This is a genomic window from Reyranella sp. (assembly GCF_965249915.1).
In the GTDB taxonomy this organism is placed as follows: domain Bacteria; phylum Pseudomonadota; class Alphaproteobacteria; order Reyranellales; family Reyranellaceae; genus Reyranella.
This window is the reverse complement of the sequence record NZ_OZ252257.1, coordinates 1502830-1554183: the sequence shown is the minus strand read 5'-3', so window position 1 is coordinate 1554183 and position 51354 is coordinate 1502830. Positions and strand designations below refer to the sequence as shown.

Genomic DNA, 51354 nt, shown 5'->3' with positions numbered 1-51354 from the left:
TCGATCGTGAGATCGTGCTGGGACATTTAGCGATGATCCTTGTCTTCGTTGCTGCCGTGCAGGCTCCCGCGCCTCCGGGGCTTGTGACCAAGCCCCTAAAGGCGCTGCCGCCTGCCGAAGTTTCCGAGCGGAGGGGTTACGTTTTGGCCTCGACCACCACATCGAGCTCGGAAACTTCCAGCCCGTAATCCGTGTCGGCGGCTGCGAAGCGCAGTTCAAATTCGAGGCCGCGGGCGGCGAACTCGGCGACCAGGAACGGCGTCCACTCGCCCCACACCGGCGAGCCGGCCGGGTCGTCATCGGTCTTGCGCACCCACAGGCGCGCCGTGACCTCGTTGCCGCTCACGACCTCGTCCCAGCTTTCCTCGGAGTCGCACAGCTCTGTGGAGTCCCAGAGATCGCTGGTGTTCACGACCTGGCCTGCGATGCGGCCGGTCACCCGCACGTTGGTCGTCGCGGTGAGATCGACCGGCCCGAACCGGTAGGCGCCCGACGCCTCTCCGGCATCGAGCACCAGGTTGCCGCCGCTCACCGCGCAGTTGGTCTTGGTCCCGCCGAAGGACGGGTCTTCGGCCAGGGTATCGAGCACCGACCAGCCGTCGGCATTGCCCTGCTCGATCGGCCAGCTTGCCGTGCCGGTCGAATACTGGCCGGAGGAATCGCGCCAGCGGAACAGGTAGGTTCCGGTGGCGCAGGGCAGCGCCCCGCCGGCCGAGTTGCCGGTGAAGGGCTTGCCGACCGGCGTCGCCGTCTCCCACGACGCACCCGAGAGCGCGGGATCGTGACGCACCACCATGGCCCCGCCGATGCGCACGTCGAGATCCGGCGTCGGGTCCCAGTCGAACAGGACGGCATTGCCCAGCACAACGCCGGTGACGTTCTGCGGCGAATCGGGCGGCGCCAGCAGGCCGCGGATGTCGCGGTAGACGACCAACGGCTCGGACTCGGTCACCCGGTTGCAGGCCGCGACGCCGAACACCCAGGAGCCCGGCGCGATGTCGTCGATGGTGGTGGACAGTCCCGTGACCCTCGGTAGGCGCCGCCACTCGGTCTCGTCCTGCAGCCGCCAGAGCGGCTGATACTCGCGCACGAAGCCGTCGGGCGACGCGCCCCAGGAGAGCACCGCCCTCGCCTTCACGCCGATCGCCCGGGTCTCGTAGAGCTCCTCGAGCACCGCCAGGCTGGCCGGCGGCAGCACGTCATAGAGGCCGGGCAGCGTCGTGTTGGGGGCCGGGTCCAGGACACTCTCGTCGAGCGCCGGGTTCCAGGCATAGATCGACTCGGCGGTCTCGCGCAGGTCGAGATCGACGCCGATCACGCCCATGCCCTGCCCCTCATCGCCGCCGGGCCCGAAGCCCATCACGTGGCGCACCGCGGTCACCTCGAAGGGCTTGTCGACCCAGCCCAGCTCGGCGATCGTGAAGCGCTCGACGTCGCCCGGCACGCTGCGCAGCCCCTTGGGCTTCATCGGCGCGGTGAAGGTGATGGGCTGCCGCGCCTTGCGCATGTCGATGCGGGCCAGGCGCTGGCACATCGAGGCGGTGGCGGTGAAGTCCAGGGCGACGTCCTTGAACTCGCGGCCGCCCCCATCCTCGGCCTCGTAGGCGGCCGAGGTGACGGCCGGGAAGTCGTCCTTTTGGGAAAGCTTAGCCGGATTCTTGAAGGTGCCCTTGATGGCGTTGAAGGAATCGGCCTTGGGCTGGAAGAACTGGACGCTGAACGTGTCGCGGAAGTCGGCCAGGGTGAAGGAAGGGAACTGCGGCTCCTCCCAGGCGGCGGCCTTGATGGTCCACTTGCCGCCGATGAACATGGCCTTGCCGACGCTGGCGCTCAGCAGCTTTTCGAGATTGTCGACGAAGGGCGTGTCCGAACTCAGCACGCCGTTGGCGGTGAAGCGCTTCTCGGTGCCGCCTTCCTTCAGCGGCACGGTCTCGTCGCAGACATTGGCCGACGCCTCGAGGGCGTCGAGATCCATGTCGTCGTAGGAGATGCCGCGCCCGTACTTGGCGTCGTTCAGCCAGGCCGCCACGGCCAGGGCGGCATTGTCGCTGAAGGCGGTCGTCCCGGTGCGCAGGTCGTAGAGTTTCTTGCCGCGCACCACCCGCCACATGTTGGGCAGGCCCTGGGTGAACAGGCCCGGATTGCGGTGCAGGGCGATGTAGCTGTAGGCGACGCCGGCGCCGCGATGGGCCGAGGTCCACTTCGACGGCATCTGCTGCATCAGGCCGCCGGCCGCCGGTTGATCCTCGGTGCCGAGGAAGTCCTGATAGAAGACGTATCCCTGCCACTTGTCGTAGGCCCCGCCGGCGCCATCGAGCCGCACCACTTCGTCACCGAAATAGAGCTCCTCGTAGCCGTCGATTTCGTGACCGGCCCATTCGACGATCAGGTTCAGGATGCGCTTGTTGTCGCTGGTGCCCCAGAACACGATGTTGCCCTGCACGCGGGACTTGCCGAAGACGATGTTCTTGGCGTCGGCGGCGCGCGGCAGGGTGAGCTGGCTGCCCGGATCGCGAGAGAGCTGGCCGCCGAAGGATTCCTGTTGCGGCTTGGCGATCAGGGACTGCAGCAGGCGCATGCCGACGGAGAGCGCTGCCGAAACAGCCACCGTGACTAGAATTGGTATGAGCGCCGGCATGAATCAGCCCACTTTCCAGCCGCTAGTCCAAAGGCCGCGAGGAACCCACAATAAACCAGTCGGCCCAGGCGTAGCGGCGGCAGACCCGACAACCAGCGCCAGGTGGAGCCCACCATCAGCTTCGAATGATATGACGTCGCCACGCTGCGCCAGCTTGGGCGTGGTCAGGCGGGCACCAAGCAGAGAGTCGATCCAGACCTCCACGCTGCCGCCGTAAGGCGCCAAGAAGCGCGCGACAGCAAGCCGAGACGCAGGGCGCCCGACCTCGGGCACCAGCAAAGTGCCGGTCAGAGCGTGAATACCGTCGATAACGAAACCGCCGCAATCGTTGGCGCCGTACTCGTACGGCCGCGAACGGCGCTCGGCGATGAAGGCGGACAGCCGCTGTGGCCAGTCCGGAAATCTCAGCAACATGGCCTGCCCTCGCACCGCGGCGCGAGGGCCGCCGCTACCTCAGTTCGACAGCTCGCTTGCCTCTAAGCACAAGATCGCGACCAGCCGGCGCAGGAACCTCGCCGATCTCGCAACGCGAGTTCCACAATCCCGTCGTGGCACGCGTCTCGACAAAACGGACCTCGCCTGCCGAAAGGGTCACGGTGGTGGATTTGCTAGCCTCGCCGCCGGCGCATCGGACGTCGAGCGTGCCCGGCGCCATATCGACCCTGAACCATGTGAAATTGCCCAGAGGTCCCAGGGACCTTGCGCCGACCGTTACATTTATCAGAGTGCCGACATCGCCACCCCGAACGACGTAAAGCGTGGCTTCTCCACTCGGCGGGGCTCCGAACTTCTTACCTTCGGTGTCCGCTTGAGTTGTAGCCAGAGGCACCGAGGCGGTGTCACACGCCGCCAACAGAACCGCGATTGCCAGAATGGTTTTGCGCATTTGAGGCCTCCCCCTACCGGGAAAGTCGCAATCGCGCCTCCGGTCGTCAAGGACGCCCGACGCATGGAACTAGGCCCCGCCCCAGTCAATTACTGCATCAGAAAGCGGCCCCACATACTCGTAGAAGAGGTCGCCGGGGTGGTCGATCTGCTGGTCTTCATGGGTCGCGCGCCGTTCGCGGGCGCGCTCGAAGTCGGCCATCTGCGACGAGTAGCGGATCGAGAGCGTGGGCTTCGCCGGGTCGATGGTGGTGTCGACGATGTCGAGCAGGCCGCGAAAGACCTCGATCGGGTCGTCGATCAGCACACCGGCCGGCTCGCCGATCTCGAAGGCCGGTGCATCGTCGCCCAGCACATAGGGACCGGACGGGTCGGAATCCGCCCCCAGGGACCAGCCGGTGGTCAGCAGGCCCTCATAGATCACGGCCGGCTTGTTGCGTTTGAGGTAGGTCAGCGCCAGCGAGATCAGCTCCGGGACCGCCGGCATGCCGATGGTCATCGACGTCGCCTTCACCTCCGCCGTCTCCTCGACCTCCGAAAAGCCCAGCAGCCACCCCACACCCAGCCAGTCGTGACCGTTCCAGGTGGTCGTCTGCCCCGGCCGCCCGGTCCACAGACGCAGGGTGGCGCCGCTGTTCTCGATCTCGACGAAATAGACCGGATAGAGGATGTCCGCCTCTATCGCGGCCTTCATGGCGTTGGACATCAGGCGCGGCATCAGGTGCTCGCAGCGCAGCGAGAGCACCGGCGGGCGGCAGGTGCTGTAACCAGCACCGGGAGCCCGCACGGCGCATAGAGAGTGGCGGTGGCGAGACGACTCATGACGGTGATTTCTCCATCGTGCGCCATTGGAACCGTGCGGCTCCCAGGCCTGTTTACAGGCCCTGCCGCCGCCGACACCTTGCGCGCGGTTACCCGCGCAAGGTGTCAACGCAGTCGAAAGCAAGATCGTAAAAGCCCGCGGTATCGGTCGGAACTTCGACGACGTCCGACGTCCGGTTGAACACGCCCACCGGGTTGGTCAGCACGATCGCCGAATTGTCGGCCGGCGATTCGCGCAGCGCGGGCCAGAGCGAGAGTGCGGCCTCGCCGGATCCGCTGGTGTTCACGACTTCAGATATTTCGTGCAGCCGGGCGGTCGCACCGGCGCCCAGCTGAATCAGATCGCCGCGCTTCAGCCAGGCTGCGACGGAGGCGGGTGCGCCATCGATCAGCAGCGAACCGCCCGACTGGCCCGCCCCCTTGACCAGAGGCGTTCCGGGGTTGAACGCGGCCGCGCCCAGAGGGGCGGGCCGCGCCGGATCGCCCAGCAGGAAGGTACCCGAACGGCCGCGCAGCGAGCGCAGCCAGGCTGCCCATTCCTGCGCATCGGCGCGTTTCATCGACACCAGCGTCAGGGTCGGCGTCCAGCGTTGGTAGGGCCAGACGATCGCCTGGCCGTCACCAGTGAACGGTGACGCGACCTCAGCCGTGCGATCCTGTGACGCCCAGTTGCTCGAGCGCCATTTGCGCGTCGAGGGCAGCGCCAGCGGATAGGTGATCGACACGCGCCTCTCCTAGCGGAACGTCTTGCGCATCGACGCGCTGGTGCGCCGCGCCTCGATCATCCCCGCGATCGCGCCCTGACGCGCCCGCTGTTCGACCAGGGCGAGCTGACGCTCCATTTCGGCGCGGGAGACGACCGACCCGACCTGCACCGTCATCGGCATGTTGATGACGGGCGACGTGTCCATGATCGCAAGCTGCCGGTCTTCCGGCCCCGATGTGCCCAGAAGCCGCGCGAGCTGGCGCTGGTTCAGGATGGTGCCGGACGTGTTGGGAATATCCAGTTCCCAACCCTTCTCGCCGACGATGCGCGGCTGGCCGGCCGGATAGTTGCCGCCCTCGGCGAATCCCCACGACGCGCTGAGCCCGGACCAGGCGTCGCCGCCCCCGCCGCCGCTGCTGAACAGGCCGGAGAAGAATCCGCCAATCCCACCGCCGCCGCCCCCAGAGCCCGAGCCGCCGAACAGGTCGATGATGCTGCCGCCCGACTGGCCCTTGCCCAGCCCAAACAGCTTCATCAGTTCCGACTGCGCCAGCGCGATACCGACATTGGCGATCATCTGCAGCATGGCCTGGCCGAACTTGTTGATGTCGAGCACGCCGGTCGTGGCCCAGTCGTTCACCGTGGACTTCACCAGGTTGAAACCGTCGTTCATCAGGCGCTTGCCGGTCTCGAACTCGCTGTTGCTGCGCTTCCAGTCGGCGGCGGCCTGCTCCATGCCGGCCAGCAGCCCGTCGACCCCGCCCATCGCGCCGCGCGCCTTGCGGCCCATATCCTCGGCCTTGTCGGTCGCCTCCTTCATGGCCACCGTGTAGGCGACGACGCTGAGCCGGTCGGTCTCGCGTGCCTCGTTCAACCGCTTCGTCTCGGCCGTCAGAAAGGCGGTGCCGTCGCCCATGCGACGCTCGATCTCGACCGCATCGCGCATGGCGGCTTCGCGGGTCTTGATCTTGGTTTCCAGTTCCTCGTGGGCCTTCACCAGATCCTTGATCTGGGCGACGCGCGGGTCCTTCGGATCGTACTTGCCGAGCTTGGCCAGCTCGTCCGCGATCTTCTTGCGCAGATCGACCTCGCGCTGCAGATCCTCGAGCGGCGTCTTCGTGCCGGCACCGAGCGCGTCATAGGCGGCCTGTGCCGCCTCGACCTCGCCCTTGAGCTGGTTCACCGCCTCGCCGATGCGGTCGCGGTTGCTGCCGCCGGCGCGACTACCAGGAACAACGGGATTGGAGGTGCCCGCGGTCTTCGGCGCATCCTGCGCCGGCAGGCCGCCGTTACGCAGATTGTCGTCCATCGCCGGAATCTCGACGGCCTTGCGGCGCGCGGCGGTAAGCCGATCATAAGCTTCGAGCTCACGCCGGGCCGCATCCACTTCGTTCTGGCGCATCCCGATAAACCGGTCACCTTTCGGCGCCCGCGACAACCAGTTTTCCGCATCGGCCAGGCGCTTGGCCAGCTTTTCGCGGTCGAGGGCGTCGCTCTGGTTCTGGCTGAGGTCCTGGACCTTTCCCGTGGCCATGGCGCCAAGGACCTGGTTCCAGTCGCGCGCCTGCATCGCATAGAACAGCTTGTCGCTCTCCTCTCGCGAGGTCTTGAGGCCGCGCACGATTGCCGCCGTCTTCTCGGCGATGATGTCGAGCGCCTTGGCCTCGATCGGCGCCGCTACCGTGGCGTAGAGCGCCGTGAGCTGCTGCTTGGCGGCCTCGGAGGCATCCTTGGACTTGTTGAGTTTCTCGGCGATTTCCTTGTCGACGATCTCGCCGAAGCTCTTGCCGCGCTCCACCAGATCGCCGATCGGCACGCCCAGTTCGCGCAACAGGGGAATCAGCCGGGCGCCCTTCTCGCCCAACAGCGCGGATCCCAGCGAGGCGCGCGTCGAGCCGTTCTCCACGGCCAACAGGGCGCGCGACGTCTCCATCAGGAGGTCGGGCATCGGGCGCAACTGCCCCTGGCTGTCGAGGATCTTGATCCCGAGCTTGTCGAAGGTCTCGATCGCGACCTTGTTGCCCTGCCCCGCGTCGCCGACGTTCTTGTTGAAGGTCGCGACGGTCTTGTTCAGCTCCTCGTTGGTGACGTTGGCGCGGCGCGCGGCGCCCTGCAGCGCCTGCAGCTCGTCGGTCGTGATCGACAGGCGGTCGGCCAGCGGCACGAGGCCGGCCACGCCGTCCATCGTGGTCTTGTGAAAGTCCGCGAAGTCCTTGGCGACATCGGCGAGCTTGATGCCGGTGAAGACGCCGGCGGCGGTCTTGGCCACGTCGCCCAGGGTCTTTCCGAACTTCTCGGCACTGGCGAGCGTCGCCGCGCTGGGACCCGAGGCCTTTTCGGCCTCGGCCATCGACGCCTGGATCTCCTTGACGGTGCGGATGATCGCGTCTTTGCCCTGCGCGGTGAGATCGCGCAGCGCGATCTCCATCCATAGACGCTCGGTATCCATGAGCTACTCCAAACGTCTTTCGCGCCGATCCGCATGCCAGGCGATCAGCATGTTGAATTCGGCAACTGCCATGGAATCGAGACCGGAAACAGGGCGGCCGAGCCGATCGGCCAGCCACAGCCGCGTCTGCCAGTGGTCGAGCCGGGCCTGCTCACGTTCGGCCGGCGTCAGGCTTTTGGGGAGTCGCCCCCGTCGGCTGCCGCCGCATTGTCTTCGTTCAGCAGCAGGAGCATGGCGCCTGCGACGCGCATGACCTCGGCCGGGTCGGCCTCGTTCAGCAGCTCGGTCTCCTCGACGTCCGCGAAGAGCGGGCGACCGGCCTCGTCTTGGGCCTTGACGACCAGCAACCGGGCGTGGCTGCGATGGCGCCAGCCTTCACCGCCGCCGAACACGCGGTCCTTTTCGCCCAGCGTCCAGGGAGAGCACCAGACATCGAGCCCCCAGGCCGGAGACTTGATACAATGGCGCTTGTCCTTGGTCGCCGCGTAATGCGCGATGATCTTGTCGATTGCCCGACCGGACATCAGGTCACCGTCGGCCGCGTGCCGGCGCCGGTCTGGCGGATCGTGCACGAGTAGGTGATCTTGCCGTCGAGCGGCCCGGTCTGGTCGGCCGATTCGATCAGGCCGCTCCCGGCGTAATACTTCTTCCCGGTGCCGTCACCCTCGGGATAGAGCTTGAAGTCGACGGAAGCCCCGCCGACGAACAGCTCCTGCCCGTCGCTGTCCGCGGCGTTGTAGTTGCCCTGGATGGCGTAGGTGGTCTCGCGCCGGCCGGCCTCGTAGGACTTGTCGTCGCCGTCGCCCATGGCGCCATTCTCGACCAGGTCGCTCTTCTGCGAGCGCGTCCAGTTGGTGACGCCCGCCACGACGCCCGAAGCGCCGATGACCAGCTTGCCGTTCTTGCCGTGAGCCATGAAGGCCTCCTCTCTGAGAGATCGCTTGGGTGGATCAGTCGATGATGGCTTCGGTCGGGCGACCTTCAGCCGTCTGGTAGTGGACGCGGAACTCGAGGCGCAAGCCGCCATCGAGGCGCTCTGCCCTATCCTCGATGCGGGTGCGCGTCTTCGTGAGTTCGGCCAGGGTCGCGAGGCCGCCGAAGGTCGGACCGTTCAGGATGGCCGGCTCGACCTCGGCCGCGATGGCATCGAGCAGATCCTGCAGGTCGCCGCTGTCGGTTCCCTTGGCGCGGGCCTCAACCATCAGCATGACCCGCCGCTCCTGGAGCGCGGGGCTGCCCATTGCCGTCAGCCCGGTTTCCTCGTCGTCGGTGTAGACGAGCAGGGTCGGCAGATGATCGGCGCCCAGCGCGCGCATGCGGCCCAGATACACGCGTTCGGCCGTGGTCGGCAGCCCGGCGAGCTGGACCGCGACGGCGCGGCGGAGTTGGGCGCGGACGTGGAGGGTCATCAGGTGCCTGCCGCCTTGAGTTCGACGACGCAGAAGCCGGTGCCGTCTGGGAGGATGCGGGCGCAGGCGTAGGCCACCGCCTCCCCTGCCACCGAGACGGCATCGTCTTCATCGGCGCCGGCGGGCAGCGAGGATTCCAGACAGAGGAGCTTGGGCACCCGATCGGTGCCACCCGCTCCATAGCCGTCCTCGGTGCTCACCGCCGGCCGCTCGAAGATACCGAGAAAGGTCGCGGGCGCGCCGGCCCAGGTGATGTCGACGCCGAAGTCCGCGATGAAGGCGGCGCGGTCATCGGCGGATTCGACGGACATCGGTCAACCGGCCTTGCGGCGCGCCTCGACGTAGGCTTCCAGCGTGGCGAACTCCGCCTTGAGATCCGCGCTGTTCTCGTAGAGCGATGCCCACTCAGACTCGCGCTCGGCGCGCGCCTCGGCGATCCCCGCAGCCTTGCCTTCTTCGAAGCCGCGCTTGTAGCCGGCCTCGTCGCCGCGCCGCTCAGCCTTGCGCAGATCTTCGCGGGATACCCCGGCCTTTGCTTCCGGCACAGGCTTGATGCGGGCACGCGCCGCATCCTTTGCGGCCTGCTGCGCGGCATCGGCCTTCCGGGCTGCCTCGATCGCGGCGCGAACCTCTTCCGGCGTTGCCTCGGCAATCTGATCGAGCTGCGCCTTGCCGATATCGGCGGTGCCCTCGAGGCCGACGATCTCGCCCGCCCGGAAGTCGAGCACGGCGGTAGCGATATAGACACCGGTCGAGCCCTCAACGGGCTTGAGCTTGTGGGCGCGCGCCTCGGCCTGGCTGCGCCCCAGCCCGATCTGCACACCGGCCCCCACCTGCACTACGCCGGAAACGATTTTGTAAGCCTTCATGAAGGTCCTCCTGGTTGGAAAAGGGCGCGCGCTGGTCGCGCCCTTGACGAACCAGCCGGCGAACCGGCTGGACCATGATCAGGTGAAGGTCGTGAGCACTGCCTTGTTCCAGAAGCCGAAGGCGAAGGCGCCCATCCACTCGACGCCATGGCGGTGCTTCTTCTCGTTGAACTCCAGTTCGGAGCCCTCCGCGATCGAGGCGACCTGCAGCTCCTGCTCGACCTGCTTGATGAACGGCTTCATCGGGCCGTCGGTGCGGACCGTGTAGAACTTGTTGGCCGCGGTCAGGCGCGCGTTCACCACGGGAACGATGCTGAATTCCGACAGCGCCGGAATGATGTTGGTCGCGCCGGCATCGAGGGTCGGCAGGCGGATCGCGGAGATGGCCGTGGCCATCAGGGTCGGCGGGACCATGATCTCGAACGCGTTCGCGTCCTCGTTGGCCGGCTCGCCCTGGTCGTCCTTGTACGACATGATTGTCGTGATCGACTGCATCACGGCGTCACGGAACTCGGCGATGGTCGGCGTGGTGCCGGTGGCCGCCGCGTAGGTGAGGTCGTTCGACTGCGCGCCGGAGTCGCCTTCGGCATGGTCGGTGTCGAAGAAGTACTGGCCGTCGTAGCACGCCGTCGATTCACCGTCGATCAGCAGCTGGGTCAACTGCTTGGACGGGAACGACTGAACGCGCTGCGCCAGCTGGGCGATCTTGAGACGGATGGCGTCGCCCGAAGATCCGCGGCGAAGCTCGTTGAGATGGACCTCGAGGGTGGCCTCGTAATCCTTGTTGTCGACGCGCCAGCTGTACTCGCGCAGCTGCTTGGCCTGGCGCCCGCCGATCCACTCGCGCATCACCGGCACGTTTCCCAGCCAGGCATAGAGTTCCGACGCCTGGTTGCTCTGGATCGTCATGGCGTAGCGGTCCGCCCAGGCGGCGGGGCCCATGGTCAGGGCCGTATAGAGGGCCGCGTTCACCGCGCGCCCGGTCTGGAGAAGGTTGGTCGACATGGAAAGAGGCTCCATCAAAGGGATGCGGCGCCGTCAGGCGCTGCTGGTCGCCTTGCCCAAGGGCGGTTGGGCGTGAAGAGAGCGGCCCGGAGGCCGCCCTCAGTTCGGTCAGGCCTGGCGGGCCCAGGTGCCGCGCAGTTCCTGCACGGCGTAGCCGTCGGCATCGTTGCCGCCGAGAATGACGAAGTCGCCGCGGCGCTGGGTGGCCTTGGTGAGAATCAGGGACTTGTTGTCGGCGCCGGTGATGTCCGGTCCGAGAATCATGTCCGAAGCGTTCGGCGCGATCGTCACCGCCGTGGTCCCGAAGGCGCCGATCGCCATGATCGCGATGCCGTCGAGACCGGTCGCGATCGCCGGCAGGGTGAGCGCGTCGCCGTCGCCATCGGCATCGACCACGAACAGCTTACCGGTGTCCTCGGCATCGAAGGTCTTGGTGCCGCTCAGCAGCTCGCGCACCGAGTAGCGCGCCCAGGGATCGCGCAGGCGCGTGATGTCGAAGGAGACGACACCGACGCCGGCCGACACGAAGCGCGTCAGGTAGCCGATGAAACTGCCGGCCACCGGATTGAACGAGAAGGCATTGTCATCCTGGGCGTAGACCGCCTGCTCCACGTCGGTGATCACGGCGTCGGTCACGGGCAGTTCGACCATGCCGCGCATCAGGGTACGGACGCGCTTGGCCGCGGCGGCGCCGGCGGAATTGTCGACCGTCGCCTCGGCAAAGCCGACGAACTTGTCGCCGCCCACCAGCGGGCGGGCGTGGCCGGTGCCGGCGACCAGGCCGACCGCAGCGCCGGCATAGATGATGTCGGAAGCGATCACCGGGTATTCGCCGACATCGCCGAGTTCCTGCGGACGAATGGCCGCCGTAGAGAGAGTGGTCATTGAAAAAACTCCATCGAAGGGCTAGCGGGCGCCCGATCGGCGCGCGCGTTGAAGGAAATGGCGGGAGCGGACGCGCTACTTGCGCCCGCCCTGGAAGATGCGGACGCGGCCGTCGGCGACGCCCTGCATCCAGTTGGCGTAGGCCTCGGCCGACGCATGCTCGGCCTGCAAAGTCTTGCTGCCTGCCCATTCGGCCTTCCAGCCTTCGGCAGTCTGCGGCACCGCCGCCTGGCCACCGTCGGGCTGCGTCGTGCCGGCCGCCGGCACCTTGCCGGTCGCCGTCTCGACGGCCGCGATCGAGGCGCCGGCCGCCGTCAGCTTGGCGCGCTCGGCCGCATTGACCTTGAGCGCGGCATCGCCCGGCGTGCAGGTCGGATCGGCCTTGCAGTCGGTGATGAGCTTGTCGTGGCCGGGCAGTGCAGCCGCTTCGATACCGGCGAGCCGGGCGCGTTCGGCCGTCGCGCCTTCGGCGCGGGCCGCGGTGAGGGCGGCGGCGCTGCCGGCCTGCGCTTCGGCAAGCCCGGCCTGACGGCCCTCCTCTCGCGCCGCAGCGACGGCCGCGGTGTGCTGGGCCGTGGTGATCGTGGCGGCAGCCTCGTCGACGGCCGCCATTCCGCTCGTGTCGGACATGGTCTTCTCTCCTGGTTGCGGCCCCAAATGCGCTGGGCGGCCGGTTTACGAAAAGTTACTCACGAAACGCTGGAACGCTGCGTCGACTTCGGCGATGCCGTCGACCAGACCGGCACGGCGCGCTTCAGATCCGCGATAGGTCTTCGCCTCGGTTTCCTTGGCCGCCTGGCGCGTGAGGCGCGGGCCGCGGCCCGCGGCGACCGCGTCGAGGAACCGGCCATAGGATGCGTCCACGCCCGCCTGGATCTCGGCGCGGACATCGGGATCGAGCGGCGCCACCGGCGAGCCGTCGACCTTGTGAGCACCGGCGTGGATCAGGGTGACGGCGACGCCCTCCTGTTCGAGCTTCTTGCTCATGTCGAGATGCATGGCGACGACGCCGATCGAGCCGGCACCGCCGCCGGGCGGCATGACGATGCGCCTCGCCTGGCTGGCCAGCAGGTAGCCCGCCGAGAAGGCGAAGTCGGTGAGGATCGCCAGAGTCGGCTTCTCGGCGCTGAGCTGGCGGATCGCGTCGGCCGTCTCGAAGGCGCCGGCCACCTCGCCGCCATAGGAATCGACCTCAAGGACGACCGCCTTCACGGACTTGTCGGCGCGCGCCACCGCGACCTGGGCGCGGATTCCCTCATAGGAGGTCTCACCGGAAGACTGGCCGAGCCACTTTCCCTTCTGCACCAGCGTGCCTTCGATCGGAATGATGCCGACGCTCTTCTGGCGCTGCAGTATCTTGGCGCCGCGCGACTCGGCGTTGAGAACGGCGGCGGCGAAGGGTTCGCCCACCGTGCCGGCGCGCTCCGAAGGACGACCGCCGGCGAAGCCCTTGTGATCGACCGGGGCGACGCCCGGCAGCACCAGCCCACCCCCGACGATGCGGCCGCCCAACCCGGCCATGAAGGCGGCGAGTTTGGCCGAATCGACGGCCAGCGGCTCGTTGAACAGGCGCGCCGCGATGTGGGGCATGAGAATCATGGCAGCGCCTTCACAGGCGCCGGCGAGCGGCGGGTGCTGCAACCAGCACCGGGAGCTCGCACAGCGCAGAATGGATGGAGGTGTTCATCAGGCCGCGTCGTCCTCTTGCTGGCGCGTGTCGGACGTCTGGTCCTCGGTCGGCGCGGCCGGTTGTGCCGGCTGGCTGGGCGCTACAGCGGCCGGATCCGGCGCCAGTCCGCCCTCTCTCATGCGCTCCTGCTCCTTGGCCAGCTGGTCGAGCTTCTTCTCGATGTCGCCGCCGGTGCGCTCGATGCACACCTGCTCGCGCGTCTTCACGCCCAGCCTGATGTCGATTTCGTCGGCACCGGCTTCCTGCTGCGGATTGAGCGACCAGCGCCGCGGTCCGATCCATTCGGCCGCAAGGTAGGCCTCCCGGATCATCGGATTCGAGAACCAGCCCGGCCGGGCGAGACGACCGGCCGCAACGGCTTCGTCCATCGCCCAGCCATAGACCTCCTGGTTGAAGCGCCAGGCGAACCACGAGCGCTGCTGGTTGAAGTAGGCCCAGGCCATTTCCAACGCCGCGCGGCTGGCGCTGTAGCTGGCTTCAAAGTGTTTCAGCAGCAGCTCGAGCGGCAACTGCAGGGCAACGCCGACCTGCTGATGGAAGGCCTTGATGAACGGGTCGAAGTTGGCGTTGGGCCGAGACGGGTTGACGGGCGTCGCCTTCTCGCCCGGCGACAGGGAGATGACGGCGCCGTTGCCGAGCTTGACCTCGTTGTCGTTCAGGTTCGAATCACCGGTTTCGCCGACGACGGGGTTGCCCTCCTCGTCGTTCGGCGTCTCGATCGCCAGGGTGAACATGGCCGAGACGACCGCCGCCGTGACCTCGGCGTCGCTATAGTCGCTGATCTGCTTGAAGTGCTCGATCACGGGCGCGAGGTACGGGATGCCGCGCGAGAGCTCGGGACGGGTGCGCTCGAACAGGTGCAGGACGGTGCGCAGGCCTTCGTCGCTGCGCGCCGGGATGCGCTCCCACTTCATGTCGGAGATGCGCAGGCTGCCGGGGTGGCGGCTGCTGATGTGGTAGGCGACCGGCACGCCGTCCGTATTCGTCTCGACGCCACCGCTGATCTTGTCGTCGTCGGCCGCGCGCTCCGGGTTGCTCAGCCGATCGGCCTCGATGACCTGCAGCTTGGTTCCGTAGAGATCGCCGGGGTCCTTGCGGAAGCGGCGCACGATGACGACGTCGCCGCTTTCCTTGATCGAGCGGAAAGCCAGCACCTGGATCTCGTCGAAGCACTGCACGCCCGTGAAATCACAGCGGCGACAGAAGGCCTCCCATTCGCGCTCCTGTTCGCGCTCCATCTCGTCGGCCTGTTCAGGCGACAGGCCCAGGGCATCGCCATCGATCGATGCCTGCAGGCGCAGGCCGTCGCCGATGACGCCGTTCGTGGTCGTGGCGATCGCCCCCGCCGCGACCGGCGCATTGCGGGCGAGGTCCCGCGTCCGGTTGCGCAGGTCCGGCAGGTCGAGCAGCGTATCCGCATCGGCCGAGCCGCCTTGCGGTCGCCAGTTGCGCGTCGGCCGACGATCCTTGCGGCCGCCTTTCCAACTGCCGTCCATTGCCGCCAGGCGCGTCCGTGCCTGCCAGCGATCGAGGCCGGCCTTGGGCGAGACCCAGCCGACTACACGGTCGAGCAGGTTACGCGGCGGCGGGATCGGCGGGGCCATGCTTACTCCGGCACGATGTAGCGGGTGCGACGACGACCGCCGACGGCGGCGGGCGTAAGCGACTTCACCTGCCCGTCCCAGAAGCTAATCTGCTGGCGGATCTCGGCCGCATCGGCACGCTTCAGGCGGCGACGGCCGGATCCGGTGTCGATCTCGTACTCCTGGCCAGTCGTGACGGCTGTAGAGGCCGCCATCCAGGCGTCGAGCTGAGCCTGCGCCTGGGCGAGGGTGATTCCGGCCATCAGATTCCTCGCGAGAGCACGCGGCGACCGCGGGCTCGTGGTTGCGGTGATGGCGGCGCCGCCTGTCGAGGCGCGCCGCCGAGAAGGTCTTCCAGATCGCCTTGGGCGGACTCGGGCGGCGGGGTCTCGCGCTCGCGCTCGAGCCGGTTCCACGTTTCGTCCGGCAGGCTGCGCACGCCGAACTTGGTGGCGGCTGTCTCGGCCTGGTTCATCGTGTCGAGGGCTTCGTTGGGCTGACCCGGATCCTTGATCCAGCGCCACAGGGTGAAGCCATGTTTCTTGTGCGGCTGCCGGCGCTCGGCCGTCAGCTCCTGGAAGAAGTCGTCCTCGAGGCCGCTCGGCAGGCTGACGAAGCCCTTGGCCAGCGGATCGTCCTTCGCCAGGTCGCGATAGAGCGCCATTTTCAAGACGCTGGCCGCGAAGTTGAAGAACCGGCCGGCCCACTTCAGCAGCTTGCCGGTGCGCTCGTTGCGTTCGCGCTTCACCCGGGCGATGCGCGGCGCGTGATCCTCGCCGCGACCGCGCACCATGATGAGCCGGTGCTTGGGGTGCTTGCGCGCCCAGTCCCAGACATCCTCGGTCCATGCGTTGCCGTCGATCGCCGTCATGTCCAGGGCCAAGCGGTTACCCGCCTCGTTCGGCCAGGTCTGGCGCAGCAGCTCGTTCAGCCGGTCCCGGCAGCGATCCTCGCTGATGTGGCCCGGGATCGTGAGATAGTCGACGACGGCGCGGCGGAAGTCTCTGCCCCACGCGACGATCTGCACCTTCACGAAGTCGGCCTGGCAGTCAATGCCGGCGGTGACGATCAGGTGCCCGGCCGGGATGGTCCCGCGCACATAGTGGCTCTGGTTGGCGCGGTCGCGCAGCTTCTCCCAGGGCGGGGCCTCGCCCCGCGTCTCCCACGCCTTGCCGACGACATCGTTGAAGAAGACCTGCTCGGCGGCCGAGTCGCCCTTGGCCTTGAACCAGGCCCGCGCGATGCGGCCCCAGCTGTAGAGCGGGCTGTAGGCCGCCCAGATCCAGAAGCTGCGATGGTAGCTGGCGGCCTTCGGGTTGTGCGCGATCCAGCGCAGGCCTTTCAGCATCTGCGGCCGGTGGTGCTCCTCGATGACGCCGCCGCAGGAGACGCAGGTGAAGTGCGCCGCGTCGGGCTCGTCCTCGTCGAGACCGGCCAGCATGTTCTCCCACTCCAGCACCTGCTCGTGCTGGCAGTGAGGACAGGGCACATAGGCGTGCTCCTGGCTGCCGTCGGTAAAGTTCTTGGTGATGCGGCAGCCCGGCATGACCAGCGGCGTGCTGGTCTTCAGGATCTTCGCGAACTCGACCGAGCCGGACCGGCTGTCGGCCTGCGTTTCGGGATCGCCGGCCGGGTTCATCTCCCACTTGGCGAGGTCGTCCTGCGCCTGGCGAGGCATCGTGACTTGGCTGAGCGAGGCCGGCGAGTTGGCGCCGCTGATCAGAATGGAGCCCAGCCCGTCGGCGTGCTCCTTCATGAACACCGAGTCGCTGCCGTCGCGCGTGCGCTCCGGGAAGATTTCGTTGAGCACCGCGGTGCCGCGCAGCAGGAGGCGCAGCTTCAGCTTCGACCAGCGCCGTGCGTTCTCCTCGGTGGGATGAACCACCAGGAAGTCGCACGGGTCCATGACCATCGTCCCGCCGAGGAAGATGTTCATCATCACCGTCTTGCCGATCTGGGCGCTGCACTTCAGCGTCACGTAGCGGCAGGGATCGTCCGGCGAGAGCGCGCGCAGCACGTCGTCGAAGTACGGGAAGGTTCGGCGGTTGTAGGGGCCCGGGAACTGCGATTCGCGGGCGCTGAAGACGATGTGCTCCTCGGCGAACTTCAGATAGTCGATCGGCGGCGGCGGTTCCCAGGCGCGCGCGGCGGCCAGGGCGACGACCCGTTCAGCATTCGCGATCTGGATCGAGGTCAAAGCCCACTCTCTCCGGCATCGGCTCGGCGCGCTCGCGGGCCTCGACGGCGCCGGCGGCACGAACCGTGCGCCAGCGGGCCTTCAGCTCGTGCAGAACGTCGCGGGCCGGCACCTTGAACTTGGCGGCGATCGCGTTGGCGAACTCGGGCAGCGTGCCCTCGAAGCGGTTGAGGGCGCGCGCCACCTCCTGGCCGGCGTGGCGGCGGGCGTCGTCGACCTCGACCAGGCGACCGAGCCGGGCCGCCTCGTCGGTTTCCTTCTCGCGGTTCTGGCGCTTCAGCAGCTCGAGCCGCTGCTCGGCGATCTGGTCGGTGACCGTGTTGGCGAGCGGCAGCCCAGGCGCGCGCGGCGCTTCGGCCTCGAGGTTGGTCGCCAGCCCGTTGCCGCTATGCGCCTGGTCGACATCGCGCGAGGCCTTCACCTGCGCCTTGCCGAGATCCACGTCGATCTGGGCCGATCGACCGGAGCCGACGATGGCCGCGCCGCTCAGTTTGCCTTCGCTGATCCACTGCGACACGCGACCCGGCGAGACGTTGCAGAGTTCGGCGAACCGCCCCTTGCTGACAATCTCACCCATTTTAGTCCCGTCTTTAGCCTCTGAATTTAGCCTCTAAAAACCCACTGCGACTGCCGACCCGGCTTGGGTCAAATTACTCGTGCGGGCGGGATCGCCAGAGGGACCCGCGATGGCTGGGATGCGAGGCGGTTGCAGTTGCGATTGGGCGCGAACGCGGGTGCGAGGGGGTCGCAGGTGCAGGTCAGCGGCGCTTGAGGGGGCCGTTGAGACGACGTTCGAGGGCTCGACCGTACTTCTCCGCGAAGTTAGCAGCCATGAAGCGTTCGGCCACGCCATAGAAGTCGAAGACCGGTCGATACATCGGTTGCTTCACGATCGCGAAGACCAGCAGGCGCTGGCGCCCGCCCTTGTTGAGATAGATGCCCGGAGGCGCCTTGGACGCCACGTTGCCGAAGAAGGTGCCGCTGCCCTTGCGGTCCATGTAGTAGGTCTCGCTGCGGCGTACACCCCGGTTGCGCGCACCTGGATACTTCCGCGCCTCGTCGATCGCACCCAGGTCGCTCAGGATCTTGGTGAGCTGGCCGGGATTGAGGTCGCCTCGCCCGTTGCGTTCGGCGAAGCGGCCCGGCACGAGAAACTCATTGGTCGCCAGCTTGCCGATGCGCACCAGCCGATACTCGAACGGCGTCTGCGGTCGTGGCCCGCCCCTCACCTGCGGCACGAGGTATTGCCCGGCCGAGGTGCGCGCGTTGCTGTCCTTCCAGCCCACGCCCGCCACGGGATTGGTCATCGTCGCCTTCTCGACCCGCATCGAGTTCAAGGTCCACGGTGCGGGATCGTCGAAGACCGTCCGCATCTCGGCCTTCTCGGCCTCGACGATGTCGTAGGCCGTCCAGTTCAGCGCATCGACCATGGCGGGTCGGACGAGCGCCGCCGGCATGTTGCTGATCCAGGCCAACACCTCGTCGGCGTTCGACTTCCACGACGCGCCGAACATGACGAGCCCCTATCAGGCGAGAACGGCACCCGCGTTGTAGACCCAGGCGAGCTGCACCTTGTTCGAGCCGATGCCCAGCCCGACCACCGTGACCTTGTCGCCCGACCCGTTGTCGGCATTCGGCACCAGGTCGCCGGGCGTGTCGCCGAGACAGTAGACGACGCCCGCCGTGCCGGTGCCAAGGTTCACGATGGCACCCGGCCGAGCAATGCTGACGCGCGCATTGGCAGCGTCGGCCGTGCCGAGCGCCATGCCGATGCCTTCCGAGCCAGCCTCTTCGGCCGTGCCGTCGTCCTGCGCCTTGTACCACTTGGAGTCGGAGGCCTTGAGATAGACCATGTCGCCGGCATCGAAGGCCTCGCCCGCGATCTGATCGGCGGACACGGGCCCGACGCCTGCCCACGACACATTGGCCTTGGTGATGCTCAAAGCGGTCATGGGTCGCCTCGCGGATTTTGGTCAAAAAGAAGGGCCGCTGCAGCTTTCACGCTGTGCGGCCCGATTGGACCTGAAACATGCCTGATTTCAGGGCGCGAGTGGATAGCGGTTTCAACTATTCCTGTGGATAGAGATACTGCAGCGCGCGCCGCACATCCTCGCCGTCGGGTCGAAGACCGAGCAGCGTCCACTTCAAGGCCAGCGCCGAAAGCATCTCCTGCTTACGTTTTGCCGCTGTCTGATGGTGCACGCCCAGTTTGCGGCCGAGCCACCGATCCTTTTTTCGACGCGCGATAGCCCATGCCACGGGACGCTCGTCAGCGCCGAGAACGTCCACGATCTGGTTGGCGGCATCGAGGTCGGCGTCGTCGAGGGCGCGGTCCTTCACCGACTCGCGCTCCTCCTTGGTCTTGGCCGCATCGCCCCAACCTCGCAGGGGCGTGGGCATGCACGACCGCTCGATGCCCGGCCGCACACGGGGCTGCCGATTGTAGGCCTCGTTCATCCGCTCGAGCCGCGCCCTGACGGTCAGCGGACACCACGCGCCGCCCACCTCCGGCTTGTCGAGAAAGGCTTCGCCATGCCGCTCGATGGTGACGAACCGCGCCGTCGCGCGCTTGCGATAGCTGGCTCGCTTCAGCCCGACCTGGTCAATCTCCACCACCTCGTCGAGACCCGTCCGCACCTCGACTTCGCGCTGCTGCACCTGCAAAACCATGGCCCTCTCCCCGTTCACACCGCCGTTGCTGCCCGCACTCGTCCTGGCTGGCCTCATGCCAGCGGCCGCCCCGGGTCACCCCTCGCGCGCGGGGGAGCCATCAAGGCTGCTGCAAACTCATGATCGAAAGGACTTGGAGAAGAAGAGACTATGAAGGGGCGCACCCATTTTCGTTTGATATGAATGGGTTGGATCGCCACATCGGCCGAACATCGCTCGATGTTCGGGCAAACATCGGCCGAACTTCCGTCGATGTTCGGGCAAACATCGCCCAATGTTGCCGCTTGTCCCGCTTCATCCACAGGTTGATCCACAGACTTACTCACAACCCGCATGAGCGGAAGCCGCCCCTGCCCGCCGGCCGACGCCCCGCCGACAGTGCCGCCCTGCTGGCCGCCGCCACCGCCCGACTCCGAGCCGTTATCGTCGTCCTCGAGGTCCCACGGCCCGGCCTCGCGCCCGACCTCGCGCATCGTGCGCCGCATGTAGAAGCGCCCCTCGTCGGTGACGCGCAGGCGCGCCTTGCCCACCAGCTCGTCGCGCGCCTTGCGCCAGGTGCGGACGTTCTTCATGCCCAGCAGGTCGCGGAAATACTCGTCGACGTCGTCGACCTGCTCTTCACGCGGCGGCAGCGGCACGCCGTGCAGATGGTGGTGCATCCAGAACTTCATGAAGGCCGCTGCGGCACCGTCGCTCAACCCCTGCAGGTCGATCAGCAGGTCACGACACTTCACGTTGGCGTTGAAGTTCTTACCGGAACGCTTGTTCATGACTCACCGATCTCGTTCGAACAGCCGCAGCCGCGTGCACAGCGCCACCCAGCCTTCGTAGTAGCGCTCGTCGCGCAGCATCGCGTGGTGGGCGACCATGTCGGAGCCGCGGGCGCCGTAGCGCGGGAAGCGCGCGAACAGCCAGCCCAGCACCGCATCGACGCCCTCGGGATGCCGCGGAAAGACCTCGCGCGCGGCCTTCACGACCTCGTGGGCCTGCGGCAACGCCTCCTTGCCCAGCGACCAGCCGGAGGGGCTGCGAGACGCCCTCAGCACCGCCGACACCCGCACGGGCTGGCTTGGCACGCGCACCCGGATCCGGCGCGGCTCGCGAGAAGGCGGCAGCGCCTGCCGCATCGCCGAGCGCAGCGCGTCCTTGGCCGGCAGGAAGACGTGCCGCCTCACGACCGCACCGCCTTCTCGGGCGTGAACCACTCGATCGACGGCCGGTCGTGCACCGCGCGATGGCGCACCCAGACGAACCACGCCCAGGCGATCATCCCGTTGTGGCCTTTGTCCGCGGCCTTCACCCCGTCGATCACGGGCAGCATGTTGACCCGGCCGGCGCTTACCATCACCGAGGTGAGCTGTGTCTCCTGGAACAGCGCCGACACGCGCTTGCCCTCGAGGAGCTGCAGCCGCCCCAGCAGCGCCACGAAGCCTACGTCCATGCCCAGCGCATGCTCGGCGAACTCGCGCCACAGGCGGAAAGGCGGGTTGGTCACGATGGCGTCGCAGTCGGCCGGCGGCCGCATCTCCATAAGAAAGTCGCGCCGGCTCTCGCCATAGCCGCGATCGACCAGGTCTGTCCCGACCGAGGCGAGCCCGTGCCGCTGCAGCGCCTTGCAGATGGCGCCGTCGCCGCAGGCCGGTTCCCACACCCCGCCGTCGAGCCACTTGCCATGTCGCGCGATCAGCGGGTCGATCAGTGCATCGGGCGTCGGATAGAAGTCATCCTTCTCGCGATCGAAGCCACGCGCCGCTCCGAGGCCGCGCGAACCTTTGGGCGGGCGTGAGGTCACCTGGCCGGCGGTCAAGTACCCGCCCCCCCCAACTGGCTTAGGCGCGGCGATCGTCATGCAGCCACCGTCGCGAACAGAGGAGCATCGCCGCGGATCCGCTTCCGCGCGATCTCGGCATAGTCCGGGTTCAACTCGATCAGCACGGCGTCACGCCCCAGGCGATCGGCAACGAGGCCAGTGGTGCCGGCGCCACCGAACGGGTCGAGGATCACCCCCCCCTTCGGACTACCGGCCAGAATGCAGGGCTCGATGAGCGCCGGGGGAAAGGTCGCGAAGTGCGCTTCCTTGAAAGGCTGCGTCGCCACGGTCCACACCGAGCGCTTGTTGCGCGTTTCCCTCGCGCCGATCTTGTGCGTCGAGCCGCCCAAGTTCGAATTCTCGCCAGAGCGCTGGCCGGGGATGTCGTAGGGTTTGGTATTTCCAGGCCCATCGGGACAGGCAGCCTTCTCTGCGATCGCATCGACATCGAAGTAGTAGCGCCCGCTCTTGCTCAGCAGGAACAGATACTCGTGCGCCTTGGTGCAGCGATCCGTCACCGACTCCGGCATCGGGTTCGGCTTCGACCAGATGATGTCCTGCCGCAGATACCAACCATCAGCCTGTAGCGCGAAGGCGACGCGCCACGGAACGCCCATCAGGTCCTTGGGCTTCATGCCGGTCGACAGTTTGCGTCGGCCGATTCCGCTGTCGCCGTGGAGCGCCGAGGCATGCTTGCCACCCGTCGAGCCACCCCACTTGCCATCATTGGCATAGCTGTCACCGAGATTGAGCCAAAGCGTCCCGTCTGACCGGAGCACGCGCCGCACCTCGCGGAACACCTCGACCATCACCTCGACGAACGCTGCCGGCGACGGCTCCAGTCCGATCTGCCCCGGCATGCCGTAATCCCGCAGCCCGAAGTACGGCGGCGACGTCACCACGGTGTGCACGCTCTCGTCCTCCAGCGTCTTCAGCTGCTCGCGCACGTCGCCCAGGAGGATGGTGATCGTCATCAGTCCGCCGCCCGTCCCGCCCTGCGGGCCGCGTGCTTGACCTTGGCGAGCGCGATGAGCGCCGGCTTCACCTCGGGGTGCGCTGAATCGTAGGCCAGGCCATAGCGACCATTCAGATAGGGCAAGGTTGCGCGCGGGATCGGTTCCCAGTTCGTCGGATCCGTGTTCAGGCGGTTACCATCGAGGCACTTGAGGCACAGGCCCTCCGGCACGGGGCCGTTGGCCTTCTCCCAGAGCCAGAGATGTTTCAGCACGTAACGGCGTTCGAACCCGGTGTGAGGATTGCGCTGTTCGACGCTGATCTCGACATAACCGTCCTTCGACACGCGCTCATGTCCGGCGTGCTTCGTGTTGTGCGGACGGTTACCCTTGCGGAACTGTGTCTTGCGAGCATTGGGATGCCGGCCGCCGCGACCGGGCGCACACTTCACGCCCTTGTTGTGCGCCACGCTGCCCTTCTCGAATCGCCCGGTGCGGCCGGTCTTCCAGCCCTTGCGCTTGCGCAGGGCGTGGAGATGAACGGCGCTCACGTCCCGCCGCCCGAAGCGCTCGCGGAAGCCTCGGAAGCAGTCCTGGATGGACAAGGTGCGGTGCCGCTCCAGCCAATCCATCTCGGCAGCCGAATAGATGATCGCGCGCCCCCTCACTTGCCGCCTCCCTCGGCGCCCTTCGAATAGTCGAGCACCGGCCCGGTGCCCGCGCCCTGTCCCTGAAAGAACTGCGACAGCATTGGCCGCATCTTGTCGCCATGGTTGGCAACCAGCACGATATGGTGCTCCAGGCCGTCGGCGTTGCCGCCGCCGATCTCGACGATCCCGACCAAGACATCGGTCATCGGGCGCCACCGACGGACATGCCGACGCGCACGCCGCGATAGAAGGCAAAAGCGTCCCCGGCCATGCGGGTGCTGTTGCAGCGCGCACAGGCCATGACGGTGTTCGTGAGTTCGCGACTGCCACCGGCCGAGCGAGCCTTGACCTCTTCGCGCGTGGCACAGGTCGGGCCGTCGATGCCCAACTCGGTTTCGGTGCCGCAGTAGCAGCATCGCCAGTTCTGGGCCTCGCACACCCGCACGAACTGCCGCCGGCGACGGTCGTAGCGCTTGCGGTTCTGGCGAGACTTGGCCTCGCTCACGGCAGCACCGTCATCGGTTCTGCACCGTGCGAGCTACCGTGGCTTCGCTGCGCTGCAGCCACTGTCGCTCGCGGGTGTTCCGCTGACGGAACACCGACGCATTGCAGCCGGACGCCGCGCTGCAGGATCCGCACGGTCCGAACGGCGATGTCGCACTCCGTGGCGCTGTCGTAGCGGCGGAGCTCGACCGGCGGCGCCGGCGCGGGCTCCACCACGAACAGCGTGAGGGCGTAGACGACGGGGTTCATGCATCCCTCTTCGGCGGCATGCCGGTCGTGGCGTAGGACCTCAGCAACAGCCAGGAGGCGCAGCTCACGCGGACCGGGCCGCTTCGATCGCGAGCCGAACGGTCGACGGCGGCCACAAGCTGGGCGACATGCGCATGGCGCAGCTGGAATTGCTCGCTCAACCCATCCGTTGCTGCCCAAGCGGCCCGCGCCACGGTGCAAAAGCGAGCACCCTCCGGCGCGGAATGCCCGGTATCGTCGGCGGGCACGATCCGCCCGCGCTGCTCGAGCACGAGCCCGCGCCGTTCCGCCCCCCGCTCGATCGTAGACAGCATCCGGCCCATGTCGGTGGCCGCCAGTCGCTCCGTCGCCCATGCCGGCGTCATCGCGGCTTCTCCACGCCAGCAACGATCAGCCAGACCAGGCGCTGCTGATCGGCCAGGGGCAAGAGGGCGGGAATGCCCAACACCCGGCGCAGGTCCACGAACCGGTCTGACGCAAGCGCCTCGTAAAGTTCCGCCGTGTAGCCGAATTGCTCGTTCACCGCGTTGCGCCGCACGTTGGCGCGGGCCGCTATTTCTGCGGAGGAAGGCCGCAGGGTGCCGGCGGCGACCAGAGCAAAGGCCGCATCGAGCAGCTTCTGCTGCATGCGGGCACCCTTGACCGACTTGGCGTTGCCGTAGCGCGACCGCGAAAACGAACGCGGTTCGGAAAACGTCTCACGTGAAACATTGGCAGCCGCGTGCATCAGGCCACCTTCAGTGAGGGGAACAGGTGCCGGAACACGACGAGCCATTCGGACTCGGCGTAGCCCGGCATCCAGCCGTGGATATCGACGCCCTTCAGCGCCTGGTCCGGGAGTACCCAGCCCGCCCGCTCCAGTACGTCCGGATAGAACAGCGCCCGGGCCTCGTTGACGATGATGCGCGAATCGGCCGTGTGGACGGCTTCCGGGATGTCGCCCAGCGCGGCCGCCTGCAGGATCAGGCGCTCAAGCACGCCTTCGGCGGCCTTGAACTGCGGCAACTGCGGCTTCAACGGTCGAATGATGTCGCCGATATAGGCTTCCGACCCGTCATGCAGCAGGGCAAAGCGCGCGAGGTCCTCCCGCCCCTGTTCCATGAACCACACGGCCAGATGGACGCAATGCTCGGCCACCGAATAGAAGCAGCGCGTGTGCCCTCCATACCGGCAGATCAAGCTGAGCCCGTGCGCAATATCGGCAAACGACACGTCCTCTAGCCGCGGATCAAGCGGCCAGAAGCGACGGCCAGTGAAGGTGATCATCCAGTCACCGCGCCGATCCCCGGTCTCGGCGCGCGTGCCCGGCGCCAACATCAGCGTCGTATTGCGTTTACTCATGCGAGCCCCCGCTCGTTGTGGATTTCGTGTCTTCCCGGTAACCGTGCGGGCTACCGGGCCTTCGCTGCGCTGCAGGCCCTGCCGCCCGCCGGCGCCGAGAAGGCTCGGCGCTGCGGCGGATCCGGCAGCCAAGGTCCATGAATCGGAGAGGCGATCACGGCCCCGGCCGGCACATCCCTTGCGGGACGGCGAGCACGCCGCAGGCTTGCGCCCGCGGTATCCCGGCCAGAACCATGTCGCTGCATAGCGGGGCTCACACCGGCAGGCGGGGCTTCGAAATGCCGGACGGCCTGCCGACCGTGCCCGACTACCCATGTCTCGTGCGGCTCGCGCCCCTGGTGAGTTTCGGCGCGGGCCTTCCACCCGCTGGGGCCGCGGGCACGAATGCCGGCGGTACCTCTGCGCAGTGTCCGCCGCTGCACGTCGGCCGGCGTTTGCCTCGGCTTCGCCCCTCCCGGGATCACAGCCGCCCAAGGGCTCCCCCGGTACTCACGTTGCGTCATCGGCTCCCGCCGCTCGGGAATCGGATCGTTCATCGCGCCCGTCCCTTCGCCTGCGCCGCGCGGATCACGCGGCGCAGGCGGGCGACCTGGCGCTGGACCTTGTGGGTGAGCTGGTCGAGGCGGCCGAGCTCGGCGCGATCGATGCGGCCGTCGACCATGGCGCGGTCGACGCCTTCCATGAGATCGGCCGCCGTGCTGGTGGCCCGCATGGCCTCGCGCAACGGGTCGGGCGCCTCCTCTTCCGGCGCGGGCGGTGCGGGCAGCAGGCGCGTGAACAGCTCGACGAAGATCGGCGCGTGCCCGGCCTCGATCAGCAGCCCCTCGATCGCCAGCGCCTGGTGCAGGGCGATGCGCTGCGGCGCCTCCGGGTTGCCCCACTTGCCGACCAGCGAGGCCGACACGGTGGCGCCCAGCAGCGGATTGGTCAGCGCCGCGGCAATCGTCTCGTCGCCGAGCAGCGCGGCCGCCTGCTTGACCGCATCCTCGATGGAGTCGGGTGTCCGGAGTTTGGTCATGTGCGCCCCTGCATCGGCGATGGGACAAGACGGCCCGCACCCTTCGCGGATAGCGTGCACCGCATGTTCAGTCTCGATGTGTGGTTGCGTTGCGTAGGCATTGCGGCCGATCCGAACGGCGAGGCGGTCTGGTTGTTCATCGCGCCAGCCTCGCCGTCTGTCCCCGCGATTCACGAGAAGCGAACGGTGCCGGGACTCGACGCCCCGACACCGGACGCCCTACCCATGGTGTTGCGAGACAACCATGGAGAGTAGAAATGGCGCCGGCGCCCCTCGACCCCGCCCACCAGGCCAGCTTTGGCCTCGCCGCCTGGGCGATCACCAAGCTCTTGCTGGGCACCCTGCGCACGAAGCGCGTGATCACCCACGAGGAAGGCGCGCTGATCATCGATCACGCCCTTTCCCTCCTGGAGGGGATCGACGAGATGGCGCAGGACGACGCTTTTCGGTACGCCCGGGTCCAGCTGGAGCAGTGGATGAAGGAGTGGCACGCGCCGCTCGAATCGTCTCAATCGCCCCCCGACACGCCAGATCGCTGACGGACTTCAGCTGCGCCGCGAGCTCGTCGCGGTTCGAGGACTCGACCTCGATCTCGAGGACCACGATCTTCACGCGCGCGCTCATGCCGCCCTCGCCTTGCCCGGCTTCGCGATCGTCTCCGGCACCGGGTCGCCGACACGCCAGGTCGAGGGGATCAAACTTTCGATCGCTCGGATCGTCGTGCTGCTTGGACTCCAGTCCTCAGCATCCATCCCGAGCAGAGCCGCGCGCGAGAGGCCTGCAAGGCGCGCGAGGCGCGAATAGGAAAGATCGGCCGCTTTTCGGTACGCCTGCAGCCGCTCAAGTACGGGGCCAAGGGAGGGTTGTGTCTCCATGGCCGCGACATTTGCATACTTTTCTAGCCACCTCAATAGAGTTGGCTACAAAATTAGGCGCGCATTATTTTAGGCGGACCGGCAGCATCCGGCATGCCATACAGCTATGAGCGCGCCCGGGCGGCTTTGAGCCGCCTGATGGACGCCTACAACATCTCTGGACGCAAGGCTGCCGATATGGCCCGAGCGTCACCCTCAACGGTCGCGCATTTTCTGTCGGGCAAGACACGATCGCTTGGCGCCGACAATTACTTCAACCTGGCAGAAGCCCTTCGAGAGCTGACCGGCGAAACCATCTTTGTTTCGGACCTGCTCGGTGAGCGCATTTTCATGACCGCCATGGGGCGCCGCATCGAGCTTGTCCGGCAGACCCTTTGCCCGGATCTGCCGGCTCGCATGCGCCTTTCAGAGGCGGACTGGAGCACCCTGATATCTCAGACCGGCACTCTCCCCGAAGATAAAGCACGGCAGATCATCGAGATCACCGGCATCCCGCGTCAGTTCATCGAAGCGGGCGATCCGACCGGCCTCGGCCGCGTGCAGCTCGAGTCACTGCTGGCGGCATCATGGACGCAGAATCCGTCCAATCCAGGAGCTCCCCCGCCAAAACCAGAACTCGGCGCGAATCCACCACGTCGGACGGCAACTCGGAAACGATCTTAGCCGCCCACATTCTCAGGCGCTGTTCTTTCGCGATGTCGCTATCAGCCCTCATGTTCACCCCCATGTTGGCTGGCTGTTTAAGCTCCCCATCTTCCGCCAGCTTATCAGCATTCTGACTGAAGAAAAGAAAACGTCAATTGAGGTTGAGGAGTCGCCAGCCATACGTCAGCCGGTTGCACACCCGACCGAGACGCCGACAGGAAGCCATCAGGGCTTAACCCATTCACCCGTGCCGGGATTGAATCGAACCACCGAAATCTTTCCGCCGCCGAGATTCACCATGCCGTAGCGCCGCCCATTGCTGCAATCGGCCAGCAGGTTTCCGTCCTTCCTCCGCACCGCACTCACCACGTCGCCGCAAGGAAAGCCACCAGCCGCAAGGGTGGCCTGCGCTGCCTTGAGCGCATCTGGATTATCGAATCCGTACTGCGCATGCGTGAGGCCGGGCACACACAGGAACGCGAGCGCAAACCCTGCAGTTGCTGTCTTTTTCATCTCACCCTCCGTTGCGACGGGTAGCGCGCCAATCCCAGGCCGTAATGCAGTCATGGCCATGCACGCCTGCTCGACCCACCCGAGCCGCCGCTTCTTCGGGCACGTAGTATCTTGAGTAGCGCGTGAACGCCCACGCAAATCCGTCTCGAACCATCAAGGCCCCGAGATCCTCGCCGCCGACCCGACAGATCGCGACCGTCCTGCCATAGCGATCGGTGTCGCGTCGCTGGCAGATGACGTTGCGGCCAGCGAGGAGTGAAGCCAGATGGGTTGCGGCCAGACGGCCGGCAGGCCACCCATCCGGGCAATCTTGCTTTAGCTCCGGCGCGTCGATCCCCCAAAGGCGATACGTTGTACCGTCTACGCGCAGCGTATCGCCGTCAGTCACCGATTGCGCGCCCAGTGGCGACGCCAACAAGCTCACAAGCATGGCGCCGATTCCAAGCGCCCCCACTGCCGCAAGTTGCACTCTCATGCACCTTTCCTATCACCCGTAGTGAACGTAACCAAATGTGACGGTGCATTTACGATTAATCTTGTAGTCATCCCTATTGACGACGACTATTTTTCTAGTCACTAATATGCCCGTCGCCCCGTGGTGGGGGGACGGCCGGACCGGAGGCTGAGGGGCCCCGCCCGGTTGGTTCAGACCCTGGCCGCGCCCCGGCGGAACCGATCACGGGCGCGGCCAGCAGGCCCCACGAAGTGGGGCTTGGGAGCGTCAGGGGGAGCGCAGCTCCCCCGAGAGCGTCGAAGAAAGGACGGCCAGACATGCCCCGCGACGATCGCGAAACTTTCCTCCCTTCCCCGGCGCCGAGCGTCGCCGCGCAATGCGCTGCGCTCGAGGCGCCCTCACCAGCCGTCGCCGAGGCCTACGCTCGCGGCTTCATCGCCCTATGCGAACGCCACGGCGTTCCGACCGTGGCCAGAGGTTCGAACCTGCTGGCTGTCTGCCGGGCACTTGTGTTGGCGAGGTCGTGATGCCCGACACAGCCGCACCCTCTCTCTCACCCGATACCCGACCGCCGCGCGAGCTGCGCCGCGTGGTGGCCGCCGATGCGCCGGAGCGTCGCCTGCCTCTGCACGCGACGATGGTCCCGGTCTTCCTGCGTTTCGATCCGACGCACGACCTGCCCCACATCGTCGAGACGGAAAAGGGCCACATCATCGCGCGCTTCGAGAAGGACGCCGATCTCGCCTGGTTCATCCGGCGCAAGAACGATGACCGGACGACCCTGCCGGAGGCCTACGTGTTCCAGCTCACGGGGGGCCAGCTGTGAGCGCGCAGCGGAGCGAGCGCTCAGGCGGGCGGCAGGGCCTTCAGAGGCCCGAGAGCCCGCACGGTTCGGTTGGCGCACTGACCGCAAAGGACGAAGGGGCTTGCCTGCGCTTTGATCCGTTCTCCGGCGATGACACGGATGCCCGAACACTGCGCGACCGGTTCGTCTCCACTCGCTTCACGCACACGTGCAGCTACTGCTTCGCCGAGGTGATTCCAGCGGGCACTCGGGTGCGCGCACTGACGGAAGTTAACCGGGAAGATGGAAAGGTGATGACGTTTCGCTTTTGCGTGCGGTGCTGCTTCGCAATGGCGACCCATCTGAACGATGACGGAAAGGCTCTCGAAGAGCGCGCGGCGCTGGCATCGAAGGCCCGACGCGGAAGGAGACGATCATGAAACGGTGCCGGTCGCTGGAACAGGTCGCCAACTACTACGCCGGGCTCTCTGGAGGCCTCTACGCCAGCTTGGAGTTTGCAGTCAAAAACCTTGAGGAGGCCCTCGCGGGCATCCCGAAATCGAACAAGATGCTGAGACGGCGCCTGATTCTGCGCATCTCATCCTACAAGGAATACCTAGAGCGGCACGCCATCGCCAGCAGCGACGACGACGCCCCAACACCACCTGAAACCGGAACCGCGCAGGCTCCCGCGCCTCAGAAGGCGCTGCCGCCTGCCCACGCCGAGCCAGGAGGCTCGTCGTGAGCGCCCGCTCCGGCGGCGAGCCCCTGTGGTGGGTGCGCCCGATCGTCGAGGACGTGATCCGCGAGGACCAGGGCACGCCGTTCGCTGGCACGCACGCCGCCATGGTCGAACACATCGCCCGGCTGCACCGCCGCACCGGCGTGCAATATGCCGCGACCGAGCTGAAGTCGCCGGAGGCACGGTCGTGAGCCCGCATCTGTCCGCCGCGATCACGCTGATCTGCACCGCTTTTGCCGTGGTGTTCGCCATCGGCGGGAATGGCGTCGGCGCGGCTTTGCTCGGCTTCGTCGCCGGCGGCTGGTTCGTCAAGTTCATCGACGATGCAGAGCGGGCGCACCCCGCGTGGACCTTCTGGGCTCTCTGTCGCTCGACCATTGCCCTCGGCCTGGTGCTCGCGGTCGTGATCTTCGTGCTGCTGATGGCGTTCACGAAGGCGGGCGGGCGATGACGCAGTATCTCCTGATGCCCCAGCGCCCCGGCCCGACCGCCCGCGAAGCGAGGGTTACGGTCCTCGCCCGCAAGCCCGGCCTGCGCGCGCTGGTGCAGTTCGAGAACGGCGACATCCGCTACGCGGAGACGTCGCGACTGCGCACCGTTCCGCCCGGCACGCGCCGCCTCACCGACGCCGAGCTGCGCGCGATCCCCTGGGACGAAACCCGCCACGGCCCCGACCCGATGAAGCAGGTCGGCCAACTGTTCGACAACGAGGTGCGCACATGAAACCCGCCCCGGAGTTCGCCCAGCCGAAGCCCAGCCTGCAACAGGACGCGCAACGCGCCTGGGCGATCAAGCGTCTGCACGACGAGCGCTCGATGGACCGCCTCGCCGCCGTGCAGACGTTCGACACGCTCTGCACGCTCAACCCCAATCCCCGCCTCCGCCGCCTCTGCGAGACGATCACCTACGGGATGTTCCCCGAGGTGGCGCGACCGCAGCCGGACGTCGAGCCGTTTGACGGCGTGGTCGCGAGATGACCGACGAGATCACACCCGCCTTGCGCCGCGCCGCGCAGAAATTCCGCGACACCGTCACCCGGGACGGCGGCTCGGTCAGCATCACCATGGGAGACAGGACTGTGCACATCGGACCAAACGCAGGAGCCACCGCCGAGGGCGAGCAGAGCGCTACGCCGCGCATTCCCACAGCCGATGGCGCGGTGGGCACCGACCACAACGAGAAGACCGACGGCGACGACACCAGCGCTCAACTCGACCTGAAGGAGCCTGAGGGCAAGAAGTCGCGCAACCGTCCAGGCGGCATGAACGTCGGCAGGCTCAAGTCCTTCATCGAGCGGATCGAGAAGCTCGAGGAGGAGCGCAAGGCGATCGGCGGCGACATCAAGGACGTCTACAGCGAGGCCAAGGGCGTCGGCTACGACGTGAAGACCATGCGCAAGATCGTCTCGCTGCGCAGCATGGACGCCGCCGACCGCGCCGAAGCCGAGACGCTCCTCGACGTCTACAAACACGCGCTGGGGATGGTCTGATGCAGCGCACGCAGCGAAGCGAGCGCGCAGGCGAGCGGCAGGGCCTTCATAGGCCCGAGAGCTCGCACCGTGCAGAACGGGACTCGGTGACGCCACCGCTTTCCCGACGTCTGTTCCTCGGTGGCATGGCCGCCCTGGCCGCGGCGAGCGCGCTGCCCGCCATCTCTACAGTCGAGGCCGCCACCATAACCACGCCGCCACCCGCTGCCCCAACGCCCCGCACATGGGGCTGGGGCTTCTGGCGGAACGGCGACGAGATCATCAACGGGCCGTACGGCTCGCGCGAGGAGGCCATCGCGGCCGGCAAAGAACACTTCGCGGATTACTTAGATCCCGCGGACGGCACCTATGGGTTCGAAACCTGCGAATGCGATCGCCACCCCGTGCACCACGGCGACTATCACGAGGACCTGATCAACGACCTGTGCGAACCAGGCACTGACATCGCGTGGTCGCTGCAGCAGTCGATGGAGGGCAGCAACTGCGACAATGATTTCGAAGGCGAGGTCGCGGAAGCCATCGCCACGGTTCCTTGGGAGAAGATCGCCGCGGCCGTCGTCCCCGTCATCTGGCGGGCTGTTGAGCGGTCCGGACTTTTCTTTGTCGGCAGCCTCATCGAGGAAGAATTCGACGGTGACTGCGCGCTGATGAGGGCGCTCGAAACCGACCAGATGTTCAAAGCCGAGCTGATCGCCACGATCCACCCCATGATTGAGGCCGCCGGCGTGATGGACGCCTCCAACATGCTGCTCGATTACGACAACGAGACGCACATCTTCCCGATCGAGGTGGTGGCATGACCGCCCGCGCCGCCCTCTCCATCCGCATCCACGACGCCCATCTCGGCATCTGGCAGGACGATGCCAACGACCCGTCCTTCCGCGAGGAGGTCTACAAGCCCCTCCTGAAGGAAATGGCACGGCGCGGCTGGAAGCTGCGCGCCGATCCGCACACCCTGAAGCACTACCGGATCCTGAGCCCCTCGCGCCGCATCGCCGCGCGCGGCGACCTGCGCGCCCAGGTGAACCTCACCGGTCGCGCCCTGCAGATCGAGTTCTGGGCCGAGACCTGGCCGATCGCCAACCCGAATGGCCGACGCCACGACTTCAACAAGCTGCAACGCATGACCTATCTCGACCGGCTGCGCGTGCATCTGGAGCGCCGCCGCATCCTGACCTGGCTGCGCTCGCTCGCTCCCGTCACGGTCGACGAAAGAGAACCGCCCAACCTCACGCCGATTCAGCGGATCGAGCGCGACTACGCCGAGTCCTGGCATACCGACAAGGCGCTCGGCCGGCCGCGCTGCACCCAGGACTACAATCGCAGGTCCGGAGACGGCGGCACGGTCGAGCACGGCAGCACGGTTTGGTTCGCCAACCGCAGCGGCCGCATCTGCCGCGGTACGGCCTACTACCGCCTCAACAGCATGTGGTGGGTGATCGCGGGTGGCGAGCTGCTCAACCTCAGCTGCGGCGAGATCCTCTGTCGCCCGCCCGCCGACCTGCGCACCAAGTCGAACGAGCGCCAGCGACGCGCACGCCTCGAGGCGGAGCTGGCCAAGGCGGTCCGCCGCATGGACTTCCACCGCGCCGAGACGCTGAAGACGATCCTGTTCGGCGACGCGGTCACCTACCTGATCTGGGCGCGGGACAAGAGCGCCTACTATCGGCCCGGCTGGGCCGGCTACACGCCCGATTCGATCGACGCCGGACGCTACACGCGCAGCGAAGCCGAGCGCGAGGTCCGCCGCGTTCCCCACGAACTCGAAGCCATTGGCAGCAATGGCGAGCGAATCCGCATCGAGAGGTCCGCAGCATGACCGACGCCCCACCACTCCTCACCGACGAGATGGACGCCCGCGTCGAGCGGCTGCTGAAGGACTGGCGCGCCACCGGCCGCGCGCCGGGCGGCGCGGCCCAGGACTTCGCCCGCATGGCGCGCGAGCTGGGCGTCGGGATCGTCGACCCGACCCGCCATCGGTCATGGATCGACGAGCGCGTCTACGAGGGCGCGCTGCTGCGGTGCCGCGAAGCCACCGCGAGTGCCGAGGCCGCCGAGCGGGCGCTGGCGGAGTTTCAGGGGATGAATGGAGAGGGACGATGAGCACGCCGCCACCCCTCCAATACAGCCTGCAGGGCCGCCGCATGACGCGCTGCCAGGCCGACGACGACGACTACTGCGAGTTTGCCGAATGCCCGCAGTTGCGGGACGGCGAGCCGCGCAAGAGCGGACGGCATTGCCCGCTGGATCGAGAGGAGGACGACACTTGAACCGACGCACATTCCTGCGCTGCCTTCCGGCCGCGCCGCTTGCGGCCGCACCCGCCGCCCTCGCCGCACAGGCGGCGCTTATCGAACCCGCGCATGCGAAGAAGCTAGAGGTCGGCGACTGGGACGATCTGCGCGGCGAGGTCCTCTACGTCTGCGAGAGCTGCAGCGCGCCGATCTTCGAAGACGACAAACGCTTCAGCTACACCGACGGTCCCGACTTCTGCGAGGTGCACGCGCCGACCTGGTCGGACCTCAAGGCGATGCAGGATGAGGCGATCGACGCGGGCGAATTCACAGACTGGTTCGAGGATCCAGAAGACGCCGAGCTTGCTAGGCGCAAAGTGCTGGCCGCGATCGAGAACGGCCAGGGCGATGTGAAGGTGGTGTGGTAGTGCCCAAGCCGCCACCGATGCCGCGCCCGGTCGAAGACGCCGACGTGCTGCCACGCCCTGGCCTGCTGGCGCTGGCGTTCCTGCTGGGTGGCTTGGCAGCGGGGTTGCTGATGTACGGCTGCGATCGCGTGGCACCGTCGTCATCCGTTCTGCACGGCGTGGGCTCCCGGGCCTTCGCTTCGCTGCAGGCCCTGCCGCCCACCATTGCGGAGCCGTCACATGGCTGACGGCTCCGCAATTGAATGGACGTCCGCCACCTGGAACCCGGTCGCCGGCTGCAGCATCCTCTCGCCCGGCTGCACTCACTGCTACGCCATGGGCATGGCGGCGCGCATCGAGAAGATGCAGGCGGCGCAGGGCAAGCCGACGCCCTATGCCGGGCTCACCCAGCCCAGCAAGGCGGGGCCGGTGTGGAACGGCCGCATGGCGGTGGCGTCCGACGAGACGCTGACCCAGCCGCTGCGCTGGAAACGCCCGCGCCGGATCTTCGTCAACTCGATGTCCGACCTGTTCCACGAGGGGGTCGCCGACGAGACCATCGACCGCATCTTCGCCGTCATGGCGCTCTGCCCGCAGCACACGTTCCAGGTGCTGACGAAGCGGGCCAAGCGGATGCGGGAATACTTCGCCGAGCGCTGGCAGGGCACGCCGGCGCAGCGCTACAAGGTCGGCAATCAGATATTCGACATGCCCGCCGGCGGCGAGACCGGCCGCGAGCATCAGGTCGAGGCCGCCTGCGAGGACATCCTGCGGCTGGTGCCGGCCATGATCGACACCGACAATGACGCGCTCTGGGACGCGAAAGGCAATCTCAAGATCCGGCAATACAAGTGGCCGTTGCCCAACGTCTGGCTGGGCGTCTCGACCGAGGACCAGGCGCGCGCCGACGAGCGCATCCCGCACCTGCTGGCGACGCCGGCGGCCAAGCGGTTCATTTCCGCCGAGCCGCTGCTGGGAGCTATCAATATCAACGACGCCATGTGGGCCGGCGAGGACGATCCGACCCAGAACCTCAACGCCGAAATCAACTGGGTCATCGCCGGCGGCGAGAGCGGCCCGCGCGCGCGACCGATGCATCCCGACTGGGCTCGCAGCCTGCGCGATCAGTGCACCGCGGCCGGCGTGCCGTTCTTCTTCAAACAGTGGGGCGAGTGGGCGCCCGGAAGCCTTTTCCCTGCCAGCGCCGACGGCATGCTTGCCGGTTGTCGGTACGGGGAATTCCACCGGGGCGACGACGAGTGGGTCGACGATTGCTTGTGCAGCGAGGGCGCTCATGGGGCTCAGATGTTCCGCGTCGGCAAGAAGGCCGCCGGTGCCGAACTCGACGGCAAGATGCACCGGGAGTTTCCAGGAGGATCGACATGACCGCGATCAGCAAAGACACCGCCACGGAAATCGCACTCGCCTATCGAGAAGTCGAGACGGCCGAAGCCCTGCTGGCCGATATTCTCAAGGGCATCAAAGAAACGCACGATCGGGCACCGGACATCCGGGACGCCTTTGGCCGTCGTCGCGAGGGCCTCGAACTCGGCGTGCCGAGCGGAGACAACAGCCGGCGCTGCTACCACGTGCCGTGGTCGATGTGTAAGCCGATCCTCGAGACGCACATCGCCCACCATCGCGCGCGGATCGAGCTGCTGACCGCGAAGGCGCGCGAGGAGATGGGGGCACCGTGACCGCGCCGGGACCTCACCGCATCCAGCTGTCGCGCGCCAAGGGATGGCGCATGCCCGCGAACGCGGTGAAGGTCGATCGCACGACACGCTGGGGCAACCCCTTCGATTTCCGTCGGGCCGAATATTGCTGGGCCGCCCTGTCCTTGGGATGCCGCGGAGATGCCGCCGGCCGACAGGAGGCATCGGTGCGCGCCTTCCGCGGCTGGATCGACCCACCGCACGGCCGGCAGACGCTCAGCATGACCGAGCAGCCGAAGATGGTCGGACCCGGCGGCGAGGTTCCACTGGGCCCACCGATCACCGCCGGCGCCTCACCCTCGCGCGAGGAGATTCGCAAAGCCTTGCGCGGCAAGAACCTCGCCTGCTGGTGCAAGCCAGGCTCCCCGTGCCACGCCGACGTGCTGCTGGAGATCGCGAACCGATGACCGACCTCCGCGCCACCCTTGAAGCCGACCTCGCCGAAGCCGAGCGCAAGGCATGGGACTCGCTGGCCCGCTACAAGTTCTTCATGTTCGGCTATCACGCTGCCGACTGGGTCAAGATCAACCGCCGCCTCGGCAGCGAGCGATGGAATCCGTTCAAGGACCTGGTCGACGCAGCGCGCGCCAAACGAACCGAGCGGGCTCCCGCGCCTCAGAAGGCGCGGCCGGCCGCCCATGCCGAGCAAGGCTCGGCATGACGCCATCTCCTCGCCCCTGGACCCTCGCGATCCGGCGCACCCACGACGACAGCGCGGTCTATTTCCTGCGCATCCTCGACTCCAAGGGCAACCGCGTCGCCGACCTCTACCCGCACGAATCGGTCGGCGGCCGCGGACTCGAGCAGGTGACGGCCGACGCCCAGCTGATCGTCGCGCTGGCCAACAGCCCGGCCGCCGACGCCGTCGAGCGTGAAACTACCGAACGCCGCGCCGACCCGGTCGAGATCCCGGCCGGCGAGCAGACACCCCTGGGCGGGATGGAGAGGTTGCTGTGAGTGATTTGGCCTGGAACTACGACATGACGACAGCGCCGAAGGACAATTCGCTGCTGCAGCTTTTGCTCCGCCACGACGACGGCGACGATTGCAGCGGCGGCTTCGACGACGCCGAGCTCACCCGCACCATGGGCTTCAACAACTTCGTCAACGATGGCATCGACGAGTGGAAGTTCCCCGGTTGGGACTGGTGCGGCGACTGCATCACCGAACAGGGCTGCGGAATACCGATCGCCTGGGCGCCGATGCTTCCGCTTCCGGACCCGCCCGACACACCGTGAGCTTACACCAGCCCCTCTCGCCAGGTCGCGAACTGAGGCGCTCGTCGCAGCCTCGGCGCGGCCTGTCGCGCGAGGAGGCTGCCGTCTACATCGGCATCAGCGTCCGGAAGTTCGACGAGATGGTCGGCGACGGCCGCATGCCCCGAGCCAAGGTCATCGACGCCCGCCGGGTCTGGGACACCCAGAAACTCGACCTTGCTTTCGACGCCCTCCCGACGGACGGTGAGGAGGTCTCGAATCCATGGGACTGAGGCAGGGCGGCTTGAAGCTCAATATCCCCTACGTCGTGGCCGACAAGGACCGGCACGGCAATGTGCGGCTCTACTACTGGCGCAAGGGCCGGCCGAAGATCCGGCTGCGCGCCGAGCCCGGCTCCGTGGCCTTCGCCACCGAGCTGGAGGCCGCCAAGACGGCGAGCGATGCGGCCGCGCCGAAGTCCGCACGGGAGATTGCCCCGGCCTCGTTCCGTGCCCTCTGCCTCGACTACTTCGCCAGCGCCAATTTCCGCATGCTGGACAAGAAGACCCAGCGCCAGAACCGGCTCATCCTCGAGGACGTCAGCCGATCGAAGACGCCGAAGGCCGGCCAGGAGCGCGGCACCCTGCCCTACGCGCTGATCGAGCCGCGACACGTCGAGGAGATCCGCGACGAGAAGCTCGAGCTGCCCGGCGCCGCCAACAATCGGGTGAAGGCGCTGCGCCGGCTGTTCAAGTGGGCCCAGAGCGCGAAAAAGCCGGGCGCCAGGAATCCAGCCGCGGAGGTGGCCTACCTCAAGATGCCAGGCGACGGCTTCGAGACCTGGACGGCGTCCCACATCGAGCGCTTCGAGGAAACGCATCCAGTGGGCTCCCAGGCCCGCCTGTGCCTCGCGCTGCTGCTCTACACCGGAGTTCGCCGATCCGACGTCGTGAAGCTCGGCCCGCAGCACGAGCGCGAGGGCTGGCTGCACTTCACCGAGACCAAGGGCAGCCGCAAGGCCGGGGCGATTCCAAAGAAGCGCGACATTCCGATCATCGAACCGCTGCGCCAGGTGCTCGACGCCAGTCAGGCCATCATCGGACCCTTCGCATATCTCGTGACGGAACGCGGCGTGCCGTTCACCGCCAACGGGTTCGGCAACAAGTTCCAGGATTGGGTTAAGGCAGCGGGCCTTCCAGTCGGACTTGCCGCTCACGGCCTGCGCAAAGCGGCCGCCACCCATGCCGCCGACAACGGCGCGACCGATCGGCAACTCATGGCGTTGTTCGGCTGGGAGACCGAGAAGGAAGCGAACCGGTACACGAAGCGCGCGAATCGCAAGAAGCTGGCCGGCCACGCCGCGCCCTTGCTGGGCTTCAAACGCTGAAAAGTTCCCACCGCTTCGGACCCCCACCCGCTCCCACCAACCGATTGTGTAATGATATCAATCGGTTGGCGAGGGGGTTGGTAGCTGGGGGCGGACTTGAACCGCCGACCCCGGCATTATGAGTGCCGTGCTCTAACCAGCTGAGCTACCCAGCCATGGGTGGGCGCTTTTATGCGGCGGGGGCGTAATCTGTCAAGAAAGGCGGTCTGATTGGCGCTCTCGATTTCAGCGCCGAAAGGGCGCAGCGGCCGAAAAAGGTGAGCTCCAAACTCGTAGGGACACTTCCCTCCTAAAACTCCATCTTTTCGATCGCCGCGACCAGCTTCTGGATATTGGCGGCGTAGAGGCCGGCCGAGCCCAGATTGTTGACCTCGATCACGTGCAGTTCACGGTTCCGCCCTACGCTGATGTCCAGGGCATAGGCTCGTTGCGGCTGCCAGGGATGAGCGGCAATGGTCTCCGCAAACGCGACGACCTCCGGATCGCTGTGGTTCTCGTAGGTGACAAGCTCACCGCGCTTGTAGAGCGAACTGGTGACCACCTGGCCATCGACGACCCAGAACCGGTGCTCCTCGGAGATCTCCCTCAACGGACCGATGACGATTGGCGTATCGGGCTGGATGGACGGCTCGACCTCCGGATCGTCCCAGAGCTTCCTGACCTGAGCGTGCCATTCCAGGAACTCGTCGCGCCTCGTGGGCCCGGCCTTCCAGAGCTTGTTGTCCTCGGCGGGCCGGCAAAAGAAGCGCTCAGGCAGCGAGGATAGCGGCACGTCGGCGAAGCGCCATACCGAACCCGCGGCATTCAGCAGGGCCTCGCCCCAATTGCGGACATAGGCGAGATGGTCGTGTTCCACCTCCAATACGCCTGGAACCCAGCCCTTTCGCCGCGCTTCGTGCCGGATCGCGTAGGCACCGATCACGATGACGTTTCCGGCCGGGTTCGCTTCCGGCACGAGTTGCCAATCATCGCCCAGGTCATGGAAGCTGTGCGTGATTCCCAGGCGGGGCAGAGTCTCGGCGAGTTCGCGAACACCCGGCTCGGTCCGCATCCCGTTCTGGATGATCCAATGCATCGCCGCCAGAACTAGGCGCTGAGCGGGGCGCCGTCCATGTCGTCCGCCGCCTCTCCCAGAAACCGCAGGATGGTCGGCGCGATGTCGACGAGGCTGGTCGGGCGGCCGGCCTCGCCCCGGCCGAATTCGGGATGGATCAAGGTCAGGAACGGCCGGGTTTCCGACGGGCCCAGGCCGCCATGATGGCCGCAGCCGATTTCCGGAGTGCCCTCGCCGTCCTCGACCAGCCAGCGCGTGCCGCGGACGCCATGGTCGTTGTTCTCGTCATGGCGCGTCGTGTCGACGGCGGCTACCAGCGCGTCGGCCGTCAGGCCGGTCGCGGCCAGAGCCTCGCCGGTCAGGATGGCGCCGGCCCACGGCTCCCGCTGCATCTTCGGCAGCAGACCTTCGACAGCCGCTCTTGCCGCGCCGGTCGCGTAGATCAGGGCCGAGGTGCCCTGCGACGCGACGCCGATCCGCCCTTCAGCAAGCTCCGACTCGAGGCCGTTCCCGACCAACCAGTTACCGATATGGACGGAGCGGCCGATCGTCTCGTGGCCGTGGTCCGAACCGACCACGAGCAGCGTGTCGAACCGGTCTTCATGCGCTTCCACGGTCTCGACGACCTGCGCCACCAGCCGGTCGGTGACCTCCAGCGCATGGAGATGCTCGGGCGAGCCCAGCGGGGCGTGATGCAGGGTGAGATCGGGGTTCGCGAGCCACAGGATGGCCAGCCGGAAGCCGTCGGACGGCACGACCTCCGCGCAGAAGCGCCGGGTCATCGCGATGTCGCCGTCGAGATCGTGGGTCACGTCGAGATGGGCGTCGCCGGTCAGCGAGGCGCCGCCGGGGCCGAACGAGCCGGCGCGATGCAGCACCGTGCCGAAATGATCGGGGTCGAGGAAATACGCCGCGCCGGGCGAGACGTTCGAATAGGCGACCTGGCCGCCCGACCTCGCCAGCCGCTCGGCCAGGGTGGGCACGCGCAGGGTGCGGCCCGTCACGCGGCGCATGGTCTCGCGAAAGGACGGCGCGCCGACATTGTGCACGGTGATCCGGCCGTCCTCGACCAGCGCCATCTGGTTGCCTTCGAGCCCGTGCCGGCCGGGAAAGCAGCCGGTCGCGATCGAGGCGGCGGAGACGCGCGTGACCGAGGGAAACACGGCGCGATGGTAGCCGGCGCGGCGATGGCCGGCCAGCAGGCGCGCCAGCGTCGGCGTGTGCGCCTCGCTGACCCACTCGGCGCCGAGGCCGTCGCACACGATCAGAATCGCCCTACGGGGCCGGGAAGCGTTCATCAGACCATGATAGACCATGCCCGGCCTCGGGGAATCGTCATTCCGGCTGGATGCCTGCCTGCGAAACGATGCGGTCGCTCTTGGCCACCTCGTCGCGCACGAACTGGCGGAACTGTTCGGCCGTCGAGCCGACCGGCACCGCGCCCTGGTCGCGCAGGGCGCTCTGGACCTCGGCGGCCGCAAGCGCGCCGACCAGGCCGACGCGCAGCCTGTCGACGATCTCCTTCGAGGTGCCCTTCGGCACGGCGACACCGACCCAGGTGTTGAACTCGTAGCCGGGGAAGCCCAGCTCGGCCATGGTCGGCACGTCCGGCAGCGCCTCCGACCGGACCGCCGACGTCACGGCGAGCGCGCGCAGCTTGCCCGAGCGGACCAGCGGTACGGCCGGCGGCACGCTGCTCACGGCCATGTTGATATGCCCACCCACGGCATCCTGCACCAGCGGGCCCGAGCCCTTGTAGGGGATGTGCAGGAATTTGGCCTTGGCCATGCTCGACAGAAGCTCCGCCGCGAGATGCTGCGGGCTGCCGCTGCCGATCGATCCATAGCTGACGGTGTCGGGCTTTGCCTTTGCGCTCTCGATCAGTTCCTGCAGTGACTGCGAGGTCGTCGCCGGCGCGACGAAGACCAGGGGGAAGGTGGCCACCAGCGTCACCGGCTCGAAATCGGTGCGCGGATCGTAGGTCATGTTCTTGAACAGGCTGGCGTTGATCGCCATCTCGCTCGCCGCGCCGAAGAGGACGGTGTAGCCGTCGGCCGGCGCCTTCGCGACGCTCGCGGCGCCGATCATGCCCGTGGCGCCAGGCTTGTTCTCGATGACCACGGTCTGGCCGAGCACGTCCGACAGGCGTGCCGCCATCGCGCGACCGGTGATGTCGGTGCCGCCCCCCGGCGGATAGGGAATGATCAGCTTGACCGGCTTGGCGGGATAGCTGTCCGCGCGTACCGAGGAAGGTGCCGCCGCCGAGAAAGCCAGAAGGAGCGCTGCGAGGGAATCGCGACGCGAGAAAGGACGCTGGGGGATGTCGCTCGTCATGCCCGGCCTTATCCGGGCAATGGGTGACGTGGCGGTTACAGGATCATGTCGAGCGTCGGATGAAGCCGCCGCCCAGCACGCGACTGCCTGTCGCGGCGTCGTAGACCACGCAGGCCTGCCCCGGCGACACGCCGACTTCCGGCTCGGCGAAGCGAACGATGGCGCCCTCCTCCGTCAGCTCGATCTCGGCAGGACGCAAGGACTGGCTGGAACGCACGCGGACCTGCACCGGCAGCGGACCGTCGATGGCCCCGGCGAGCCAGTTCACGTCATACAGCGCGATCTCGTCACGGCCGAGCGCGGAGCGCGGACCGACGACGACGCGCCGGGTCGCGGGCTCGAGGCGCACGACATACAGAGGATCGTTGTCGGTGCCGTCGCGACCGCCCAGCGCCAGGCCGCGACGCTGGCCGACCGTGTAGCGCACGATGCCCTCGTGGCGACCGACGACGTTGCCCGCCATGTCGACGATGTCGCCCGGCTCGACGGCCTCCGGCCGCAGCTTCTGGACGACCGACGCGTAGTTGCCCTGGGGTACGAAGCAGATGTCCTGGCTGTCGGGCTTGTCCGCGACCACGAGGTCGAAGCGCCCGGCCAGCGCACGCGTCTCGCTCTTCGGGAGATCCCCCAGCGGAAAGCGCAGGAAGTCGAGTTGCTCCCGAGTCGTGCCGAACAGGAAATAGCTCTGGTCGCGCGCCGCGTCGGCACCGCGATGCAACTCCGGTCCCGCCTCGCCCATCACGCGGCGGACATAGTGACCGGTCGCCAGGGCCTCGGCGCCGAGTTCGCGCGCGGTCCGCAGCAGGTCGCGGAACTTGACGGTCCGATTGCAGGCGATGCATGGCACGGGCGTCTCCCCGCGGGCATAGGCATCGGCGAAGGACTCCATCACCTCGGTACGGAAGCGGCTCTCATAGTCGAGCACGTAATGCGGGATCGCCAGGCGCTCGGCCACCTGGCGCGCGTCCTGGATATCCTGACCGGCGCAGCAGGCGCCAGACTTCCCCACCGCGACGCCGTGATCGTAGAGCTGGAGCGTGACGCCCACGACGTCATAGCCCTGCTCCTTCAGGAGCGCCGCCGTCACCGACGAATCGACGCCACCCGACATGGCGACCACCACGCGGGTGTCCGCGGGCGCCTTGTCGATCCCGAGGGAATTGAAGGAGGAGTGGCGGGACATGGCGGGGCCTATATAGGCCTCGCCCCGTGCTCCCGCCAGCCGGGGCTAGTCGCGCCGGTAGCCGTTTTCGCGGACGACCTTGGCCACGCCGTTGCGGTCGTAGACGATCTGAACGCGGTCGCCCATCTGGACGTCGCCGTCGTCGTACTGGGCCACGGTTACGCGCTGGCCGTCGTCGCGCTGGACAGTGACTTCGATGCCCCGCCGCGTCGCATTCTGGTCGATCGCCGTGCCGGCGATACCGCCCGCCACGGCGCCGAGCAGGCCGCCCACCAGAGCGCCGCCCACTGAATTGGTCGTGGCGCCGCCGATGATCGCGCCACCCGCTGCGCCCAGGCCACCGCCGACCAGGGTGCCGTCGCTCACGCCCGAGCTGTGGCCGCCGCGCACCGGCACTTCGCGAATCGAAACCACGCGGCCGTTCTCGCCACGATAGCTCGAGCCTTGCGACGAGGTGTTGACCACGCCGGGCTGAACGGCGCCGCTGGTGCCGTTACAGGCACTCAGTCCGATCGCAAGGACGGCTGGAACGAGGAGGCCGACGCGCCATTTGCCGAACATCTGAGAGGACACCTTTCGCATTCTTCAATCAAATCGAACGTGAGGAGATCAATCCGGGTTGCGCGACGTATCGCGCACCACCTTTGCGGCGCCGCGATCATCCTGCACGATCTGTACGCGATCACCCAGCTGAACGTCCCCGTCATCGCGCTGCGCGACCGTCACGCTCTGGCCGTCGTCGCGCTGAACGGTCACCTCGATGCCGCGGCCGCCGCTGCGCTGGCCGTCGGCGATGGTGCCGGCGATCGCACCGCCCACCGTGCCGAGCAGCAGACCGACAAAGCCGCCGCCCACTGTCTGGCTGGTGATCGCGCCGAGCGTGGCGCCGAGGCCGCCGCCGATGATGCCGCCCATGAGAGCGCCATTACCGCTACCGGACCCGCCGCCACTGCCTGCCAGGCCGACCTCGCGAATGGAAACGACGCGGCCCGGCCCGCCGACCGGCGTGCTGTAGGCGACCTGCGTCGGCGCTCCCGGCGGCGGAGGCGCGTTCGCCTGTCCGCCATACACGGGCGCCGTCGAACTCACGATGCCGGGCTGAACGGCGTTGGACGCACAAGCGCCCAGTCCCGCTGCCAGCACCAGCGGCAGCAGCAGAGGACGCACTCTCGTCGCGATCATGGGGACCCCTCCCGGATCATCGTGTGTCCCCCATATTTCCGGCCAAATTACGGCGTTCGGCAAGCGCCGAGATCAGTCGCGCTCGTCGATCCAGGCGGCCTGGATCGCCTCGAGGATCTTCTCGTTCGAGCGCGCCGCATCGTCCTCGAAATCCGGCAGCTCCATCACCCAGCGATGAAGGTCGGTGAAGCGCAGGTTGATGTTGTCGACGTCGGGATGGCGTTCCTCGAGCTCGATCGCAATGTCCTGAACGTCTGTCCAGCGCAGCTTGCGGGCCATCGGCCTCTCCTACTTGTCGACCATCATGTTGCGAGTCGCGGCGGGAAGCTTGACGACCAGCCCGTCGAGCGCCTCAGTCATGCGGATCTGGCAGCCCAGGCGAGAGGTGTGTGTGAGACCGAACGCAAGGTCGAGCATGTCTTCCTCGTCGTCACTCGCGGGCGCGAGCTTCTCGAACCAGACGGCCTCGACCACCACGTGGCAGGTCGAACAGGCGAGCGAGCCCTCGCAGGCGCCTTCGATGTCGACATGGTTGTGGTGCGCGATCTCGAGCACCGAGAGGCCCAGGGGGGCATCGACTTCCTTGCGCGACCCGTCTCTCAGGATGAACGTCATCTTCGGCATGTCTCGATCTCGCTCCGCTTACTCGCCGACCCGGTTTTCCAGTTCGCCCATCGACATGCCCGACAGTGCCTCTCGGATGCCGCGGTCCATCCGCCGCTCCGCGAAGGGCTTGGACAGTGTCTCGAGCGCCTCGGCCGCCGCGTTGATCTCGTCCCGGCTCTCGCCGTCCATCGTCGTCTCCAACCGCGCCCTCGCGCCATCGATCGCGGCGCGCTCGTCCGGCGACAGGAGGCCCCCATCCTTGGCGAGGGCCGCGTCCAGCGCCAGCAGACCGCGCCGCGCCTCAACCCTGGCCTCGGTGAGCAGACGAAGGTTCATGTCGGCCTCAGCATTGTCCATGCTGTCGTAGAGCATGTCGGCCATGTCCTCGTGGCTGAGGCCATAGGAAGGCTTCACCTCGACCCTCTGGGCCACGCCGGTGGTCCGCTCCTCCGCCGAAACCGTCAGCAGGCCATCGGCGTCGACGGCGAAGCTGACGCGGATGCGCGCCGCACCGGCCGTCATCGGCGGAATGCCCGTGAGTTCGAAACGCGCCAGGCTGCGGCAGTCCGCGACCATCTCGCGCTCACCCTGGACGACGTGGATCGCCATGGCGCTCTGGCCGTCCTGGTAGGTCGTGAAGTCTTGCGCGAGCTGCGCCGGGATCGGCGTGTTGCGCGGCACGATCTTCTCGACGATGCCGCCCATCGTTTCGAGGCCGAGCGACAGCGGCGTGACGTCGAGCAGCAGCGTATCGCCTCCGCCCGTCAAAGCCTCGGCCTGCAGCGCCGCCCCCAGTGCCACGACCTCGTCGGGATCGATGTCCGTGAGCGGCGGCTTGCCGATCATCCCGGCGACCTTGGCGCGCACCAGCGGGACCCGCGTCGAGCCGCCGACCAGAACCACGCCCTCGATCTCCGCCGCAACCATGCCGGCATCGGCGAGAACATTGCGCGAAATTTCGAGGGTTCGCTGGATGAGGGTATCAACCATCGCGTCGAACTCGGCCAGCGTCAACGTATGGAACGACGGAGTGCCGGCGATCTCGAGCCGGCCCGAGCTCTGGTCGCGGTCGGAGAGCTGCTCCTTCATGTGTCGCGCCAGGGCGAGAGCGGCCTTTACGGCCGCCTCGTCCAACTGGTCGGCGAGACCGTCGCGCTTGCGCTCGTCCAGCATCCGCTCGGCAATGGCTCGATCGAAATCGTCGCCGCCCAGGGCGGTATCGCCGCCGGTCGCGAGCACCTGGAACACGCCCTTCTCGAGCCGCAGCAGCGAGAAGTCGAAGGTGCCGCCCCCCAGATCGTAGACCGCATAGAGCCCCTCGGAGCCCTTATCGAGCCCGTACGCCAGAGCCGCGGCGGTCGGCTCGTTGACCAGCCGAAGCACTTCGAGGCCGGCCACGCGCGCCGCGTCGCGGGTCGCGGTGCGGGCGGCATCGTCGAAATAGGCGGGCACGGTGATGACGGCGCGCTCGACGGGCTTCTCGAGTGCCGCCTCGGCGCGGGTGCGCAGCGCCTTGAGGATTTCAGCGGAGATTTCGACCGGCGAGCGCGCCTTGCCGCCGATGCGCAGCTTCACCATGTCGGTCTCGCCGGTGCCCGGCTCGACCTCGTAGGGGAGCACGCCGGCCACGGCGTGGAGATCGGCGGCGCCGCGGCCCATCAGGCGCTTGATCGACGCCACGACGTTGCGAGGCTCGCTGGCCACCAGGGCGCGCGCCTCGTCTCCCACCAGCACGCCGCCCGCATCGGGATAGGCCACGACCGAGGGCACCAGCGCCCTGCCCGCCTCGTCGTGCAGCGCCGCCGGCTTGCCGTCGCGTGCGATGGCGACCACCGAGTTCGTCGTGCCGAGATCGATGCCGACCGCCAGCGAGCCCTCGCCGGCGTGCGGCAGGGGCGTTTCGCCCGGCTCGTGGATCTCCAGCAAGGTCATGGGTTCGACCGATCAAGATTCATGCGTCGCGCCCTAGCCTCCTCGGCAAATTTATCGAGGTAGCGCAGGCGAAGGAGCGCCTTTCTGATGGCGGGCCTGTCGTTTGCCAAGAACAAACTGCCCAGCCCGGCCAGCGCCTTCTGGACGTCCTGGCGTGCCTGCGCCGCCAAGCTGTCGACCGCTTCCGGCGTGGTCGCGTCGTGCAGCGCCTCCCGCGCTTCCATGGCTTCCATCAACAGGTCGGGATCGTCGATCGTCTTGCCGTCGCCCGGCAGGTCAACGCCGGCCATCCCGGCCATGTAGAAGGCGCGGCTCAGCGGATCCTTCAGGGTGCGATAGGCTTCATTGACCGAAGCGGCCTCGGCTGAGGCCCGCGCCCGATCCTGGGGCGGCTTGGACACGAACCGGTCGGGGTGCCACTGCCGCTGGAGGGTGAAGTAGGCCCGGTCCAGCGCGGCGGCGTCGAGGTCAAGCGCTGCCGGCAGGCCCAGCCGCGCGAAATGATCCATGGTCTTCAGACGTGGAAGGATTCGCCGCAGCCGCAGCGGCCCTTCTCGTTCGGGTTCCGGAACACGAAGCCCGACTTCAGCTTCTCTTCCTCGTAGTCCATCTCGGTGCCGATCAGGAACAGCGACGCCTTCGGGTCGACGAGCAGCTTGATGCCCTCGGCCTCGATGACCTCGTCCATCGGCTCCTGCTTGTCGGCGAACTCCAGCGTGTAGCTCAGCCCCGAGCAGCCCTTGGTCCGCACGCCGATGCGGATACCGGCCGTCGGCTTGCCCCGGCCCTCGATCATGCCCTTGATGCGCTCGCCGGCGAGCGGCGTCACCGTCATCAGCTGCGGGCGCGGACGGCGTACCCGCGGCGCGGCAGGCGCCGCCGGCTTGGTGGTTTCGCTGGTCGTGGTCATACGCTGGGCTCCGAAATGAGCTACTCGGCCTTCTTGGTCGCCTTGGCGCGATAGTCGGCAATCGCCGCCTTGATCGCGTCCTCGGCGAGGACCGAGCAGTGGATCTTCACCGGCGGCAGTGCCAGGTGACGCGCGATGTCGGTGTTCTTGATCGTCTCGGCCTCGTCGATCGTCTTGCCCTTCACCCACTCGGTGACGAGCGAGCTCGAGGCGATCGCCGAGCCGCAGCCGAAGGTCTTGAACTTCGCATCCTCGATCAGCCCGTCGGCACCTACCTTGATCTGCAGCTTCATCACGTCGCCGCAGGCCGGGGCGCCGACCAGGCCGGTGCCGACGTCTTCGGCCGTCTTGTCGAACGAGCCGATGTTGCGCGGGTTCTCGTAGTGATCGATCAGCTTCTCGCTGTAAGCCATGTCATTCTCCTCAAATTCCGTTGCGGCGCCCCAGGAGACGAAACCTCAGTGGGCAGCCCACTCAATGGACTTAATATCGATGCCTTCCTGGGCCATCTCCCAGAGCGGGCTCATCTCACGCAGCTTGTTGACGTGGCGCACCAGCTCGTCGACCGCCGTGTCGACCTCGTGCTCCGTCGTGAAGCGGCCGAGCCCGATGCGCAGCGACGTGTGGGCCATCTCCTCCTCCACGCCGAGCGCGCGCAGCACGTAGCTGGGCTCCAGCGAGGCGGACGTGCAGGCAGATCCGGAGGACACCGCCAGGTTCTTGATGCCCATCATCAGCGACTCGCCTTCGACATACGCGAAGCTGATGTTGAGGTTGCCGGGGATGCGATGCTCCAGGTCGCCGTTGACCACGATGTCCGTGAGCTTGGCGCGCAGCCCGTTCAGCATGCGCTCCTGCAACTTCTTCAGCCGCTTGGCCTCGACATCCATCTCCTTCATGCAGATCTCGGCCGCTTCGCCCAGGCCGACACACAGCGGCGTCGGAAGCGTCCCGGAGCGGAAGCCACGCTCCTGCCCGCCGCCGACGATCATCGGAACCAGGCGCACGCGCGGCTTGCGACGCACGTAGAGCGCGCCGATGCCCTTGGGCCCGTAGATCTTGTGGCCCGAAATGCTCATCAGGTCGATGTTGAGCGCCTCGACATCGAGCGGGATCTTGCCGGCGGCCTGGGCCGCGTCGGTGTGGAAGAACACCTTCTTCTCGCGGCAGATCTTGCCGATCTCGGCCAGCGGCTGGATCACGCCGATCTCGTTGTTCACGGCCATGACCGAGACGAGCACCGTCTTGTCCGTGATCGCCGCGCGCAGCACGTCGAGATCCAGCAGCCCGTCCTGGCGGACCGGCAGATAGGTCACCTCGAAGCCCTGCTGCTCGAGATGGCGGCAGGTATCGAGCACGCACTTGTGCTCGGTCACCGTGGTGATGATGTGGTTCTTGCGATCCTTGTAGAACTCGGCCACGCCGCGGATCGCGAGATTGTTCGACTCGGTGGCGCCGGACGTGAAGATCACTTCCTTCTCGTCGGCGCCGATCAGCTTCGCGACCTGGGCCCGCGCCTTCTCGGTACCTTCCTCGGCTTCCCAGCCATAGGCATGGCTGCGTGAACCCGAGTTGCCGAACTTGTGGGTAAAGTAAGGCATCATGGCCTCGAGCACCCTCGGATCCATCGGCGTCGTCGCCTGATAGTCGAGGTAGATCGGCTGGTCGTTGCGCCGGATTTGGGTAATGGCTGTCATGCTAACCCCTCGTTACTCCTACGCTGCCCTGGCCCTAGAATCGGTGTGGGAAATATCCGACTGGTGCAGTCGGATATATAGGCTCTGCCATGCCGTGATCAAGCGCTCGATGTCGGCAACTTCTGTATTCCAGCCTAGGCTGATCCGGGTCGCGCAGGAAGCTTCCGCCACCGGCACGCCCATCGCATCGAGGACCGAAGAACGCTGGACCTTACCCGAGGAACAAGCGGCCCCCGAGCTGATGCAGACGCCAGCAAGATCGAGCGCCATGACCTGAGTCTCGGCGAGAACACCGGGCATCGAAATGCAGGTGGTATTGCAGACCCGCGGCGCCCCGGCCCCAAAAACCCGGACGTTGCCCGCCATTTGGACAAGCGAAAGTTCCAGCCCATCGCGAAGTTGGGTCATGTCGAGACCCCGGATCGCCTCTGCCGCAGCAGCGCCGAAGCCTGCGATGCCGGAGACGTTCTCTGTCCCGGCCCGGCGATTGGATTCCTGCCCGCCGCCCCGGCGATCCGTGCAGAACGGCACGCCGCTCCGGACGACCAAAGCGCCAACACCCGTAGGCCCGCCGATCTTGTGGGCGGAAAGACTGAGATAGTCGACGCCGAGACGATGGAAGTCGACCGGCACCTTGCCCGCTGCCTGGACGGCATCGCAGTGAATCAACGCGCCTGAGGTCCGCGCCAGTCGCACGACATCGGCGACCGGCTGCAACACGCCGGTTTCATTGTTCGCCAGCATCACCGACACCAGGGCCGGCTCGGCAGACGCCACCAGCGCACGCTCCAGAGCCGCGAGGTCGAGAACGCCATCGCTGTCCACGGGAAGGACTTCCGCCTGCGGCACGGCACGCCGTACACTGTCATGCTCGATGGCCGACACCAGCACCCGTCGGCGCCCGGTCGCCATGAGGGCGAGATTGTTGGCTTCGGTGCCGCCCGAGGTGAAGATCGTCTCGGTGGTTCTGGCACCCACCAGGGAGGCAACCTCCCGGCGCGCCTTGTCGACGATCGCCCGCGCCTTGCGCCCAGGCCCATGGACCGACGACGGATTGCCGCCCACGCGCAAGGCCTCGACCATGGCGTCGAACGCCGCCGGCCTCAGGGGGCTGGTGGCATTGTGGTCCAGATAGGCGAAGGCGGGCATCGGGGCGTCCGGAGAAAACGGGCCGGCCTAGCTGGCCGCAGCCATCGTGTCGGAGTGGGCCGCCGGCGGGGCCTCGATCAGGCGCGGGGCGAGCTTGCGCTCCAGCACGTCGAGCAGGGTCACCGAGTTCAGGAACAGGTGAATCTGATTGCCGAGTTCCTCCCACAGGTCGTGGGTCAGGCACTTGCTGCGGTCGGCGCGGCAACCGGTGGCACCCATTTCAGTGCAGCGCGTGGCGCTGATCGGCTCGTCCACCGCCAGGATGATCTCGGACACGCGCGTGTCGGCCGAGCCCCTGGCGAGACGGTAACCTCCACCGGGACCGCGCACGCTCTTCACCAGACCGGCACGCCGCAGGCGGGCAAAAAGCTGCTCCAGATAGGACAGGGAGATTTCCTGCCGGGTGGCGATATCGGACAGGGAAACCGGCTTCACCTGCGCATGGCGTGCCAGATCGACCATCGCCATGACGGCGTAACGTCCCTTGGTGCTGAGCTTCACAGCATCCTCCTCACGGCCGAATTTGGCCGTCC

At 67.2% G+C, this 51354-nt stretch carries 77 protein-coding genes and 1 tRNA gene (1 of these 78 only partly in view); 24 read left to right on the top strand and 54 right to left on the bottom strand.

The features are described 5' to 3' along the window. The 35 genes from ACP15H_RS07740 to ACP15H_RS07570 form a co-directional block, all read right to left on the bottom strand. Positions 1-26 carry the 5' portion of a hypothetical protein gene (locus ACP15H_RS07740; protein ID WP_425065626.1) on the bottom strand. The gene continues 1012 nt to the left of window position 1, outside the view, so the window shows 26 of its 1038 coding nt (coding positions 1-26); it begins with the start codon at positions 24-26; the stop codon falls past the left edge of the window. Positions 27-136: 110 nt separating this feature from the next. Then, positions 137-2608, bottom strand: coding sequence for a hypothetical protein (locus ACP15H_RS07735; RefSeq protein WP_425065625.1), 2472 nt, complete (start codon positions 2606-2608; stop codon positions 137-139). A 33-nt stretch (positions 2609-2641) separates the two neighbouring features. After that, positions 2642-3052, bottom strand: a complete 411-nt coding sequence (locus tag ACP15H_RS07730) for a DUF6950 family protein (RefSeq protein ID WP_425065624.1) — start codon at positions 3050-3052, stop codon at positions 2642-2644. Between the two features lie 34 nt (positions 3053-3086). Beyond that, positions 3087-3524, bottom strand: coding sequence for a hypothetical protein (locus ACP15H_RS07725; protein WP_425065623.1), 438 nt, complete (start codon positions 3522-3524; stop codon positions 3087-3089). Positions 3525-3593: 69 nt separating this feature from the next. After that, positions 3594-4310, bottom strand: coding sequence for a hypothetical protein (locus ACP15H_RS07720; RefSeq protein WP_425065622.1), 717 nt, complete (start codon positions 4308-4310; stop codon positions 3594-3596). A gap of 124 nt (positions 4311-4434) precedes the next feature. After that, a complete protein-coding gene (locus ACP15H_RS07715) occupies positions 4435-5070 on the bottom strand; it encodes a hypothetical protein (RefSeq protein ID WP_425065621.1) in 636 nt (211 codons plus the stop codon). A gap of 9 nt (positions 5071-5079) precedes the next feature. Continuing rightward, positions 5080-7500 (bottom strand): hypothetical protein, encoded by a 2421-nt coding sequence (locus tag ACP15H_RS07710; RefSeq protein ID WP_425065620.1) that lies wholly within the window; start codon positions 7498-7500, stop codon positions 5080-5082. 167 nt (positions 7501-7667) lie between these two features. Next, on the bottom strand, positions 7668-8024 hold the full coding sequence (locus ACP15H_RS07705) for a hypothetical protein (protein ID WP_425065619.1): 357 nt from the start codon (positions 8022-8024) through the stop codon (positions 7668-7670). Then, positions 8024-8416 (bottom strand): hypothetical protein, encoded by a 393-nt coding sequence (locus tag ACP15H_RS07700; RefSeq protein WP_425065618.1) that lies wholly within the window; start codon positions 8414-8416, stop codon positions 8024-8026. Before ACP15H_RS07700 ends, ACP15H_RS07705 begins: the two co-directional genes overlap by 1 nt. A 34-nt stretch (positions 8417-8450) precedes the next feature. Beyond that, on the bottom strand, positions 8451-8909 hold the full coding sequence (locus ACP15H_RS07695; protein ID WP_425065617.1) for a hypothetical protein: 459 nt from the start codon (positions 8907-8909) through the stop codon (positions 8451-8453). Then, positions 8909-9220: a head-tail joining protein gene (locus ACP15H_RS07690; protein ID WP_425065616.1), complete on the bottom strand. Its 312-nt coding sequence runs from the start codon at positions 9218-9220 to the stop codon at positions 8909-8911. The genes ACP15H_RS07695 and ACP15H_RS07690 overlap by 1 nt, the downstream gene beginning before the upstream one ends. Before the next feature lie 3 nt (positions 9221-9223). Next, positions 9224-9778: a hypothetical protein gene (locus ACP15H_RS07685; protein ID WP_425065615.1), complete on the bottom strand. Its 555-nt coding sequence runs from the start codon at positions 9776-9778 to the stop codon at positions 9224-9226. A 78-nt stretch (positions 9779-9856) separates the two neighbouring features. Continuing rightward, positions 9857-10783, bottom strand: a complete 927-nt coding sequence (locus ACP15H_RS07680) for a Mu-like prophage major head subunit gpT family protein (protein WP_425065614.1) — start codon at positions 10781-10783, stop codon at positions 9857-9859. A 108-nt stretch (positions 10784-10891) separates the two neighbouring features. Beyond that, positions 10892-11668 (bottom strand): hypothetical protein, encoded by a 777-nt coding sequence (locus ACP15H_RS07675; protein WP_425065613.1) that lies wholly within the window; start codon positions 11666-11668, stop codon positions 10892-10894. Positions 11669-11743: 75 nt separating this feature from the next. Continuing rightward, a complete protein-coding gene (locus ACP15H_RS07670; protein ID WP_425065612.1) occupies positions 11744-12298 on the bottom strand; it encodes a hypothetical protein in 555 nt (184 codons plus the stop codon). A 45-nt stretch (positions 12299-12343) separates the two neighbouring features. Continuing rightward, positions 12344-13267, bottom strand: a complete 924-nt coding sequence (locus ACP15H_RS07665) for a S49 family peptidase (protein WP_425065611.1) — start codon at positions 13265-13267, stop codon at positions 12344-12346. Positions 13268-13354: 87 nt separating this feature from the next. Beyond that, positions 13355-14962, bottom strand: a complete 1608-nt coding sequence (locus tag ACP15H_RS07660; RefSeq protein WP_425065610.1) for a phage portal protein — start codon at positions 14960-14962, stop codon at positions 13355-13357. A 2-nt stretch (positions 14963-14964) separates the two neighbouring features. Next, positions 14965-15204 carry a DUF6148 family protein gene (locus ACP15H_RS07655; RefSeq protein ID WP_425065609.1) on the bottom strand — a complete coding sequence of 80 codons (240 nt, stop codon included), beginning with the start codon at positions 15202-15204 and terminating at the stop codon, positions 14965-14967. Continuing rightward, positions 15204-17138 (bottom strand): phage terminase large subunit family protein, encoded by a 1935-nt coding sequence (locus ACP15H_RS07650; protein WP_425065608.1) that lies wholly within the window; start codon positions 17136-17138, stop codon positions 15204-15206. Before ACP15H_RS07650 ends, ACP15H_RS07655 begins: the two co-directional genes overlap by 1 nt. Further along, on the bottom strand, positions 17110-17715 hold the full coding sequence (locus ACP15H_RS07645) for a hypothetical protein (protein ID WP_425065607.1): 606 nt from the start codon (positions 17713-17715) through the stop codon (positions 17110-17112). Before ACP15H_RS07645 ends, ACP15H_RS07650 begins: the two co-directional genes overlap by 29 nt. Before the next feature lie 181 nt (positions 17716-17896). Beyond that, positions 17897-18652, bottom strand: coding sequence for a hypothetical protein (locus ACP15H_RS07640; RefSeq protein WP_425065606.1), 756 nt, complete (start codon positions 18650-18652; stop codon positions 17897-17899). 12 nt (positions 18653-18664) lie between these two features. Then, positions 18665-19090, bottom strand: coding sequence for a hypothetical protein (locus tag ACP15H_RS07635; RefSeq protein WP_425065605.1), 426 nt, complete (start codon positions 19088-19090; stop codon positions 18665-18667). A 115-nt stretch (positions 19091-19205) separates the two neighbouring features. Further along, positions 19206-19808: a hypothetical protein gene (locus ACP15H_RS07630; RefSeq protein ID WP_425065604.1), complete on the bottom strand. Its 603-nt coding sequence runs from the start codon at positions 19806-19808 to the stop codon at positions 19206-19208. Between the two features lie 53 nt (positions 19809-19861). Continuing rightward, on the bottom strand, positions 19862-20578 hold the full coding sequence (locus tag ACP15H_RS07625; protein ID WP_425065603.1) for a hypothetical protein: 717 nt from the start codon (positions 20576-20578) through the stop codon (positions 19862-19864). Positions 20579-20581: 3 nt separating this feature from the next. Beyond that, positions 20582-20983, bottom strand: a complete 402-nt coding sequence (locus ACP15H_RS07620) for a hypothetical protein (protein ID WP_425065602.1) — start codon at positions 20981-20983, stop codon at positions 20582-20584. After that, positions 20980-21615 (bottom strand): hypothetical protein, encoded by a 636-nt coding sequence (locus ACP15H_RS07615; RefSeq protein WP_425065601.1) that lies wholly within the window; start codon positions 21613-21615, stop codon positions 20980-20982. The genes ACP15H_RS07620 and ACP15H_RS07615 overlap by 4 nt, the downstream gene beginning before the upstream one ends. Positions 21616-21653: 38 nt before the next feature. Then, positions 21654-22592 (bottom strand): DNA-methyltransferase, encoded by a 939-nt coding sequence (locus ACP15H_RS07610; protein ID WP_425065600.1) that lies wholly within the window; start codon positions 22590-22592, stop codon positions 21654-21656. Then, on the bottom strand, positions 22592-23239 hold the full coding sequence (locus ACP15H_RS07605) for an HNH endonuclease (protein ID WP_425065599.1): 648 nt from the start codon (positions 23237-23239) through the stop codon (positions 22592-22594). The genes ACP15H_RS07610 and ACP15H_RS07605 overlap by 1 nt, the downstream gene beginning before the upstream one ends. Next, entirely contained in the window at positions 23236-23427 is a 192-nt protein-coding gene (locus ACP15H_RS07600; protein ID WP_425065598.1) for a hypothetical protein, read from the bottom strand. The genes ACP15H_RS07605 and ACP15H_RS07600 overlap by 4 nt, the downstream gene beginning before the upstream one ends. Then, entirely contained in the window at positions 23424-23726 is a 303-nt protein-coding gene (locus ACP15H_RS07595; RefSeq protein ID WP_425065597.1) for an HNH endonuclease, read from the bottom strand. The genes ACP15H_RS07600 and ACP15H_RS07595 overlap by 4 nt, the downstream gene beginning before the upstream one ends. Next, the gene (locus tag ACP15H_RS07590) at positions 23723-23974 is read right to left on the bottom strand and encodes a hypothetical protein (RefSeq protein ID WP_425065596.1); all 252 of its coding nucleotides are present in this window, start codon (positions 23972-23974) and stop codon (positions 23723-23725) included. Before ACP15H_RS07590 ends, ACP15H_RS07595 begins: the two co-directional genes overlap by 4 nt. After that, on the bottom strand, positions 23971-24339 hold the full coding sequence (locus tag ACP15H_RS07585; RefSeq protein WP_425065595.1) for a hypothetical protein: 369 nt from the start codon (positions 24337-24339) through the stop codon (positions 23971-23973). The genes ACP15H_RS07590 and ACP15H_RS07585 overlap by 4 nt, the downstream gene beginning before the upstream one ends. After that, positions 24336-24701: a hypothetical protein gene (locus ACP15H_RS07580; protein ID WP_425065594.1), complete on the bottom strand. Its 366-nt coding sequence runs from the start codon at positions 24699-24701 to the stop codon at positions 24336-24338. Before ACP15H_RS07580 ends, ACP15H_RS07585 begins: the two co-directional genes overlap by 4 nt. Then, complete coding sequence (locus ACP15H_RS07575) at positions 24701-25315, bottom strand: phosphohydrolase (RefSeq protein WP_425065593.1); 615 nt, start codon at positions 25313-25315, stop codon at positions 24701-24703. The genes ACP15H_RS07580 and ACP15H_RS07575 overlap by 1 nt, the downstream gene beginning before the upstream one ends. 532 nt (positions 25316-25847) lie before the next feature. Further along, the gene (locus tag ACP15H_RS07570; RefSeq protein WP_425065592.1) at positions 25848-26333 is read right to left on the bottom strand and encodes a phage regulatory CII family protein; all 486 of its coding nucleotides are present in this window, start codon (positions 26331-26333) and stop codon (positions 25848-25850) included. A 63-nt stretch (positions 26334-26396) separates the two neighbouring features. Here ACP15H_RS07570 and ACP15H_RS07565 point away from each other — a divergent pair, with 63 nt between their 5' ends. Both ACP15H_RS07565 and ACP15H_RS07560 read left to right on the top strand, forming a co-directional pair. Next, positions 26397-26588: a hypothetical protein gene (locus ACP15H_RS07565; RefSeq protein WP_425065591.1), complete on the top strand. Its 192-nt coding sequence runs from the start codon at positions 26397-26399 to the stop codon at positions 26586-26588. 2 nt (positions 26589-26590) lie between these two features. Continuing rightward, positions 26591-26872, top strand: coding sequence for a hypothetical protein (locus ACP15H_RS07560; RefSeq protein WP_425065590.1), 282 nt, complete (start codon positions 26591-26593; stop codon positions 26870-26872). 81 nt (positions 26873-26953) lie between these two features. Here ACP15H_RS07560 and ACP15H_RS07555 read toward each other — a convergent pair whose 3' ends face one another. Next, a complete protein-coding gene (locus tag ACP15H_RS07555) occupies positions 26954-27208 on the bottom strand; it encodes a hypothetical protein (RefSeq protein WP_425065589.1) in 255 nt (84 codons plus the stop codon). A 93-nt stretch (positions 27209-27301) separates the two neighbouring features. Between ACP15H_RS07555 and ACP15H_RS07550 the strand changes: the two genes are divergently transcribed. Beyond that, positions 27302-27871: a hypothetical protein gene (locus ACP15H_RS07550; RefSeq protein WP_425065588.1), complete on the top strand. Its 570-nt coding sequence runs from the start codon at positions 27302-27304 to the stop codon at positions 27869-27871. A gap of 207 nt (positions 27872-28078) precedes the next feature. Here the strand turns inward: ACP15H_RS07550 and ACP15H_RS07545 are convergent, their stop codons facing one another. Together ACP15H_RS07545 and ACP15H_RS07540 are read right to left on the bottom strand one after the other, a co-directional pair. After that, on the bottom strand, positions 28079-28366 hold the full coding sequence (locus ACP15H_RS07545) for a hypothetical protein (protein ID WP_425065587.1): 288 nt from the start codon (positions 28364-28366) through the stop codon (positions 28079-28081). A 1-nt stretch (position 28367) separates the two neighbouring features. Next, positions 28368-28841 (bottom strand): thermonuclease family protein, encoded by a 474-nt coding sequence (locus ACP15H_RS07540; RefSeq protein ID WP_425065586.1) that lies wholly within the window; start codon positions 28839-28841, stop codon positions 28368-28370. A 505-nt stretch (positions 28842-29346) separates the two neighbouring features. Here ACP15H_RS07540 and ACP15H_RS07535 point away from each other — a divergent pair. From ACP15H_RS07535 to ACP15H_RS07435, 21 genes are all read left to right on the top strand, one after another. Further along, the gene (locus ACP15H_RS07535; RefSeq protein WP_425065585.1) at positions 29347-29646 is read left to right on the top strand and encodes a hypothetical protein; all 300 of its coding nucleotides are present in this window, start codon (positions 29347-29349) and stop codon (positions 29644-29646) included. A gap of 394 nt (positions 29647-30040) precedes the next feature. Beyond that, on the top strand, positions 30041-30349 hold the full coding sequence (locus ACP15H_RS07530) for a hypothetical protein (RefSeq protein WP_425065584.1): 309 nt from the start codon (positions 30041-30043) through the stop codon (positions 30347-30349). After that, positions 30346-30537 (top strand): hypothetical protein, encoded by a 192-nt coding sequence (locus ACP15H_RS07525; RefSeq protein ID WP_425065583.1) that lies wholly within the window; start codon positions 30346-30348, stop codon positions 30535-30537. The genes ACP15H_RS07530 and ACP15H_RS07525 overlap by 4 nt, the downstream gene beginning before the upstream one ends. Next, positions 30534-30797, top strand: a complete 264-nt coding sequence (locus tag ACP15H_RS07520; protein WP_425065582.1) for a hypothetical protein — start codon at positions 30534-30536, stop codon at positions 30795-30797. The genes ACP15H_RS07525 and ACP15H_RS07520 overlap by 4 nt, the downstream gene beginning before the upstream one ends. Next, on the top strand, positions 30794-31069 hold the full coding sequence (locus ACP15H_RS07515; RefSeq protein WP_425065581.1) for a hypothetical protein: 276 nt from the start codon (positions 30794-30796) through the stop codon (positions 31067-31069). The genes ACP15H_RS07520 and ACP15H_RS07515 overlap by 4 nt, the downstream gene beginning before the upstream one ends. Beyond that, positions 31066-31323, top strand: a complete 258-nt coding sequence (locus ACP15H_RS07510; protein WP_425065580.1) for a hypothetical protein — start codon at positions 31066-31068, stop codon at positions 31321-31323. Before ACP15H_RS07515 ends, ACP15H_RS07510 begins: the two co-directional genes overlap by 4 nt. 284 nt (positions 31324-31607) lie before the next feature. Then, positions 31608-31835 carry a DUF2312 domain-containing protein gene (locus ACP15H_RS07505; protein ID WP_425069872.1) on the top strand — a complete coding sequence of 76 codons (228 nt, stop codon included), beginning with the start codon at positions 31608-31610 and terminating at the stop codon, positions 31833-31835. Then, entirely contained in the window at positions 31835-32635 is an 801-nt protein-coding gene (locus tag ACP15H_RS07500) for a hypothetical protein (RefSeq protein ID WP_425065579.1), read from the top strand. The genes ACP15H_RS07505 and ACP15H_RS07500 overlap by 1 nt, the downstream gene beginning before the upstream one ends. Next, the gene (locus ACP15H_RS07495) at positions 32632-33654 is read left to right on the top strand and encodes a hypothetical protein (RefSeq protein ID WP_425065578.1); all 1023 of its coding nucleotides are present in this window, start codon (positions 32632-32634) and stop codon (positions 33652-33654) included. The genes ACP15H_RS07500 and ACP15H_RS07495 overlap by 4 nt, the downstream gene beginning before the upstream one ends. Further along, the gene (locus tag ACP15H_RS07490; RefSeq protein WP_425065577.1) at positions 33651-33938 is read left to right on the top strand and encodes a hypothetical protein; all 288 of its coding nucleotides are present in this window, start codon (positions 33651-33653) and stop codon (positions 33936-33938) included. Before ACP15H_RS07495 ends, ACP15H_RS07490 begins: the two co-directional genes overlap by 4 nt. Then, positions 33935-34105 (top strand): hypothetical protein, encoded by a 171-nt coding sequence (locus ACP15H_RS07485; protein ID WP_425065576.1) that lies wholly within the window; start codon positions 33935-33937, stop codon positions 34103-34105. Before ACP15H_RS07490 ends, ACP15H_RS07485 begins: the two co-directional genes overlap by 4 nt. Beyond that, the gene (locus ACP15H_RS07480; protein ID WP_425065575.1) at positions 34102-34497 is read left to right on the top strand and encodes a hypothetical protein; all 396 of its coding nucleotides are present in this window, start codon (positions 34102-34104) and stop codon (positions 34495-34497) included. Before ACP15H_RS07485 ends, ACP15H_RS07480 begins: the two co-directional genes overlap by 4 nt. Beyond that, positions 34497-34724, top strand: a complete 228-nt coding sequence (locus ACP15H_RS07475; protein WP_425065574.1) for a hypothetical protein — start codon at positions 34497-34499, stop codon at positions 34722-34724. The genes ACP15H_RS07480 and ACP15H_RS07475 overlap by 1 nt, the downstream gene beginning before the upstream one ends. Further along, entirely contained in the window at positions 34717-35862 is a 1146-nt protein-coding gene (locus ACP15H_RS07470; RefSeq protein ID WP_425065573.1) for a phage Gp37/Gp68 family protein, read from the top strand. Before ACP15H_RS07475 ends, ACP15H_RS07470 begins: the two co-directional genes overlap by 8 nt. After that, a complete protein-coding gene (locus ACP15H_RS07465) occupies positions 35859-36173 on the top strand; it encodes a hypothetical protein (protein ID WP_425065572.1) in 315 nt (104 codons plus the stop codon). Before ACP15H_RS07470 ends, ACP15H_RS07465 begins: the two co-directional genes overlap by 4 nt. Next, entirely contained in the window at positions 36170-36598 is a 429-nt protein-coding gene (locus tag ACP15H_RS07460; RefSeq protein WP_425065571.1) for a DUF4326 domain-containing protein, read from the top strand. Before ACP15H_RS07465 ends, ACP15H_RS07460 begins: the two co-directional genes overlap by 4 nt. Next, the gene (locus ACP15H_RS07455; protein ID WP_425065570.1) at positions 36595-36852 is read left to right on the top strand and encodes a hypothetical protein; all 258 of its coding nucleotides are present in this window, start codon (positions 36595-36597) and stop codon (positions 36850-36852) included. Before ACP15H_RS07460 ends, ACP15H_RS07455 begins: the two co-directional genes overlap by 4 nt. Then, the gene (locus tag ACP15H_RS07450; RefSeq protein ID WP_425065569.1) at positions 36849-37148 is read left to right on the top strand and encodes a hypothetical protein; all 300 of its coding nucleotides are present in this window, start codon (positions 36849-36851) and stop codon (positions 37146-37148) included. Before ACP15H_RS07455 ends, ACP15H_RS07450 begins: the two co-directional genes overlap by 4 nt. Continuing rightward, positions 37145-37429 (top strand): hypothetical protein, encoded by a 285-nt coding sequence (locus tag ACP15H_RS07445; RefSeq protein WP_425065568.1) that lies wholly within the window; start codon positions 37145-37147, stop codon positions 37427-37429. Before ACP15H_RS07450 ends, ACP15H_RS07445 begins: the two co-directional genes overlap by 4 nt. Further along, positions 37426-37680: an XRE family transcriptional regulator gene (locus tag ACP15H_RS07440; RefSeq protein ID WP_425065567.1), complete on the top strand. Its 255-nt coding sequence runs from the start codon at positions 37426-37428 to the stop codon at positions 37678-37680. Before ACP15H_RS07445 ends, ACP15H_RS07440 begins: the two co-directional genes overlap by 4 nt. Further along, the gene (locus ACP15H_RS07435) at positions 37671-38774 is read left to right on the top strand and encodes a tyrosine-type recombinase/integrase (RefSeq protein ID WP_425065566.1); all 1104 of its coding nucleotides are present in this window, start codon (positions 37671-37673) and stop codon (positions 38772-38774) included. Before ACP15H_RS07440 ends, ACP15H_RS07435 begins: the two co-directional genes overlap by 10 nt. Positions 38775-38852: 78 nt before the next feature. Here the strand turns inward: ACP15H_RS07435 and ACP15H_RS07430 are convergent. The 16 genes from ACP15H_RS07430 to ACP15H_RS07355 form a co-directional block, all read right to left on the bottom strand. Beyond that, positions 38853-38929, bottom strand: a tRNA-Met gene (locus tag ACP15H_RS07430). 134 nt (positions 38930-39063) lie between these two features. Beyond that, the gene (locus ACP15H_RS07425; protein ID WP_425065565.1) at positions 39064-39849 is read right to left on the bottom strand and encodes an ATP-grasp domain-containing protein; all 786 of its coding nucleotides are present in this window, start codon (positions 39847-39849) and stop codon (positions 39064-39066) included. 11 nt (positions 39850-39860) lie between these two features. After that, positions 39861-41126 (bottom strand): alkaline phosphatase family protein, encoded by a 1266-nt coding sequence (locus tag ACP15H_RS07420; RefSeq protein WP_425065564.1) that lies wholly within the window; start codon positions 41124-41126, stop codon positions 39861-39863. A gap of 37 nt (positions 41127-41163) precedes the next feature. Beyond that, entirely contained in the window at positions 41164-42162 is a 999-nt protein-coding gene (locus ACP15H_RS07415) for a Bug family tripartite tricarboxylate transporter substrate binding protein (RefSeq protein WP_425065563.1), read from the bottom strand. Positions 42163-42205: 43 nt separating this feature from the next. Further along, positions 42206-43345, bottom strand: a complete 1140-nt coding sequence (gene mnmA, locus ACP15H_RS07410; protein ID WP_425065562.1) for a tRNA 2-thiouridine(34) synthase MnmA — start codon at positions 43343-43345, stop codon at positions 42206-42208. 45 nt (positions 43346-43390) lie between these two features. Next, complete coding sequence (locus tag ACP15H_RS07405) at positions 43391-43918, bottom strand: glycine zipper domain-containing protein (protein ID WP_425065561.1); 528 nt, start codon at positions 43916-43918, stop codon at positions 43391-43393. Positions 43919-43954: 36 nt separating this feature from the next. After that, complete coding sequence (locus tag ACP15H_RS07400; protein ID WP_425065560.1) at positions 43955-44527, bottom strand: hypothetical protein; 573 nt, start codon at positions 44525-44527, stop codon at positions 43955-43957. Positions 44528-44599: 72 nt separating this feature from the next. Further along, positions 44600-44806 (bottom strand): Fe-S cluster assembly protein IscX, encoded by a 207-nt coding sequence (gene iscX / locus ACP15H_RS07395; protein WP_425065559.1) that lies wholly within the window; start codon positions 44804-44806, stop codon positions 44600-44602. Between the two features lie 9 nt (positions 44807-44815). Further along, positions 44816-45151, bottom strand: coding sequence for a ferredoxin family 2Fe-2S iron-sulfur cluster binding protein (locus tag ACP15H_RS07390; RefSeq protein WP_425065558.1), 336 nt, complete (start codon positions 45149-45151; stop codon positions 44816-44818). Between the two features lie 18 nt (positions 45152-45169). Then, positions 45170-47065 (bottom strand): Fe-S protein assembly chaperone HscA, encoded by a 1896-nt coding sequence (gene hscA / locus ACP15H_RS07385; protein ID WP_425065557.1) that lies wholly within the window; start codon positions 47063-47065, stop codon positions 45170-45172. Further along, a complete protein-coding gene (gene hscB / locus ACP15H_RS07380) occupies positions 47062-47574 on the bottom strand; it encodes a Fe-S protein assembly co-chaperone HscB (protein WP_425065556.1) in 513 nt (170 codons plus the stop codon). Before hscB ends, hscA begins: the two co-directional genes overlap by 4 nt. A 5-nt stretch (positions 47575-47579) precedes the next feature. Next, positions 47580-47975 carry a HesB/IscA family protein gene (locus ACP15H_RS07375; RefSeq protein ID WP_422036304.1) on the bottom strand — a complete coding sequence of 132 codons (396 nt, stop codon included), beginning with the start codon at positions 47973-47975 and terminating at the stop codon, positions 47580-47582. Between the two features lie 20 nt (positions 47976-47995). Next, positions 47996-48388 carry a Fe-S cluster assembly scaffold IscU gene (iscU, locus tag ACP15H_RS07370; RefSeq protein ID WP_425065555.1) on the bottom strand — a complete coding sequence of 131 codons (393 nt, stop codon included), beginning with the start codon at positions 48386-48388 and terminating at the stop codon, positions 47996-47998. Positions 48389-48433: 45 nt separating this feature from the next. Continuing rightward, positions 48434-49672: an IscS subfamily cysteine desulfurase gene (locus ACP15H_RS07365; RefSeq protein WP_425065554.1), complete on the bottom strand. Its 1239-nt coding sequence runs from the start codon at positions 49670-49672 to the stop codon at positions 48434-48436. Positions 49673-49690: 18 nt separating this feature from the next. Then, entirely contained in the window at positions 49691-50821 is a 1131-nt protein-coding gene (locus tag ACP15H_RS07360) for a cysteine desulfurase family protein (protein ID WP_425065553.1), read from the bottom strand. A 27-nt stretch (positions 50822-50848) separates the two neighbouring features. Further along, positions 50849-51322, bottom strand: a complete 474-nt coding sequence (locus ACP15H_RS07355; protein WP_425065552.1) for an Rrf2 family transcriptional regulator — start codon at positions 51320-51322, stop codon at positions 50849-50851. Positions 51323-51354: the final 32 nt, after the last annotated feature.

Coding starts and splice junctions, on each gene's coding strand:
- ACP15H_RS07730 (WP_425065624.1), bottom strand. CDS start 3,052: ATGTTGCTGAGATTTCCGGACTGGCCACAGCGGCTGTCCGCCTTCATC.
- ACP15H_RS07725 (WP_425065623.1), bottom strand. CDS start 3,524: ATGCGCAAAACCATTCTGGCAATCGCGGTTCTGTTGGCGGCGTGTGAC.
- ACP15H_RS07710 (WP_425065620.1), bottom strand. CDS start 7,500: ATGGATACCGAGCGTCTATGGATGGAGATCGCGCTGCGCGATCTCACC.
- ACP15H_RS07705 (WP_425065619.1), bottom strand. CDS start 8,024: ATGTCCGGTCGGGCAATCGACAAGATCATCGCGCATTACGCGGCGACC.
- ACP15H_RS07700 (WP_425065618.1), bottom strand. CDS start 8,416: ATGGCTCACGGCAAGAACGGCAAGCTGGTCATCGGCGCTTCGGGCGTC.
- ACP15H_RS07695 (WP_425065617.1), bottom strand. CDS start 8,909: ATGACCCTCCACGTCCGCGCCCAACTCCGCCGCGCCGTCGCGGTCCAG.
- ACP15H_RS07690 (WP_425065616.1), bottom strand. CDS start 9,220: ATGTCCGTCGAATCCGCCGATGACCGCGCCGCCTTCATCGCGGACTTC.
- ACP15H_RS07685 (WP_425065615.1), bottom strand. CDS start 9,778: ATGAAGGCTTACAAAATCGTTTCCGGCGTAGTGCAGGTGGGGGCCGGT.
- ACP15H_RS07680 (WP_425065614.1), bottom strand. CDS start 10,783: ATGTCGACCAACCTTCTCCAGACCGGGCGCGCGGTGAACGCGGCCCTC.
- ACP15H_RS07675 (WP_425065613.1), bottom strand. CDS start 11,668: ATGACCACTCTCTCTACGGCGGCCATTCGTCCGCAGGAACTCGGCGAT.
- ACP15H_RS07670 (WP_425065612.1), bottom strand. CDS start 12,298: ATGTCCGACACGAGCGGAATGGCGGCCGTCGACGAGGCTGCCGCCACG.
- ACP15H_RS07665 (WP_425065611.1), bottom strand. CDS start 13,267: ATGATTCTCATGCCCCACATCGCGGCGCGCCTGTTCAACGAGCCGCTG.
- ACP15H_RS07660 (WP_425065610.1), bottom strand. CDS start 14,962: ATGGCCCCGCCGATCCCGCCGCCGCGTAACCTGCTCGACCGTGTAGTC.
- ACP15H_RS07655 (WP_425065609.1), bottom strand. CDS start 15,204: ATGGCCGGAATCACCCTCGCCCAGGCGCAGGCTCAGCTCGACGCCTGG.
- ACP15H_RS07645 (WP_425065607.1), bottom strand. CDS start 17,715: ATGGGTGAGATTGTCAGCAAGGGGCGGTTCGCCGAACTCTGCAACGTC.
- ACP15H_RS07640 (WP_425065606.1), bottom strand. CDS start 18,652: ATGTTCGGCGCGTCGTGGAAGTCGAACGCCGACGAGGTGTTGGCCTGG.
- ACP15H_RS07635 (WP_425065605.1), bottom strand. CDS start 19,090: ATGACCGCTTTGAGCATCACCAAGGCCAATGTGTCGTGGGCAGGCGTC.
- ACP15H_RS07630 (WP_425065604.1), bottom strand. CDS start 19,808: ATGGTTTTGCAGGTGCAGCAGCGCGAAGTCGAGGTGCGGACGGGTCTC.
- ACP15H_RS07625 (WP_425065603.1), bottom strand. CDS start 20,578: ATGAACAAGCGTTCCGGTAAGAACTTCAACGCCAACGTGAAGTGTCGT.
- ACP15H_RS07610 (WP_425065600.1), bottom strand. CDS start 22,592: ATGACGATCACCATCCTCCTGGGCGACGTGCGCGAGCAGCTGAAGACG.
- ACP15H_RS07600 (WP_425065598.1), bottom strand. CDS start 23,427: ATGACCGATGTCTTGGTCGGGATCGTCGAGATCGGCGGCGGCAACGCC.
- ACP15H_RS07590 (WP_425065596.1), bottom strand. CDS start 23,974: ATGAACCCCGTCGTCTACGCCCTCACGCTGTTCGTGGTGGAGCCCGCG.
- ACP15H_RS07585 (WP_425065595.1), bottom strand. CDS start 24,339: ATGACGCCGGCATGGGCGACGGAGCGACTGGCGGCCACCGACATGGGC.
- ACP15H_RS07580 (WP_425065594.1), bottom strand. CDS start 24,701: ATGCACGCGGCTGCCAATGTTTCACGTGAGACGTTTTCCGAACCGCGT.
- ACP15H_RS07575 (WP_425065593.1), bottom strand. CDS start 25,315: ATGAGTAAACGCAATACGACGCTGATGTTGGCGCCGGGCACGCGCGCC.
- ACP15H_RS07570 (WP_425065592.1), bottom strand. CDS start 26,333: ATGACCAAACTCCGGACACCCGACTCCATCGAGGATGCGGTCAAGCAG.
- ACP15H_RS07565 (WP_425065591.1), top strand. CDS start 26,397: ATGTTCAGTCTCGATGTGTGGTTGCGTTGCGTAGGCATTGCGGCCGAT.
- ACP15H_RS07560 (WP_425065590.1), top strand. CDS start 26,591: ATGGCGCCGGCGCCCCTCGACCCCGCCCACCAGGCCAGCTTTGGCCTC.
- ACP15H_RS07555 (WP_425065589.1), bottom strand. CDS start 27,208: ATGGAGACACAACCCTCCCTTGGCCCCGTACTTGAGCGGCTGCAGGCG.
- ACP15H_RS07550 (WP_425065588.1), top strand. CDS start 27,302: ATGCCATACAGCTATGAGCGCGCCCGGGCGGCTTTGAGCCGCCTGATG.
- ACP15H_RS07545 (WP_425065587.1), bottom strand. CDS start 28,366: ATGAAAAAGACAGCAACTGCAGGGTTTGCGCTCGCGTTCCTGTGTGTG.
- ACP15H_RS07540 (WP_425065586.1), bottom strand. CDS start 28,841: ATGAGAGTGCAACTTGCGGCAGTGGGGGCGCTTGGAATCGGCGCCATG.
- ACP15H_RS07535 (WP_425065585.1), top strand. CDS start 29,347: ATGCCCGACACAGCCGCACCCTCTCTCTCACCCGATACCCGACCGCCG.
- ACP15H_RS07530 (WP_425065584.1), top strand. CDS start 30,041: ATGAAACGGTGCCGGTCGCTGGAACAGGTCGCCAACTACTACGCCGGG.
- ACP15H_RS07515 (WP_425065581.1), top strand. CDS start 30,794: ATGACGCAGTATCTCCTGATGCCCCAGCGCCCCGGCCCGACCGCCCGC.
- ACP15H_RS07510 (WP_425065580.1), top strand. CDS start 31,066: ATGAAACCCGCCCCGGAGTTCGCCCAGCCGAAGCCCAGCCTGCAACAG.
- ACP15H_RS07505 (WP_425069872.1), top strand. CDS start 31,608: ATGAACGTCGGCAGGCTCAAGTCCTTCATCGAGCGGATCGAGAAGCTC.
- ACP15H_RS07500 (WP_425065579.1), top strand. CDS start 31,835: ATGCAGCGCACGCAGCGAAGCGAGCGCGCAGGCGAGCGGCAGGGCCTT.
- ACP15H_RS07495 (WP_425065578.1), top strand. CDS start 32,632: ATGACCGCCCGCGCCGCCCTCTCCATCCGCATCCACGACGCCCATCTC.
- ACP15H_RS07490 (WP_425065577.1), top strand. CDS start 33,651: ATGACCGACGCCCCACCACTCCTCACCGACGAGATGGACGCCCGCGTC.
- ACP15H_RS07485 (WP_425065576.1), top strand. CDS start 33,935: ATGAGCACGCCGCCACCCCTCCAATACAGCCTGCAGGGCCGCCGCATG.
- ACP15H_RS07470 (WP_425065573.1), top strand. CDS start 34,717: ATGGCTGACGGCTCCGCAATTGAATGGACGTCCGCCACCTGGAACCCG.
- ACP15H_RS07465 (WP_425065572.1), top strand. CDS start 35,859: ATGACCGCGATCAGCAAAGACACCGCCACGGAAATCGCACTCGCCTAT.
- ACP15H_RS07455 (WP_425065570.1), top strand. CDS start 36,595: ATGACCGACCTCCGCGCCACCCTTGAAGCCGACCTCGCCGAAGCCGAG.
- ACP15H_RS07450 (WP_425065569.1), top strand. CDS start 36,849: ATGACGCCATCTCCTCGCCCCTGGACCCTCGCGATCCGGCGCACCCAC.
- ACP15H_RS07435 (WP_425065566.1), top strand. CDS start 37,671: ATGGGACTGAGGCAGGGCGGCTTGAAGCTCAATATCCCCTACGTCGTG.
- ACP15H_RS07425 (WP_425065565.1), bottom strand. CDS start 39,849: ATGCATTGGATCATCCAGAACGGGATGCGGACCGAGCCGGGTGTTCGC.
- ACP15H_RS07420 (WP_425065564.1), bottom strand. CDS start 41,126: ATGAACGCTTCCCGGCCCCGTAGGGCGATTCTGATCGTGTGCGACGGC.
- ACP15H_RS07415 (WP_425065563.1), bottom strand. CDS start 42,162: ATGACGAGCGACATCCCCCAGCGTCCTTTCTCGCGTCGCGATTCCCTC.
- mnmA (WP_425065562.1), bottom strand. CDS start 43,345: ATGTCCCGCCACTCCTCCTTCAATTCCCTCGGGATCGACAAGGCGCCC.
- ACP15H_RS07400 (WP_425065560.1), bottom strand. CDS start 44,527: ATGATCGCGACGAGAGTGCGTCCTCTGCTGCTGCCGCTGGTGCTGGCA.
- iscX (WP_425065559.1), bottom strand. CDS start 44,806: ATGGCCCGCAAGCTGCGCTGGACAGACGTTCAGGACATTGCGATCGAG.
- ACP15H_RS07390 (WP_425065558.1), bottom strand. CDS start 45,151: ATGCCGAAGATGACGTTCATCCTGAGAGACGGGTCGCGCAAGGAAGTC.
- hscA (WP_425065557.1), bottom strand. CDS start 47,065: ATGACCTTGCTGGAGATCCACGAGCCGGGCGAAACGCCCCTGCCGCAC.
- hscB (WP_425065556.1), bottom strand. CDS start 47,574: ATGGATCATTTCGCGCGGCTGGGCCTGCCGGCAGCGCTTGACCTCGAC.
- ACP15H_RS07375 (WP_422036304.1), bottom strand. CDS start 47,975: ATGACCACGACCAGCGAAACCACCAAGCCGGCGGCGCCTGCCGCGCCG.
- iscU (WP_425065555.1), bottom strand. CDS start 48,388: ATGGCTTACAGCGAGAAGCTGATCGATCACTACGAGAACCCGCGCAAC.
- ACP15H_RS07365 (WP_425065554.1), bottom strand. CDS start 49,672: ATGACAGCCATTACCCAAATCCGGCGCAACGACCAGCCGATCTACCTC.
- ACP15H_RS07360 (WP_425065553.1), bottom strand. CDS start 50,821: ATGCCCGCCTTCGCCTATCTGGACCACAATGCCACCAGCCCCCTGAGG.